Origin of the sequence: Psychrosphaera ytuae, from assembly GCF_017638545.1 — a bacterium.
Taxonomy (GTDB): domain Bacteria; phylum Pseudomonadota; class Gammaproteobacteria; order Enterobacterales; family Alteromonadaceae; genus Psychrosphaera; species Psychrosphaera ytuae.
In genome coordinates this window covers 2,248,074-2,305,744 of the sequence record NZ_CP072110.1, presented here as the reverse complement: position 1 = coordinate 2,305,744, position 57,671 = coordinate 2,248,074, and the positions used below count along the sequence as shown (strand labels likewise).

At 40.7% G+C, this 57,671-nt stretch carries 47 protein-coding genes (2 of these 47 cut by a window edge); 30 read left to right on the top strand and 17 right to left on the bottom strand.

Going from position 1 to position 57,671, the window contains the following annotated elements; all coding sequences use genetic code 11:
- The 8 genes in view from J1N51_RS10290 to J1N51_RS10255 are tightly spaced (at most 31 nt apart) and all read left to right on the top strand, a layout consistent with a single transcriptional unit that may run on beyond the window.
- A protein-coding gene (locus J1N51_RS10290; RefSeq protein WP_408635834.1) for a TIGR03013 family XrtA/PEP-CTERM system glycosyltransferase crosses the window boundary here: on the top strand, positions 1–10 show its 3' end. Its footprint begins 1,409 nt before the window's first position; 10 of the gene's 1,419 nt are visible here — the last part of the coding sequence; its start codon lies beyond the left edge, outside the window; its stop codon occupies positions 8–10.
- 2 nt (positions 11–12) lie between these two features.
- Complete coding sequence (locus tag J1N51_RS10285) at positions 13–849, top strand: XrtA system polysaccharide deacetylase (protein WP_208831051.1); 837 nt, start codon at positions 13–15, stop codon at positions 847–849.
- 1 nt (position 850) lies between these two features.
- On the top strand, positions 851–2,407 hold the full coding sequence (xrtA, locus tag J1N51_RS10280) for an exosortase A (RefSeq protein ID WP_208831048.1): 1,557 nt from the start codon (positions 851–853) through the stop codon (positions 2,405–2,407).
- Positions 2,408–2,411: 4 nt separating this feature from the next.
- A complete protein-coding gene (locus tag J1N51_RS10275; RefSeq protein WP_208831046.1) occupies positions 2,412–3,224 on the top strand; it encodes a glycosyltransferase family 2 protein in 813 nt (270 codons plus the stop codon).
- 2 nt (positions 3,225–3,226) lie between these two features.
- The gene (gene asnB / locus J1N51_RS10270) at positions 3,227–5,179 is read left to right on the top strand and encodes an asparagine synthase (glutamine-hydrolyzing) (protein ID WP_208831043.1); all 1,953 of its coding nucleotides are present in this window, start codon (positions 3,227–3,229) and stop codon (positions 5,177–5,179) included.
- Positions 5,176–6,336 (top strand): glycosyltransferase family 4 protein, encoded by a 1,161-nt coding sequence (locus tag J1N51_RS10265; RefSeq protein ID WP_208831041.1) that lies wholly within the window; start codon positions 5,176–5,178, stop codon positions 6,334–6,336. Before asnB (J1N51_RS10270) ends, J1N51_RS10265 begins: the two co-directional genes overlap by 4 nt.
- Positions 6,337–6,342: 6 nt before the next feature.
- Positions 6,343–7,620: an O-antigen ligase family protein gene (locus tag J1N51_RS10260; protein ID WP_208831039.1), complete on the top strand. Its 1,278-nt coding sequence runs from the start codon at positions 6,343–6,345 to the stop codon at positions 7,618–7,620.
- Between the two features lie 31 nt (positions 7,621–7,651).
- On the top strand, positions 7,652–9,151 hold the full coding sequence (locus J1N51_RS10255) for an oligosaccharide flippase family protein (protein ID WP_208831037.1): 1,500 nt from the start codon (positions 7,652–7,654) through the stop codon (positions 9,149–9,151).
- Here the strand turns inward: J1N51_RS10255 and J1N51_RS10250 are convergent.
- The 3 genes from J1N51_RS10250 to J1N51_RS10240 are packed head-to-tail and all read right to left on the bottom strand — an operon-like array spanning position 9,123 to position 11,964.
- Complete coding sequence (locus tag J1N51_RS10250; protein WP_208831035.1) at positions 9,123–10,199, bottom strand: acyltransferase family protein; 1,077 nt, start codon at positions 10,197–10,199, stop codon at positions 9,123–9,125. The genes J1N51_RS10255 and J1N51_RS10250 overlap by 29 nt on opposite strands.
- Positions 10,200–10,222: 23 nt before the next feature.
- Positions 10,223–11,104, bottom strand: coding sequence for a polysaccharide pyruvyl transferase family protein (locus J1N51_RS10245; RefSeq protein WP_208831033.1), 882 nt, complete (start codon positions 11,102–11,104; stop codon positions 10,223–10,225).
- Entirely contained in the window at positions 11,104–11,964 is an 861-nt protein-coding gene (locus J1N51_RS10240) for a hypothetical protein (protein ID WP_208831030.1), read from the bottom strand. The genes J1N51_RS10245 and J1N51_RS10240 overlap by 1 nt, the downstream gene beginning before the upstream one ends.
- A 185-nt stretch (positions 11,965–12,149) precedes the next feature.
- On the opposite strand from J1N51_RS10240, the gene asnB (J1N51_RS10235) reads away from it, so the two are divergent.
- The 5 genes from asnB (J1N51_RS10235) to J1N51_RS10215 all read left to right on the top strand — a co-directional run bounded on the left by asnB (J1N51_RS10235) (position 12,150) and on the right by J1N51_RS10215 (position 18,847).
- Positions 12,150–14,030, top strand: a complete 1,881-nt coding sequence (gene asnB / locus J1N51_RS10235) for an asparagine synthase (glutamine-hydrolyzing) (RefSeq protein ID WP_208831028.1) — start codon at positions 12,150–12,152, stop codon at positions 14,028–14,030.
- A gap of 5 nt (positions 14,031–14,035) precedes the next feature.
- A complete protein-coding gene (locus tag J1N51_RS10230; protein ID WP_208831026.1) occupies positions 14,036–15,964 on the top strand; it encodes an acyltransferase family protein in 1,929 nt (642 codons plus the stop codon).
- A gap of 2 nt (positions 15,965–15,966) precedes the next feature.
- Positions 15,967–17,010, top strand: a complete 1,044-nt coding sequence (locus J1N51_RS10225) for an acyltransferase family protein (RefSeq protein ID WP_208831024.1) — start codon at positions 15,967–15,969, stop codon at positions 17,008–17,010.
- A 3-nt stretch (positions 17,011–17,013) separates the two neighbouring features.
- Positions 17,014–18,192 carry a glycosyltransferase gene (locus J1N51_RS10220; protein ID WP_208831021.1) on the top strand — a complete coding sequence of 393 codons (1,179 nt, stop codon included), beginning with the start codon at positions 17,014–17,016 and terminating at the stop codon, positions 18,190–18,192.
- Between the two features lie 64 nt (positions 18,193–18,256).
- Complete coding sequence (locus J1N51_RS10215) at positions 18,257–18,847, top strand: hypothetical protein (protein WP_208831019.1); 591 nt, start codon at positions 18,257–18,259, stop codon at positions 18,845–18,847.
- 79 nt (positions 18,848–18,926) lie between these two features.
- Here the strand turns inward: J1N51_RS10215 and J1N51_RS10210 are convergent, their stop codons facing one another.
- From J1N51_RS10210 to J1N51_RS10200, 3 genes are all read right to left on the bottom strand, one after another.
- Entirely contained in the window at positions 18,927–22,298 is a 3,372-nt protein-coding gene (locus J1N51_RS10210; protein ID WP_208831017.1) for a hypothetical protein, read from the bottom strand.
- A 139-nt stretch (positions 22,299–22,437) separates the two neighbouring features.
- Positions 22,438–23,664 carry a glycosyltransferase gene (locus J1N51_RS10205; RefSeq protein ID WP_208831015.1) on the bottom strand — a complete coding sequence of 409 codons (1,227 nt, stop codon included), beginning with the start codon at positions 23,662–23,664 and terminating at the stop codon, positions 22,438–22,440.
- A 2-nt stretch (positions 23,665–23,666) separates the two neighbouring features.
- Entirely contained in the window at positions 23,667–24,632 is a 966-nt protein-coding gene (locus tag J1N51_RS10200; RefSeq protein WP_208831012.1) for a polysaccharide deacetylase family protein, read from the bottom strand.
- 144 nt (positions 24,633–24,776) lie between these two features.
- Between J1N51_RS10200 and wecB the strand changes: the two genes are divergently transcribed.
- The 4 genes from wecB to J1N51_RS10180 are packed head-to-tail and all read left to right on the top strand — an operon-like array spanning position 24,777 to position 29,306.
- Complete coding sequence (gene wecB / locus J1N51_RS10195) at positions 24,777–25,901, top strand: non-hydrolyzing UDP-N-acetylglucosamine 2-epimerase (protein WP_208831010.1); 1,125 nt, start codon at positions 24,777–24,779, stop codon at positions 25,899–25,901.
- 30 nt (positions 25,902–25,931) lie between these two features.
- Positions 25,932–27,182: a UDP-N-acetyl-D-mannosamine dehydrogenase gene (wecC, locus tag J1N51_RS10190; protein WP_208831008.1), complete on the top strand. Its 1,251-nt coding sequence runs from the start codon at positions 25,932–25,934 to the stop codon at positions 27,180–27,182.
- Between the two features lie 20 nt (positions 27,183–27,202).
- On the top strand, positions 27,203–28,258 hold the full coding sequence (locus J1N51_RS10185) for a right-handed parallel beta-helix repeat-containing protein (protein ID WP_208831006.1): 1,056 nt from the start codon (positions 27,203–27,205) through the stop codon (positions 28,256–28,258).
- Position 28,259: 1 nt separating this feature from the next.
- Positions 28,260–29,306, top strand: coding sequence for a FemAB family XrtA/PEP-CTERM system-associated protein (locus J1N51_RS10180; RefSeq protein ID WP_208831004.1), 1,047 nt, complete (start codon positions 28,260–28,262; stop codon positions 29,304–29,306).
- On the opposite strand, the gene J1N51_RS10175 is transcribed toward J1N51_RS10180, so the two are convergent.
- Positions 29,303–30,460: a glycosyltransferase gene (locus J1N51_RS10175; RefSeq protein WP_208831002.1), complete on the bottom strand. Its 1,158-nt coding sequence runs from the start codon at positions 30,458–30,460 to the stop codon at positions 29,303–29,305. The two genes, J1N51_RS10180 and J1N51_RS10175, sit on opposite strands and share 4 nt — an antisense overlap.
- Before the next feature lie 79 nt (positions 30,461–30,539).
- Between J1N51_RS10175 and J1N51_RS10170 the strand changes: the two genes are divergently transcribed.
- Both J1N51_RS10170 and prsT read left to right on the top strand, forming a co-directional pair.
- Positions 30,540–31,628 carry a GNAT family N-acetyltransferase gene (locus J1N51_RS10170; protein WP_208831000.1) on the top strand — a complete coding sequence of 363 codons (1,089 nt, stop codon included), beginning with the start codon at positions 30,540–30,542 and terminating at the stop codon, positions 31,626–31,628.
- A 50-nt stretch (positions 31,629–31,678) separates the two neighbouring features.
- Positions 31,679–34,327 (top strand): XrtA/PEP-CTERM system TPR-repeat protein PrsT, encoded by a 2,649-nt coding sequence (prsT, locus tag J1N51_RS10165; protein WP_208830998.1) that lies wholly within the window; start codon positions 31,679–31,681, stop codon positions 34,325–34,327.
- 85 nt (positions 34,328–34,412) lie between these two features.
- On the opposite strand, the gene J1N51_RS10160 is transcribed toward prsT, so the two are convergent.
- From J1N51_RS10160 to J1N51_RS10150, 3 genes are all read right to left on the bottom strand, one after another.
- Positions 34,413–35,297, bottom strand: a complete 885-nt coding sequence (locus tag J1N51_RS10160; RefSeq protein WP_208830996.1) for a PEP-CTERM sorting domain-containing protein — start codon at positions 35,295–35,297, stop codon at positions 34,413–34,415.
- A gap of 138 nt (positions 35,298–35,435) precedes the next feature.
- Positions 35,436–37,109, bottom strand: coding sequence for an FAD-binding protein (locus tag J1N51_RS10155; protein ID WP_208830994.1), 1,674 nt, complete (start codon positions 37,107–37,109; stop codon positions 35,436–35,438).
- Positions 37,110–37,129: 20 nt separating this feature from the next.
- Positions 37,130–37,978 carry a PEP-CTERM/exosortase system-associated acyltransferase gene (locus tag J1N51_RS10150; protein WP_208830992.1) on the bottom strand — a complete coding sequence of 283 codons (849 nt, stop codon included), beginning with the start codon at positions 37,976–37,978 and terminating at the stop codon, positions 37,130–37,132.
- Between the two features lie 323 nt (positions 37,979–38,301).
- Here J1N51_RS10150 and J1N51_RS10145 point away from each other — a divergent pair, with 323 nt between their 5' ends.
- The 7 genes from J1N51_RS10145 (at position 38,302) to prsR (ending at position 45,542) form a co-directional block, all read left to right on the top strand.
- The gene (locus tag J1N51_RS10145) at positions 38,302–38,967 is read left to right on the top strand and encodes a hypothetical protein (protein ID WP_208830990.1); all 666 of its coding nucleotides are present in this window, start codon (positions 38,302–38,304) and stop codon (positions 38,965–38,967) included.
- Positions 38,961–39,221: a hypothetical protein gene (locus tag J1N51_RS10140; protein WP_208830988.1), complete on the top strand. Its 261-nt coding sequence runs from the start codon at positions 38,961–38,963 to the stop codon at positions 39,219–39,221. The genes J1N51_RS10145 and J1N51_RS10140 overlap by 7 nt, the downstream gene beginning before the upstream one ends.
- A 1-nt stretch (position 39,222) precedes the next feature.
- Positions 39,223–40,158: an HprK-related kinase A gene (locus J1N51_RS10135; RefSeq protein WP_208830986.1), complete on the top strand. Its 936-nt coding sequence runs from the start codon at positions 39,223–39,225 to the stop codon at positions 40,156–40,158.
- Positions 40,151–41,248, top strand: a complete 1,098-nt coding sequence (locus J1N51_RS10130) for a nucleotidyltransferase family protein (RefSeq protein ID WP_208830984.1) — start codon at positions 40,151–40,153, stop codon at positions 41,246–41,248. The genes J1N51_RS10135 and J1N51_RS10130 overlap by 8 nt, the downstream gene beginning before the upstream one ends.
- Positions 41,223–42,032, top strand: a complete 810-nt coding sequence (locus tag J1N51_RS10125; protein ID WP_208830982.1) for a S1C family serine protease — start codon at positions 41,223–41,225, stop codon at positions 42,030–42,032. The genes J1N51_RS10130 and J1N51_RS10125 overlap by 26 nt, the downstream gene beginning before the upstream one ends.
- A gap of 3 nt (positions 42,033–42,035) precedes the next feature.
- Complete coding sequence (gene prsK / locus J1N51_RS10120) at positions 42,036–44,093, top strand: XrtA/PEP-CTERM system histidine kinase PrsK (RefSeq protein WP_208830979.1); 2,058 nt, start codon at positions 42,036–42,038, stop codon at positions 44,091–44,093.
- A gap of 90 nt (positions 44,094–44,183) precedes the next feature.
- Positions 44,184–45,542, top strand: a complete 1,359-nt coding sequence (prsR, locus tag J1N51_RS10115) for a PEP-CTERM-box response regulator transcription factor (RefSeq protein WP_208830977.1) — start codon at positions 44,184–44,186, stop codon at positions 45,540–45,542.
- On the opposite strand, the gene J1N51_RS10110 is transcribed toward prsR, so the two are convergent.
- From J1N51_RS10110 to J1N51_RS10090, 5 genes are all read right to left on the bottom strand, one after another.
- A complete protein-coding gene (locus J1N51_RS10110; RefSeq protein WP_208830975.1) occupies positions 45,539–45,760 on the bottom strand; it encodes a helix-turn-helix transcriptional regulator in 222 nt (73 codons plus the stop codon). The genes prsR and J1N51_RS10110 overlap by 4 nt on opposite strands.
- 11 nt (positions 45,761–45,771) lie before the next feature.
- Positions 45,772–46,194: a hypothetical protein gene (locus tag J1N51_RS10105; RefSeq protein ID WP_208830973.1), complete on the bottom strand. Its 423-nt coding sequence runs from the start codon at positions 46,192–46,194 to the stop codon at positions 45,772–45,774.
- A 106-nt stretch (positions 46,195–46,300) separates the two neighbouring features.
- Entirely contained in the window at positions 46,301–47,452 is a 1,152-nt protein-coding gene (locus tag J1N51_RS10100; RefSeq protein WP_208830971.1) for an ExeA family protein, read from the bottom strand.
- A gap of 98 nt (positions 47,453–47,550) precedes the next feature.
- Positions 47,551–50,586 carry an efflux RND transporter permease subunit gene (locus J1N51_RS10095; RefSeq protein ID WP_208830969.1) on the bottom strand — a complete coding sequence of 1,012 codons (3,036 nt, stop codon included), beginning with the start codon at positions 50,584–50,586 and terminating at the stop codon, positions 47,551–47,553.
- A 9-nt stretch (positions 50,587–50,595) separates the two neighbouring features.
- Positions 50,596–51,537, bottom strand: coding sequence for an efflux RND transporter periplasmic adaptor subunit (locus tag J1N51_RS10090; protein ID WP_232842900.1), 942 nt, complete (start codon positions 51,535–51,537; stop codon positions 50,596–50,598).
- A 257-nt stretch (positions 51,538–51,794) separates the two neighbouring features.
- On the opposite strand from J1N51_RS10090, the gene rimK reads away from it, so the two are divergent.
- The 4 genes from rimK to J1N51_RS10070 all read left to right on the top strand — a co-directional run bounded on the left by rimK (position 51,795) and on the right by J1N51_RS10070 (position 54,885).
- Positions 51,795–52,700, top strand: coding sequence for a 30S ribosomal protein S6--L-glutamate ligase (gene rimK / locus J1N51_RS10085; RefSeq protein ID WP_208830964.1), 906 nt, complete (start codon positions 51,795–51,797; stop codon positions 52,698–52,700).
- Positions 52,700–53,731, top strand: a complete 1,032-nt coding sequence (locus tag J1N51_RS10080; RefSeq protein ID WP_208830962.1) for a succinylglutamate desuccinylase/aspartoacylase family protein — start codon at positions 52,700–52,702, stop codon at positions 53,729–53,731. The genes rimK and J1N51_RS10080 overlap by 1 nt, the downstream gene beginning before the upstream one ends.
- Positions 53,728–54,165, top strand: a complete 438-nt coding sequence (locus J1N51_RS10075; protein WP_208830960.1) for an ATP-dependent zinc protease family protein — start codon at positions 53,728–53,730, stop codon at positions 54,163–54,165. Before J1N51_RS10080 ends, J1N51_RS10075 begins: the two co-directional genes overlap by 4 nt.
- Before the next feature lie 144 nt (positions 54,166–54,309).
- Positions 54,310–54,885, top strand: a complete 576-nt coding sequence (locus J1N51_RS10070) for a hypothetical protein (protein WP_208830958.1) — start codon at positions 54,310–54,312, stop codon at positions 54,883–54,885.
- Positions 54,886–54,958: 73 nt separating this feature from the next.
- On the opposite strand, the gene J1N51_RS10065 is transcribed toward J1N51_RS10070, so the two are convergent.
- A complete protein-coding gene (locus J1N51_RS10065; protein WP_208830956.1) occupies positions 54,959–56,035 on the bottom strand; it encodes a PepSY-associated TM helix domain-containing protein in 1,077 nt (358 codons plus the stop codon).
- Between the two features lie 75 nt (positions 56,036–56,110).
- Positions 56,111–57,671, bottom strand: the 3' portion of a protein-coding gene (locus J1N51_RS10060) for a TonB-dependent siderophore receptor (RefSeq protein ID WP_208830954.1). Its footprint extends 557 nt past the window's final position; the window shows 1,561 of its 2,118 coding nt (coding positions 558–2,118); its start codon lies off the right edge, out of view; the stop codon is at positions 56,111–56,113.

Here is a 57,671-nt window from a genome sequence, read left to right as displayed (position 1 = left end):
AGGTCGATAACTATGGCGGAAGCACCAAAGTTAGCGATGACCGTCGACGTGGAAGATTACTTCCACGTTTCTGCGTTTGATTCTATTTTCTCTCAAAAAGACTGGCCAACCATAGAGCACAGAGTCAATGAGAACACTCGACGTTTACTCGACTTATTTGACCAGCACGGTGCTAAATCGACGTTTTTCATCCTAGGTGCCGTTGCCGAAAAATACCCAGATTTGATTAAAGAAATTGACCGACGTGGTCATGAAGTCGCAAGCCATGGCTTTGCTCATCGTCGTGCAACAACACAAACACCTGACGTTTTCAAAGAAGACGTGTATCGCTCCAAATCATTTTTAGAGGATACAATTGGAAAGTCAATTGAAGGCTATAGAGCACCGAGTTTTAGCATTAATGAAACCAATGAGTGGACTTACGAGATCCTTGTTGAACTTGGTTTTAAATACAGCTCAAGTACCTACCCTATAGAGCACGACCTATATGGCGTACCTAACTGGCCTCGTTTTAAATACGATCGCCCAGAAGGGATTATCGAGATCCCAATTCCTACTTTGCGCAATGACGACAAAAACAAAGGTATAGGCGGTGGTGGCTACTTCCGTTTGTTTCCTTATTGGTTGTCAAAACGTCGTATCGAAAAATTTCTAGGCTCAGAAACAGCGCCTTACAGCTTTTATTTTCACCCGTGGGAAATTGACGCTGATCAACCACGCGTAAAAAATGCAGCATTTCTCTCTAAGTTTAGGCACTACGTTAACCTTTCCAAGATGGAAGGAAAAATCACCCAACTGTTAAAGGACTATCGTTGGGACACCATGAAAAAAGTGTATTTAGAAGACTAAGATGGATATTCTCACAACGTTAAGGAACAACAAACTCGCACAACGTGCGGCCATAGAGTCTCTTTGCCTACTCATTATGATCTGTGGTTTGTATTACACCACAGTCGCAGGCATGGTCGATCTTTGGCTCACTTCTGAAACCTACAGTCATGGCCTTTTCATCATACCCTTGGCTGTTATTCTTCTTGTTCAAAGATTAAAAGATCAAGCACCTAGAAACACACAGCCAACGTTCATGCCGCTCATTTTGTTAGTTGGTGCGTCCTTCGTTTGGCTGATTGCTACGCTTGCTCATATAAACTTAGTCGCGCAACTCGCAGTCATGTCGTTTATCCCCTGTGTGGTCTGGCTTCGATATGGCTGGGCAATGACTTGGCGGTTAAAAGGACCACTGCTGTTTTTATTTTTAGCCGTTCCCGTGGGTGACTTTTTGATCCCACATCTTCAAGATATTACTGCCACACTATCGATTGCAATGATAAAACTGACTGGCATTCCGGTTTATCACGATGGGCTTTATATTTCGATTCCAGCTGGTAATTTTTTAGTTGCTGAAGCTTGTAGTGGTATTCGCTTTTTAATTTCGGCAATTACGATTGCCGTCTTTTATGCACTTCTTTACTTAAAATCGACCAAAAATCGACTTTTAATGATGTCTCTCGGTGCGGTTGTTCCTATCGTCGCTAATGGTATTCGAGTCTTCATGATCATAGTAATAGCACACCTAAGCAACATGGAAGCTGCCACTGGTTTTGATCACATTGTTTACGGTTGGGTGTTTTTCAGTATCGTTATGGTGTTACTGATCGTTCTGGGCAATGTTTTGGCTGATAAAGAACACGCCAAAGATAAAAAGGTTGATAATAGCGATGCGGGTAGTAGTGATGCTGCTGCGCCGGATATTCAATCAACTCAAGGCCAGTCGAAAAGCCACCAGCAAGCTATCTGGCCTTTTTATGCTGCTATTATAATCGCAATTAGCTTGGCGCCAATTGCCAAACGTCTACTGGCTTACGACCCAAGCAGTCAAACAATAGACGCAACATTAGCCTACCAAACCAAAATCACTAAAGGGTTATTTTCGGACCCTGATACACAGTGGGCCGTGTCCTTTCCATCGGCGGATGTTGTTTTACGACAAGATGGCATAAACCAAAAAGACATCAGTAAATATGTCGTTTCTTACGATTATGAAACGGATGAAAAAGAACTGATCAATTATGAAAATCGCTTATTTAACCCCGACCGTTGGTCATTAAAAGACAGACGCATGATTCCGGTTTCAGTTAATGGTGAAACAGTAATGACGCTTCACTTAACCATCGTTAACCTTGCTGGCCAAAAACGTGAAATTTTAATGAGCTATCTCATTGATGGCAACGCAACAGCACAAACACTCAAAGCCAAAGCACTTCAGGTCATAAGTAAGCTAATGGCTCGTGATTTTGGTGGCCAAGCCATTATTTTATCGGCCTTGTCTGATGATGTAGACATAAACCAATTAAAGCTCGAATTTGCTGATGTAATTCAACAAGCCCAGCGTCCAGTTAGGAACTAATACAATGATCGTCTCAGCTGTTATTTTATCGTTCAATTCAGTAAACACCTTACCAAAGTGTCTAGATTCGTTACTTGATTCCTATTCTGAACTTTCAGGTGACAGTGAAATTTTTGTTGTTGATAACGGCAGTTTAGACGGTAGTGTCGAATTGCTAAAAGACTATCAATCGCGATACCCAGAAATCATTAAGCCGATTTTCTTTAAAGAGAATACAGGCACTACGTTTTCTCGAAACAGCGCAATAAGACAAGCCACAGGTGAGTTCGTTTTAGTTCTCGATTCCGATGCTTACATTACTCCAGAGTGTTTAACTCACCTTATCGAATACAGTCGTCTGCATCCAGAGGCAGGCATTGTGGTACCCAAACTCACTTATGCCAGCGGTAATTTTCAGTTGTCTTGTGATGTCTTCCCTACCCTTTGGCAAAAAGCCAAACGCTTTTTATTCCTAAAAGACATGGAAGCCAAAGACACTGATTTAAAATCCCAATCAGAGCCTGTCGATGTCGATTACGCCATTTCTGCCTGCTGGTTGATCACCAGAGAATGTGTAAACAAAACGGGGTTGCTAGATGAAAACATCTTTTACTCTCCTGAAGACGTTGATTACTGCATTAGAGTTTGGAAATCAGGGTTTAAGATCACCTATGTTCCAAATGTACAAATGGTTCATGATGCGCAAGAATTATCGCGTGGCTTCAAATTGTCCAAATTCCATTTTTCTCATCTAGGTGGTTTGTTCTATTTATTTAAAAAGCATGGTTATTTTTGGAGCCTAAACGGCCTTTACAAAAAAATGGAGCGACACAGTTAACCATGTGTGGATTTGTTGCGCTAATCAATTCACCAGAGGCTAAAGGACTAGACACCAACACAAGTCAGACCGTATTAGCTCAACTCACTCAGACCCTTCATCATCGTGGCCCGGATGATATCGGCTACTTCATTAGCGATAATCAACAAGTGCAGCTTGGTCATACAAGACTGTCAATTATCGATATCAACAATGGTCATCAGCCGCTATTAACCGACGTTAGCGTACTGGTGTACAACGGTGAAATATACAACCACAGTGAATTAAGAACCGAGCTCATCGGCCTTGGTCATCATTTTAATAGTGTGTGTGACACCGAGGTGCTGGCTAAAGCTTATGAGCAATGGGGAGTTGATTTTTTATACAAGTTAAACGGGATGTTCGCTTTTGTTCTATTCGACAAACAAAACGACACTGTTTTAATTGCCAGAGATCGACTCGGTATAAAACCCGTTTATTGGCATCAAACTCCCGACAACAAATTGCTCTTTGGCTCAGAGCTCAAGGCCATAACTGCACATCCAGATACTCAAGTTCAACTCAACCCAAGAGCGATTAGCGACTATTTTTCATTAGGTTATATTCCGGAGCCTTATTCAATCTACAAGGGAATAAACAAACTAGAGGCGGGACACTATATCCAGTTGAGTTTGAACAATCCTGACAGCTTTACAGATGTCAATTCAATACAATATTGGGATTGTCTCAAGGCGATAAACTCTCCAACAAATTCAACGACACAACAAGAGTTCGAGCAAGGACAAGCGCTTCTTTGTGATGCAATCGATAAGCAAACAATTGCAGATGTGCCGGTGGGCGCGTTTTTATCCGGCGGTGTCGACTCATCTATAATAGTCTCACAAATGAATCGCCATCAAAATGTCTCTACTTTTTCGATGGGTTTTGATCAGACAGACTATGATGAGTCACAACAAGCCGAACAAGTCGCTAGTCAGGTACAGACCAAACATACAGCAATGACAGTCAGTTGTAACACCTTTGATTATCTGCCAGAGCTAATAAAGATGTTTGATGAGCCCTTTGCCGATAACTCAGCTATCCCAACCTACTTGCTAACCAAACAAGCTAAAAAGCAAGTTACTGTCATGTTGTCAGGTGATGGTGCAGACGAGTTATTTTTGGGATATCGCAACTATCGTCTATTAAAACTAGAAGGCAAACTCAAAAACCTCTTGCCCAAACGCGTATCAACGCCGGTTTTTAAATTTTTAGCCAAGGTTTATCCCGAACTTCCATGGGCACCACAATTTTTGCGAGCGCATTCAACACTTGAAGCATTAAATAATGACTTTGTGAGTAATTTTCATCGCGCCATGAGTATCAATTCACCTGAAATTTTGCAGCAGATTTTTTCAGACAAATTACTTTCCCAACTCGATGGCTACTCATCGCGACATTATTTCAAAACCTTCGCTGACAAAGTGACCGTGGGCGACTGCATCAAAAAAGCACAATACATCGACTTTAAGACGTACTTACCAGGCAACATCCTAACCAAAGTCGACCGAACCACAATGGCCAACAGCATTGAAGCGCGCGTTCCGTTTTTAGATCATCGTCTCGTCGAACAATGGATTAGCAAATCAAGTGACCAAAACATAAAAGGCAGTAATGCCAAATTATTGTTAAGAACCATCGCCAAGTCACTCATACCTAAAGCGGTCGTAAATCGCCGCAAAAAAAGCTTTACCTCTCCTATGGACGAATGGTTTAGAATGATGACCCAGAGCGAGCTGCGTAAGCGCATGCAACTAGAGCACTTAGCCTCATCAGAAATGTTTAACATGCCCGGCATAGACAGCCTAATCGAACAACATTATTCTGGTAAAAAGAATTTAGGAATGACCCTTTGGTCACTGTCGGTTTTTGCTGAGTTTCTTAAACAAAACGGAATGAAGCCACTGATTAAAACATCGGATCAAAACAAAAAATGAAAATTTTATACCACCATCGCATTGCCTCTAAAGATGGTCAGTTTGTGCATGTAGAAGAGCTAACCAATGCGCTGTTAGAGCAAGGCCACGAGTTGAAGTTTGTTGCGCCAACCGTCAACGAACAATCTGAATTTGGTCACGATGGTGGTTTTGTTAGTAAGTTAAAGGCTGCACTTCCCGCGTTTATCTACGAACTACTCGAGCTGACGTACAGTTTATGGGTGTTCATCAAGCTTGCAGTAGCCATCAAACAGTTCAAACCAGAATTTATCTACGAGCGCTATAATTTGTATCAGCCTGCAGGTGTCTGGGCATCTAAACTGTTTGGTATTCCGCTGATTCTTGAAATCAATGCCCCTCTTGTAGAAGAGCGTAGCCGCTACAGTGGTTTATCGCTTAAACGCTTTGCTAAAAAAATCGAAAACTATACCTGGCGTGGTGCCGACAAATGTTTGCCAGTGACCGATGTATTGGCAGATCATGTGAGAGCTGCAGGTGTTCCCGAACAAAATATCGAAGTTATCCACAATGGCGTTCGTCAGCCATTTATTGATGAGATGCTGGCGACACCAATTCAACAAGACAAACCAGAGATCATCATAGGGTTTACCGGATTTATTCACCCTTGGCACGGTATGGACAAAGCCATCGAAGCCATTGCAGAGCACAAAGAGCTTCCGCTTAAGTTAGTTTGTATTGGCGATGGCGCGATTTTACCAGAGTTAAAACAACAAGCAGCCGATCTCGGCATCGCCGATAAAGTCGAGTTTAAAGGCCTAGTAATCCGTGACAAAGTCTTAGACTACGTCAAAGAGTTCGATATTGCGTTGCAGCCAGACGTAACGGCATATGCCTCACCACTTAAAATGTTTGAGTACATGGCTGTCGGGTCGTTGATCATAGCCCCGCGTACACCAAACATCGAAGAAATCCTATCGGACGATACCGCGCTATTTTTTGACAAAGGTGACGCTAGTGCATTTAAAGCTGCACTCACAGAAGCCATCACCAACTACCAGCAACATCAAGCCAAACGCCAAGCTGTCAAACAAAGCGTCATCGACAAAGGCTTTGTGTGGCACGAGAATTCCAAGCGAGTTGTGGGATTGGGTCAGATTCTAATCAAGGGGACAGACAACGTGAAGGCTCAAGGGTAGTCATCGATGCCAATTACTGCACTGGGGTTTCTTGCTGTATTTACTATTGGGTGTTTAGTAGCACTCAAGAGGCCTTTTGTTGGTTTGCTCCTGTATTTCTTCGTATTTTATATGCACCCGCCAGGGAAATACTGGGGTGCATTTTTGCCAGAACTGCGTTGGACACTGATCGTTGCAGTAATTACGTTAATTAGTACGTTTATTAACGATAAAAATAAATTTAATTGGTTGGAGTCTAAAGAGAGTAAATTACTCGTTATGCTATTTATATATGTTGCATTGCAGCTAACATGGGTAGATTTTCCGTCTCTTCATCAAGTCTATGTTGTTTTATTGTTTAAACTCCTCGTTCTTTATTATCTGATCATTCGTCTGGTCAACAATAAAACTAGGCTTCTTGCAGTTATAGTCACTAACTGTATTGGCGCAGCTTATATTGGTTTGAATGCCTTACAAACTCACGTATCAGGTCGATTCGAAGCGGCTGGTTTACCTGGCATAAATGACGCCAACCTTTTGGCAATACATTTAGTAGGAATTATTTTCATTTCTTCAGTTATAGTTATTACTAACTTGAACAGACGCTATTTAATTTTTATACCACTAGCTCTTGTTGGTAATCTATTCTTTATGACGGGTAGTCGAGGCGGGTTAGTAGGATTAGCATTGGCAGGCCTATTTTTCATTTGGTACAGCCCAAAGCATAAAAAAACTCAAATATTGCGTTGGGCTTTTGCGGCGGTCATCCTTGCCTCTTTTATGTTGGGACCTTTAATTATTGACCGAATAAAACAGATAAATAGTGTCAGTGATACAGAACAAATTGATAAAAGTGCGTACTCTCGATTGGTCATAATCGAAGGACAATGGAACATGTTCAAAGATTACCCAATATTAGGTTTTGGACATCGAGGCACTTTAGTACTGAGCCCATTTTACATCGATGAGTCTTACATGACTCAAACTGAAGCAGGTGCTCGTAGAGCCTCACACAATATAACTTTAGCCTTCATGGTCGATCATGGTCTTATAGGCAGTTCAATCTTCTTTTTAATAATTGGTATTGCAGTTTTCTCGGTAAGACATAAACAAAAATATTGTAACGATGATGAGACAATTAAACTTATTATGCTAGGGGCTTCCTCTGGCTTAGTTGGCGTAATGGTCGCGAGTCAGTTTTCTAATAGTAAAGTTTTAGAAATATCCATGTGGCTGATAGCCTTAATAGTAAGTTGTAAGCTAATTTTGAAAAATGCCCACGAACCGAAGAATGAACTACCGTAATGACGCCTCTATCATTTCGCAGGAATAACAATTGAGCTCTGCCAATATTTTACTTAACTCATATAAATGGGTCATCGTCGCGCGGTGGATTGGACGATTTGCTGGGATTATAAGTACCTTAATATTAGTACGAATACTATCTCCTGATGACTACGGCATAGCAGCTCAGGCCCTTTTTGTTTTGATGTTATTTGATGCTCTGTCACATACCGGAACTGAACAATTTGTAATAAAACAAAAAGAAGTTTCAGATAGTTGTCTGTTTACGGCATGGACACTTAACCTAATACTCAAATCGACCGTAGGTTTGTGCCTATTTATTTTTTCATCGAGTATAGCTTCTTTTATGAATGAGCCCCGCTTAGATGCTGTGCTGCAATGGACAAGTTTAATCGCGATATTAGACAGTTTGAGATCTCCCGCCCTTATTATCCGAAAGAGAAATATGGATTTCAGAACAATTTCTACCATTGATATAAGCTCTAAGCTGTTGACGGTTATTTTTACGATAACTATGGGGTTTATTTTGAGGGACTATTGGGCTTTAGTTTTTGCCAACATATTTTCAAGCTTTTTAATCGTCATGATTTCTTATTTTGTTGCTCCATCAAACCTAAAACTAACATTGGAAAATGTAAAAGCTCAATTTAAGTTTGCTCGAGGTATTTTTGTTACCTCTGTGATTGGATATATCAGAGCCAAATTAGACATACTGATTATCAGTAAAAAGTTCGGTTCATCCGCTACTGGACACTATAGTATTGGTCAAGAGTTTTCGATATTACCTTATACAGAGGCTATCGCCCCATTGACTCAACCTCTTTATTCATCACTAGCCAAAATTCAAGACGACTCAGCAAAACTAAAAAACCACCTATTCAAATATTTAGGTCTTTCATACTCTTTGGTAGTACCTGCCGCCTTGGGCATTTTTTTGTTGGCTGATCAGATAGTTCTAATATTATTCGGGGAGCAATGGGTAGAAACTACACCTGTTCTAGCCTACTTATCTTTTTTAATGATTACATTTGTTACTAATGGTGCTTACAAAATCATCTTTACATTAAAATCTAAGTTTTGGAGCATTGGCTTGCTCGATCTAATTGGGATTATTCTTGTTTCTCTGGCATTTTTGTTAGAAAGCTTAGTTACCTTAGAAGATTTCGCTGTGTATAGAACTGTTGTTGGTATATTGGTGCTTTCATTATCAATTGTAATTGCAAAGCTCTATATTAATTACGAAATTAATCTAGTTCTAAGGGCCTTACTAATACCAGTTGTCGCCTCATTTATCATGGGAGCTTTAATTCTCTTATTACAAAGTCCTGTCTCTTCTGCAATTGGAGTACCGTTATTCAGTTTATTGGCAATCGTATTTATCTCCGCGATTGGGTATTTCCTAATTTGGCTGGCTTTGAGTTTTGCTTTACGAAACAAGCACTATATTTGGGAGTTTGGTTTTCAATTTGCTGTCGCTCAATTCAAAAGCGCGATCAAAAAGGTCAAGGGTATCTGGCTCCCCACTTTATGAGGTATCCCTCAATAAATTGACCTGAGTTTATTATCAGTCGAGAGAATATTGTAACCCAAACATTATGGAACCTGTCCTCAATCAATCGATTAATAAGGTATGCAACTCCTATTACCACTAACGTAATTGCAAATATTACAAATCCTGCACTTTCTTGGGTTGCAAATTGGTTCAAACACATATAACCAACATGTGCGTGAATTAAATAAATCGGATAAGTGAGATTACCAATAGTCTTTGAATGTGGTAACTTGGTTGCTTGACCAAACTTTGTGTTTTGAAAAAGGAACAACATAAAGAAGATTGTCACTATAGCAGCAATTACAAACTCCGAAAAATATACACCTTTTAATTCCGTAAAAATTACCGCTTTTTTCGTTGAATAATCCAAGCAAAGAAGATAGGAAATAGCCAATGATAAATAACCGGCTTTCGACTTCTTTTCCATAAGAACAGCAAAAACACACCCGGCAGCAAAGTAATAGTAGTAACCGCCTAGCAATGGATAACCATTAATTTCCACCAAGTAACACACTAAAAGCAAAAAAGGCCAACAAATAAACAGTAGCCGTAACCTATTTTTTAAGCCAACAAGTAAAAGACAGAAGACGAAAAAGTAGAATGTTATTTCATAGGCCAGCGTCCAATAAACACCGTCAACATTACTTACACCAAAAAAGGAGTGAATCATCGTAAGATTAGCAACGCTTCTCAGCAGGGAAGTTGACATTAACTCCCCTCCCCAAAAATACGCAAAAAATGATGTAAACAGCACCGCAAACCAATATGCTGGAAAAAGCCTGACGGCTCTATTCACAGCAAATTTTAAAGCAGTTCGATTTTTCGCCGAAAAAAAGATTACATACCCACTAATCATGAAAAAAAACTCTACTCCCAGATAGCCATATCTGGTAATAAAATCAATCTCTGGCAATGCACTTATCGATGTTACTTTTCCATTCGATATGCCATTAAAAGTATAGTGATACATGACTACAATAAAAGCCGCACAAAACCTACTATAGTCTAAAAGCTCAAGTCTCTTCACAATATTTCAAATTCAAAAAGCGATTAAACGCTTAATACATCGAACTCCTTTTCTGCAATTTGCCATAACTCATCTATTTTTCGCTCTATGGTTTTTGGTTCTTTTAACACAGCAACCTTATCGAAATTGAGAACGTCAGAGACACTCTTTATGATCTGACACTCTTGCTCACAGTTAATCGAACTATTGTAATCGTGAAACTTAAAACCATCTCCGATTACCTTGTCACTTAATTGTATCCATACATTAGGTATATTGTATGAGTCTGCAACGATTATTCCATGCATGGACGACGAGACCACTACCTCACACTGTGAAATCTTCTTTGAAACTGTTTTAGGAGTATCCTGAACATCAATAATTATACAGTCGCTCCCCATGCGTTGTTTAACTCTATAAACCCAGGGATTAAAGCGGTCTACATAGTGTGGAACCAAACCAACTTTGTATTTTTTTTGCTTACTACCGTACATCTTAGAGGCCAAAATTCCAAAGTCCCCTGTCGGGGTCTTAGGACTTAACCCCAACACCTGTTTCGTTAGTTCGCCTCTGGCCGCGGCAAAATGTGCATTTGGATAGCGTTTATCTGTGTTAGGGCTGATGATCCCAGAGCCAAGTATCGTCCCTTTATAATTTTCAGGTACCGCACCTAAAATTGAGCCAACTCCTACAATATCGGACTGTTGGGCAGATTCTCTGATTGGTATATACCCTAAGGATTTGACTATGTCAGGTGTAAACAAATCACCGAAATTGAGTATATCTGACCACCAAAAAGCATTGATACGTTTGTTGCTATTGCTAAATTTTGCTTCTAAAACTTTACCAAAATTGAGCACATCTTTAGTGTAGTGATACACATTTGACCGCGCACTTAGTACCAACCTATCACTAAGCTTCTTCATTATTGTTTAACCATCGGTAACAAGTCGTCTATCTTCAAGGCCTTGGTAATATCAGCTAGATCAGAATATTCGTTTAACTCTTCGGCTTTCGTGGCTCGTTCTGGTTTGTTGTTTACCCTTGCTGAAGCATGCCCATCTTTTTCATTCACTTTTAATGTTTTGACAACGCCTTTAAATTTCTTATTCCAAACCCAAGTTCCGGTCCCATGCTCGTAATAATACTTAGCTCCTTTATGAAATGCCTTATCGAAGTTAGGATGATGCTCGATATGCCTCCACCAGCCACAACCATTGTTGAACTGATCTAAGCTTGCTTCTTTTGTTGTACAGGCAACTAACTCACCAAAATGATTTCTAAACCTGTCTTTTAGACCCCACCACCCATGTGTATGCTTAACTGCGGCCATTTCTCCTGGTTTTAACGCTTCAAAGGTCTTGGCATACTGTTTCATATCACTTCGACTACACAATAAATCTGAGTGCCAAAACGCTAACTTTTCACAAAACAAAAAGGCAAACTCTATAGGAAAGTGCATCCACATCGTCGGAAGCTGTAATCTTTCGTTAAAATTAACGTACACTGAGCCAGGTAAAATGGTAGGTTTTTTCAAACCTGTATCGTTACCCACAATAGGCGTCCAACCAGCCTCTTTGACCAATTGTTGTTGGAGAATATTCCAGTTGTCATCAAGTGCCCAACAGAGCCAAGGCTTTTCAATACCTTCTAAAGCTTTTTTCCAATCTTCAGCCGCCTCTTTAATTGAGCTAATGTCGGTACCCCACGCTTCCCAATTACCCGTGCCAATTTTTCCGTCAGTTCTAGCTAGCTCCCAGGAGCCCTCTTGTTTTTCTTCACTCATTTTTATTCCTTTACGGCCAAGAAGTAATTACTCAAGCACCTTTTAAGTTCAATTACACTCTAAGTGCGATGCAATGGCATATTAATATGTAAAACTCGATATAAATTATCAAAATTTAATTGGTGAGACTATACATTTTCATTACTATAGCTTCATCAGAAATAAAAGTTTGGAACTATAACCAAATGTGCGGAATACTAGGGACAATTAATTTTAACCACGCAGCGGATGCCAATCGCATTACCGCTATGCGAGACACCATGCCTTATCGAGGCCCCGACAGTAATGGTTTGTGGATTTCTGAGGATAAATACTGTGGGCTCGCTCATTTGCGCCTGAGCATTTTAGATCCGACGCCTGCTGGCCACCAGCCGCGCATCAGTGACTCAAACAGATATGTGATTTCGTACAACGGTGAAGTCTATAACTACATCGAAATTCGTGCAGAGCTCGAGCAAAAAGGTTATCAATTCGAGACCGGGACTGATACCGAAGTTATTTTGCAAGCTTACATTGAGTGGGGTAAGGACTGCCTTGACCGCTTCAATGGCATGTTTGCTATTGCTATATATGACACCGAAACCAAGACATTGTTTTTGGCGCGTGACCGTCTCGGTATAAAGCCTGTTTATTATTATCAAGACGACAATGAATTTGTATTTGCATCCGAAACCAAGGCTATTCTAAGCGGCCTCGATGCTAAACCTGAGCTTAATATCGAGCTGATTGATGATTACATGAGCTTTGGTTATATCCCTGGTGAAAATACCCTACACAAAGGCATCAAGCGATTGATGCCTGGTCATTACGCAATATTACAAGAGGGTAAGTTAGTCATTACTCAGTGGTGGGACCTCAAATTTAATAACACCGAAGATAAAGGGTTTGATCATTACCTGACCGAAAGCAAAAAGCTGTTAGAAAGCGCCATCGATTTACGCCTGCGCAGTGATGTGCCACTGGGCATTTTCCTAAGTGGTGGTATCGACAGCAGCGCGGTAGTGGGACTCTTAGCCGACAAAGTCAAAGAACCCCTCAAAACTTTTTCAATCGCGTATGACTTTGGCAAAAACTTCGACGAGACCCAATACGCCAGAATGGTTGCGGAAAAGTTTGGTACCGACCATCACGAATTGAAGATTACGCCGCAACAATTTGCCGAGTTTATTCCGGAATATATTCATCTAATGGATGAGCCTGTAACAGAAGCGGCCGCGATATCACTCTTTTTTGTATCAAAGCTCGCAAAAGAAAAAGTGACGGTCGCTTTATCAGGCGAAGGCTCCGACGAAATCTTTGCTGGATACGATTTGTATCAATACATGAACGTCCTAGAGAAATACCGCGGTGTCGTTGGTCAAAAAGGCACGGAATTATTTGCTGGTATCAGCAACAAAGTACTTGGTGAAAGTCACAAAGTCAGCAAATACCTGAATATGGCTACTCAGCCTATAGAGCAGCGCTACAAAGGGATGTCGACTTACCCTGATGCACAGAAGCAAGCCTTGTATAGACAAGACTTTAAACAAAAACTCGACGATGCCAAACGTGCCACAAACCACGGTCAGTTTTCTCGACAGTTGTTTGAGAATACCAAACACAACGATCAACTCAGCAAAATGCTTTATTTTGACACCAAAACTTGGTTGGTTGATGACCTTCTAATCAAAGCCGATCGAATGAGCATGGGTACCTCAGTTGAGCTACGAGTACCATTTTTGGATTATCGCCTTGTCGAGTTTGCTGCGACGATTCCATCAAAACACAAGATCAAAAAAGGCGAAGGTAAATACCCACTGAAAAAAATGATGGAAGGCATTTTGCCAAATGACATCATTTACAGAAAGAAAATGGGCTTTCCTACGCCACTTAAGTTGATGTTCCAAAATGAGCTAAAGGGCTATGCGCGTGACTTATTGTTATCGGATAGCACCAAGTTACACGAGTTCTTCAATGTTGAGAGAATCAAACAGCTTATCGAAGAGCACAACGCCAATAAATACGACCACCACAAAACGCTTTGGCAGCTAGTTGTTCTGGAAGAGTGGCTGAGAAAGAACGCTTAATAAAAATGGCGAAGCAAGGAAGTTATTATCCACACATAGATGCGCTCAGGGCTTTCGCAGTCCTGACCGTAATTCTATTTCACATCAACCATGAGTACCTGCCTGGCGGCTTTATTGGTGTAGATGTTTTTTTTGTTATTTCTGGTTTTTTGATCACAAGCCACATCATGCAGAGTGTAAGTGCTGGTCAGTTTTCCCTGAAAGACTTTTACGCGCGTCGTATCAAGCGAATTCTGCCAGCTGCATTTTCCGTCATCATAATTACGGTCATCCTCGCCCAGTATTTGTTCCTACCTGAAGATGCAATACAAGTTGCTAAGTCCGGCTTTTGGTCAGCATTGTCTTTGCCCAATGTTTATTTTTGGAAGTTTCAAGATACAAGTTATTTTGCTGCGAGCAGCTACACTATACCTTTATTGCACTATTGGTCTTTAGGTGTAGAAGAGCAGTTTTATTTAATTTGGCCTTTGGTGATACTAGTTTTATTGGGCCGAATACCCAAAGTCGCATTTATTGCACTAATTATTTTCACCATTGTACTTTCAGCATCAATAGCGGAGTGGTTAATAAGCACTCACCACTCATTTGTTTATTACATGCTGCCTACGCGTGCTGGGGAGTTATTAGTTGGTGGCTTATTAGCAGCATTAATGCATTTTGGATGGTTACAAAAAAGAGCTAATTCGCACTTTTTGCTCTATTTTTCTATCGTCCTACTCGTTGGTTCATCAACCTTAATTGATAGTAATGTGACATTTCCGGGCTTTTTGTATTTAATCCCGACAGTTGGAGCAGCCCTATTCATTTACAGTGGGTTCGAAAATAACAGCCCTCTGCTACGTTTCTTCACTTCTAAGCCCATCCTTTGGGTGGGTAAAGTATCCTATTCTGCTTATCTTGTTCATTGGCCTGTGTTGGCGTTTTATCGATACGGTTACGGTTCGCCTAGCTTATTCGCTGAATTGCTGTTATTTGTGGTTATATTAAGTTTGGCTTGGTTGAATTGGAAATGGATAGAAGAGAAATTCAGATATAAAAAGCTAGAGTTTAAGCCTTTAGTGATCAAACAATTTCTAGCTCCTATTTTATGCATTGGCTCACTGTCTTTTGCTGTCATAAAGACCGATGGTTTAGGACTCAGAGTCTGGTCAGATTCATACCACAAACAACTATCATCAACTTACAACCATGCCAAAGCGCCTAACTCCTATGACTATGTGTGCCAATATTGGCGTGTTGAAGCGAAACATTTAACCGACCCCAAATGTATAATTGGAAATGACAAATTCGAACCCAATGTACTGTTATGGGGAGACTCAAATGCGGCTCATTACATTGGAATTTTAGGCCAATTAGCCAAGAGCCAAGGCTGGTCTTTTAGAAATATTTCGCATGCATCTTGTCCACCAATAGTTCAAGGAGAGGGAGTCGACTTCACAGAAAGTTTAAGCAAAGATTGTAGCTATTCAAACAACGTCGTTAACAAATACATAGCACAATATGATACCGTCATACTGTCCGCTTTCTACACTTACTATCAAGATAAAAACCCACAATTTGTCTTTCAATTTTTAGAGTCAGTGCGCAAGTTATCTGAAACAAAAAATGTAATTATCCTTGGTCAAATCCCAAGCTTTCCGGAATTTGACAGACAATGTCTCTCGAAACAAATCTCATATCTTGGACTAGACTGCCATTCTTTAAAAATGGATAACAGCTTTTATTCGATAAATGAAGAGCTTAAAGATTTATCAATTGCTTCTCGAAATATAGAGTATCAAGACTTTAATAATATTTTTTGTCAGAAGGATTCATGTTCTCCATATATTATGGATCGTCCGGTGTATTATGATTCTACTCATTTAGATATCAAACACACTTCTGAACTAGAGCTCGTGGGAGACTTTGAGCTACTGATGTTTAATAAGGGTTAATTATGAACAAGTCTCTCTCGTTGTATTTAGATATATTCAGATTCATGGCTGCAACGGTCGTTTTTCTCTCTCATATTGCCTCACAAAAGATAAGTGGTGGTATGTTTTGGCAATTTAAAGATTACAGTCAAACTGCCGTCATGATATTTTTTGTTATGTCAGGCTTCGTTATCGCTTTTGTGACTGAACAGAAAGAAAAGACCCTAAAAGAATACTCTATAGCGAGAGTTAGTAGACTTTATTCGATCATATTACCAGCACTTGCCATCACGTTTATATTTGACTTTATAGGGTATCACTATAACCCTAGCTTCTATGAAGGTGGACCTTGGCCTTATGATTCAGACAACTTAATCAGAAACTATTTCTTAACTGCTTTTTTAGTGCAAAATGTTTGGGATTTCGGCTTTAACCCTGGTATTAACCAACCTTTTTGGTCATTAACTTATGAGTGGTTTTATTATCTTATATTTGCGTGCTCTTTTTATCTGAAGTCAAATTACAAATATCTAGTGATTTTGTTATTAGCCGCTATTGCCGGACCTACTATTATCGCTTTGATGCCAATATGGGTGCTTGGTTTTTTATTATTTAAGAGCATGAATAGAAATAAAAATACAGGCCCAATCTATTCGATTTTATCTATAGCTAGTTTAGTTGCAATCGTTTGGGTCGGACCTATGGTCCGTGATGTTCAATTTGTGATTCCTTGGATAGAACGTACATCTATTATCGGAGATTATTTTGATGCCGTTTTATTTTGTATTCATATTTATTTTTCTCCAGCTTTACTTAAATTTTTTGACTCTTTTCTAGAGAAATACGCTCAAGCTATTAGGTTTTTAGGCGCTCTGACTTTTTCGCTATACCTATTTCATCGACCCGTAATCCAAACCATTGCCGCGCTTTACTCAGATCACAACAACTTGATCTACAAACTCAGTTTAATAATAGCGCCACTAATTATTGTTTTAACAATTGGCATGTGGTCTGAAAAACAGAAGTACTACATCAGAACAAAACTTTCGCACATATTTGGTAAGTAGAACATGACGAATCGCCCAAAAAGAATCCTCGCTATTAGCTATCTGTTTCCGAACTCAGAAAAACCAAACCATGGCATTTTTGTGTTCAACCGTTTAAACGCAATGGCAGAGTATGCTGATGTGACTGTTATTAATCCAATTCCGTGGTCTCCGATTCACAAATATATAGATAAGTTTAAGCATTTAAGCCGTGTTCCATTTAAAACGACACGTGGCAAATTGACTATCTACCACCCACGATATTTTTCTATACCTGGTCATTTTAAGGGTGTCGAAGTATTCAGTTATAAACAGGCGGTGCGTAATATTATTAAACAGATAGGGTTTGATTTTGATTTGGTTGACTTGCACTGGACCTTCCCTGACCTTCCAACCGGTGATTATCTTAGCAACTACTATAACGTGCCCTACCGTGTGACATTACGTGGTATGGAAGCGTTCCATCAGCAAGATGGTGACGTACGAGAGACTGTCGTAGCGCACTATCTCAGTAAAGTAGATTCTATCATTTCCCTCAGTGAAGAGATGGCCGATACAGCTGACTCTATCGCAAGCACACGCCACAAAACCAAGGTGGTGAGAAATGGTGTTGATACCGAAGCTTTTTATTACAAAGGATTAATGGAGTCTCGCGAGAAGCTAGCGCTCCCTATCGACCAGAAAATCATACTTGGCGTCGGTGCCCTGATTCACCGCAAAGGGTTTGATGTAGTAATCAAAGCGCTAAAGAAAATCATCTTACAGCTCAATTTAAACAATACACACTTTTATATTTTGGGCTCTGAAGGCGCAGAGGGTGACTATCGAAAAGAGCTTAAGCAGCTTGTAGAGCAACAAGGCCTGATGGAGCACGTTCATTTTGTTGGTGCTGTACCCAACGACCAACTCGTTGATTGGTATAACGCTGCAGATGTGTTTTGTTTATCAAGTCGAGGTGAAGGCAGCCCTAATGTCCTCACCGAGGCACTGGCTAGCGGCTGCCCTGCAGTAGCTACAAGAGTTGGCAGTGTTCCCGAAATTATGGAAAGTGAGGATAACTTGGGACACGTCGTTGAAGTCGATGACATTGAAGAGACAATTACCAAACTCAGCGAGCTACTTTTGACTGAGCACGATCGTAAGCAGCAGGCCGATAATTTCAGTAAATACAGTTGGGACTGGTGTGCCAAGCAGGTTATTTAACGACATTGCTTTCTTGTAACAAATCTGTAACAATTTATTTTTCTAAAAAAGGGAAATAATTTATATGGATATTCGTTACTTTTTCAAGCTCACCAAACTCTTTTCTTTTTCTATAGTTCTATATCTCATTTTCTTGATAGCTCGATTTCAAGGTTTGCAACCGGCTATGGAAGGAGAACTTGGAGATTTTATTACGGCGTTGAACTTTTTATTTGGAAGCTTTGTCGCATATTTCATGTTCGTTCTCAACCCCAAAAAAGATAGTCGATATCTAAAAAATAGCCTTTGGTGGTGGTTAGTTAGCCTACTTTTGATAACCTTAGCGATGGACGAGTTATTTATGTTACATGAGCAAGTTGGTGCAGCTCTTGGGTTAAAAGATACCTTTGTATTTTTAGCTTATGGTGCGATTTTGGGTATTTTATTACTGCTTCGAGTTCAGGAAGTCTTCGTAAAGGATACATTTATATTTTTGGCTATATTTGCCATTCTGAGTATAACTTCTCAACTTGCCGACTACTTATATAACGAGGGGACGTTTATGATTTTAGGACGAGATATCAGTTATGAACAACTCTTAGAATCATTTGGCGCGTTGAGTTTATCGTGTGCTATTACCTCTATGGCCCTACGACAGTTATATACCGAACGCTAGGTGTCATGATTGGCGAGTGAACGCACTTAATATCATTATATCAAGTGTGTTCACTAGATAGTCACTACTGTTTTTTAAGCTACCGAGGCAATTCGCATGAGCTAGTCCCTGGGTAGCTATCATCTACCAGTTCTATTTTATTTAGTGCCAATAAACGATTGTTATTGTAATTAACATTAATATTAAAACCATTTACAAAGCCGAGCTCTACCGGACCTAAGCGGTAAGTGGCTACCATATAGCTCTTAGGTTTAACAGTTATTGATTCAATTGTATTCCACGTAGCCTCTGAGTCAAATTCTGACTTTCGTCCCATATTGGTAAAACTAATTTCTGGGGCAAAAGTAATGTCTTCGTCACTATTGTTGTACCAAATTGTCCTAATAGATGAGCTAGTCGTAAATTCAAAAGTTCCTGACACTGCTGTGAAATCATACGATGAACTAGTGCCAACTACGATGGAGGTGCCAAATTCAGTGAAACCTGTATATCTGTCGGTGTTTACAATATCCACGCTTTCTGAATGTGCAAGGTAACCGTTATTATCAAACGATAATATTGCTTCACAGTTGGATGCCGAGTACATAGTGTGAGGGATAATTGTGAGGCGTAGTTGTTGTTCAACTGACTTTCCTTCAGTATCTACCAAGACTAAGTCGAGCACAAAATCTCCAAACTCCTGCGGCTTACCCGTTATGAGTCCTGTAGACTCTAATTGCAATCCCAATGGCAATTGACTATTTGATTTAACAATAGCGTTTTCAGAAGCACTGTGACTAAGTTGATATTTATAGTTCTGATATTGAATGGCTGTGTTCAGCTCATTTTCATGGAATCCCATCGAGTCGTTCGATGATTGCAATGTAATTTTGTCCAACAACAGTTGACTGTTGGTATGTGATTGATTACTGACGTTGATTACATTGTATTTTTGGGCCGTGGCTGCATCGAAGACAAAAGTTTGAACAACCTCTTCACCTCCTTTTAACGTAAAAGAGCCAAGTTCTAACCAGCTTCCTGCCCTTTCTGATGAGTACCGGCCTTTTTCCGTAAAAGATAGTAAAGGCGATGCATCTAAGATTTCGTTCGAAATATTCTTCCAATAAACTCGAATAATATCGCCAGCAACAAATTCGTATCCTTCTCCAGTCACGCCCTGAAAATTGTAGCCTCCATTATTTCCTGTCACCGTTGTTGACCCGATTCCTACGATAGATGTGTATTTGTCCATGACAATAGAATTTAACCCTCGCACCCTCATTACAGACTCAGATTGAGAGTTTTCAAAATCTACGAGGGCCGACTCTTTGTTGGATCCCGGCGGGAAGTACCTTTTACATATATCCTCTTTTGGTCGACTTAACTCTACAAATTCAATTTTTTCTAATACCAATTCATTTGTATTAGACGTGTTAGAGTTGACGTTTAGACTTGTTGAATAAATATCCTCTGTCACCTTATATTCGATAACTTCAACACTACCTGGTTTAATTGACAGACCAGGCATGCTTTGCCAGAGACTCGAGTCCGACAGTGAAATTCTTCCTACATGATTAAAAGAGATATTAGGTGCTACCCAGAGAGTCTCATTACCTTGATTTTTCCAGGTTAACCTAACACTATCTCCTGGCTTCAACGCATAACCATCACCAGTAATAGCGGTAAAATCATATGAGCCATTTGAACCAACCTTAATAGTCGTGCCCGTTTCAACAAATCCCGTATATTTGTCCGTTATGATATTAGAAAAGCGAGCGTCTGAAATGACGGATGCGGTTTTTGACTCTTTGAAATCGACTACCAATCCACAATGAGGGACGTCAAAATCATCTTCTGTCTTGATGTCAAAAACAACCGATATGGTTTGTTGATTACCTTTTGCATCTGATATCGTGATGCTTGTTTGTTGGAATTCCTTTTGTGAAGGCACACCATGGATTAGACCATCATTTGACACGGCTAGACCTGATGGTAGCTGTCCTGATATCCGATAAGGCTTTTTACCTCCCCAAATATCAAGCTTTCCGCTAAATTCATGGCCCACTATAGGCTCAAAACGCTTACTGCCTTCTACAGATATAGGAAATTCGACGTCTAATATTTGGTAAGAAATCGTTTTTACCAAATCTTTAACAAACGTCTCTCCAATATTTGGAACGTTTACAATCCTAAAATCAGCAGCTTGTTGGTTAATAGCGCTTCTATCAGAGATGTCTTTGACTGCAAAGTAAATATTTGTCCCATGAAGGAGTTTATCTCGATGTTCTGCACGAAGATCGAAAGCAGCCCAAACCTGATTGTAGCCAGAATTTGGTTTGTAAATAATCCCGCTTTCGTTATTTAAGCTTCTATTAAAATTTATCGTTGATATGGGAGTGTATGCAACGTCAAAATTTTCATTATTAATTGGCTCGAATGAGTACTTTACAATGTATTTTGCAACGCATGTTGGGCATCTATATTTATCCTCAAAACTGATATCAAACCTTTTTTGATCCGGGTTATAGCCAATGCCTAAAGTACTGATTGTCTCCTCATTTTCGTATGGAACATAGTCTGTTTGTAAGTTATCAATGTAAAATTCGGAGTAAGTTGGTTGATTGGAGGAAAAACCATTACGAAGCGCAAACGTGGTTATATTATTAAAATACCCAGTCCCATCGCCTGGATAGTCGTATCCCCCTTCTTCAAAGGCACTGTACTGGTTGTGAGCGCCTGAATTATGATGAGTTGGGTGCGCATCAAACTGAATCTTTGTCCATCCCCCCATCGAGATATTAGTAGCTGAATGGTAATAATGACCACCTTTTGAGCTTCCGATAAATGGATACCAACTAAAAGTGTGAGATGGTCGAGAAGAATAAGTTTTTGATTGCTTATCAAAATCATGTGTACGCGGTGGCATTAACACCCATACCGATAATCGGTTCTTTCCCTGTAAGCCGGAAAACTTAGATTCTGATGTTTGAGTTTTAAAATAAAGTGACAAATCCCCGGGTAAGATTTCATTAGAATCTAAACTAGTGCTTTGTATTTTCAAAGCTGATGCATCTGATTTAGCTTTAGTGTAAATACCATATTCTTGAATTGTGCCATCCGAACCTTCTTTGACTCCGCCTGTCAGCTTTATTTTCAATGATGAGCCAGAAACACTATTGGTTGAACCAGAGTCGATAAATCCATACCTCATCCACCCCATGTGCTTGTTATTGTATCCATTATAATATGCATAAGCTTTCAACCCATCTAAACTACACAATTTAGATTGCTGATCACCCGCATACACCCCACAGGGATTTTCCCCTTTATCAGAGTAGAACCAATCGCCGAAGCCATTTTCGATTTGACCATCTTTAAAGTCGAAAGACATGAATGTTTCTGGCTCAGAGCGAACCGTAGAAGAGCAAGCAGCCGTCACAAACAGTGCGGCAATTCTTAATAGGTTTTTCATACTACTTCTCCTGAAAATAACCTAAACAACAAGAACTGGATAGACTGTGCATTTTAGTTGTGGTTAAAAAATGTTCAACACTCCACTGGTTTGACCATAAGTAAACAAATGAATTTATTAAATATAAAAAGTTTACCTTCTAGTTTATAGAGTTTATTACATCCAAAAGCTGCTTTGCTTTCGCTTCTCGATTAAATCTATTAACGTCTCGGGCAATCTCTTCGCTTTGATTAAGCTTCAACAATGATGTGAGAGCCTCTTGTAACTCTCCTGTATTGTAACCGTTATAAACCTTGTCAAATCCCGCTGCGACTTGATAAGTCGCCCCTTCAGGGTCTGCTTTAACCAGCATCGGTCGTTGAGTTCTAAGGTACTCGTATATTTTGCCCGGTATTTGTTTATTAAAACGACTGTCTTGAATAAGTAACAGCGCGTCTGCATGCATCATGTTATTCAATGCATTTAAAAATGGCACAGGCTCAACAAAAGACACTAATGATTCTATGTTTTTCTCTGTTATGTAATCTTGAAATTCAGTACCATCACCTGCGCCTTGAAACACTAACTCAAAATTATCAGCCCCGATAACACCCTGTGTGGATAACTCAGATATAGTATCAAATACAGGACGTGGATCTCGGCCATGAGGATACAAGACACCACTGTAATACAGAGAGAATTTGTCTTTAGTAAACGGTGTTGATTTGTTTGTAAGTGTCTCAAGCTTAGCGAAATTAGCCTCATCGAAGCCGTTTTCAATTACTGTGCTTTTGTCTGTTACCAAATTACCGTATTTGTCCTGATATAATTCTTTGACTTGCTCGGTCGCAAACGTTAAATGATCTGCGTTTGTTAATGTGTTTTGATCAATTTTTTTATGGATTTTATCGAGCTTGGGACCCGCTGAGCCGTTCATGTAATGAAACGGATCTCGGTAATCTGCAACCCATGGAATACCGTGCTTTTGAGATAATTTATTGGCAATAAAATGAGTACTTGGGATAGGCGATGACGACCAAATCACATCGGGTTGGTATTTTTTGACTAATTGACGGCCTTTGTTTAGTGCCGAAGGGATCCACGTCAACCCCCAACGGTCAGGAGTCGCACTAGCAGCAATATATTTTCCTTTTATCGACAAGTGTCTAGGAGCGTCAAGAGCAAACGTTCGGTATACCAAATCGTCTTCGGTATCTTGATAATCAGGGTTGACTCGTTCATAGGCTTGCGGGTTGGCCGTAAGAACTACCACTTTCCATCCCCACTGCTTTAAGTATCGATAAAAGCTTTCGATACGTGGAACCGACGCGCCGTTTCCCGGTGGAAATTCAAATGCAATCATTAACAAAGTCTTGGTTGTTGCCACCGTTAGGTTTCTCCCATTATTTTCATCGCTGAAAGGCAAAATTGATCGAGTTGTTTTCTGTACGGCATGAAGCGAGGAATTGCGGTTTTTCTTGTCTTTGTCGTCACGCCACCATCATTGGTCGCTACGCCATATTCAAGTCCAAGCTCTTCAAGTAGTCGCTCATGTTCTATCGTAAAATCACGGCCGACCCACCCATTTGGATATGCAAATAGAGTCACAGGCTTGTCTAATACCTGATTGAGGTAATTGATCGACTGCGTCATTTCAGATCTAGCCGTGTTTGAGCTCTGATAAGATAAAATGCTATGACTATGGGTATGAGCACCAATGTCATGGCCATTATCCTGTAAGCTTTGTAATTGCTTAGTTGTCATCATACAACGTGGAGGATGTTGTGTGGCGCCCAATTGCGATTTTATCGACTCGAGCCCTTGATCTCTTTGGTTATTTGGCAGGACTTTCAACTTGCCGACTAAATCAAGATAAACCACAGATCTATGCTCAACGGACTTCAAGTTATACTCTGTCCCTTCGAATGCAATTGACTCAGGTTTTGATGTGTTAACAAAGCCCTCTCCAAGAAAATAAGCCAATTCATCATTCCATAAATAACCACGCTCAGTTCCCTCGGTCGCAACAAAAAAGCTACCTCTGACTCCGTATTTTTCTAATATCGGTGCCGCAAGTGTTGCGTTGTCTTGATAGCCATCGTCGAAAGAAAGACACAAGGTTTTGGCAGGTAATTGATCACGTCGTTGTAATTCGAGTGCTTCTGATATGGGTAAGATATTAAACTGCTTGCTCAGTACTGCGACGAGTTGCTCAAATTGATTTTCGGTCCAGTCATCAGGACAAAATGGCTCTGCCTGTTTTAACACTCGGTGAAAATACAAGATCCCGAATGGGTGCTCTTTCAGTCTCAAAAAGTGCATCCATGCCAGTATCGACAAACCAAATTTTAACATTCCTTTTATGTCCTTTGTCGGTGAAATCTGCTTCAATGAATACAAGACTGATGTTTGGGTCATTAGCCTGCAATTAAACTCTGTAAATCTTAACAAGAGTCAGGCAAAATAACTTGATAAATTTAGGGAAAATTTAGGGCTAAAATGAAAAAAGTTCTCACGGTTTTTGGCACCCGTCCAGAAGCCATAAAAATGGCACCTCTTGTCCATAAGTTAGCTGAAGCCGAAGGCCTAGACGCTAAGGTATGTGTAACTGCACAGCACCGAGAAATGTTGGACCAAGTTTTGGACTTATTTGAAATAAAGCCTGATTTTGATCTAAACATCATGAAGCCCGGCCAAGACTTGTATGACGTCACAGGTAATATACTTTCAGGGTTAAAACCTGTGTTGAATGAATTCAAACCCGACGTAGTATTGGTTCATGGTGATACCACTACAACGTTTTCAGCTTCCCTAGCGGCGTTTTATCAACAAATTAAGGTTGGCCATGTAGAAGCTGGCCTCAGAACGGGCAATATTTATTCGCCTTGGCCAGAAGAAGCCAATCGAAAGCTTACTGGGTCGTTGACTAATTACCATTTTGCCCCGACTCAACTTTCTCAAGAAAACTTGCTCAAAGAAAATGTCTCTCAATCTGACATTGTTATTACTGGTAATACGGTCATCGACGCATTGCTGTGGGTTAAAAACAAATTAGAAACTGATAAAGAATTGCAAACTCAGTTTGTTGAGAAGTTTGATTTCTTAGACGCGTCCAAAAAGCTCATATTAGTGACAGGTCACCGTCGAGAAAGTTTTGGTGGTGGTTTTGAGCGAATTTGCGCTGCACTTGCGGATATTGCAGACCAGCGCTCTGACGTACAAATTGTCTATCCGATGCATCTCAATCCTAATGTCAGAGAACCGGTTAATCGCCTATTATCAAAACACGATAATATTGTCCTTATCGAACCACAAGATTACTTGCCGTTTGTTTATTTGATGAATCAAAGTTATCTGATCATTACGGATTCTGGTGGTGTTCAAGAGGAAGCGCCATCTCTGGGCAAACCTGTATTAGTGATGCGAGATACCACTGAACGACCAGAAGCGATAGAGGCGGGAACTGTGAAGCTAGTGGGTACTGATACTTCTAAAATTGTCTCAGAAACCTTTGCATTACTTGATGATGACGCACTTTACCAGTCGATGGCAAGAGCGCACAATCCATATGGTGATGGTCAAGCGTGTGGCCGTATCGTTGATACCTTACTCAAAAAATTATAATAAAACGTATTAGATATAGGAACTTAGGGAATGGAATTTAACACCGTTTCAGTGATTGGCTTAGGATACATTGGCTTACCTACAGCAGCCGTTATTGCCTCTCGTGGCATCAAAGTAGTTGGTGTCGAAATCAACCAACATGCGGTTGATACTATAAATGCTGGTAACATCCACATCGTAGAGCCTGATTTAGACATAGTCGTTAAAAGTGTCGTATCGACAGGTAATTTGAGAGCGACAACGCAAGTCGAACCGGCCGATGCATTTATGATAGCGGTTCCAACACCATTCAAACACGGTAGTGACGACTCTCACAGTCCCGACCTGAGTTACATCGAGAGTGCAGCCAAAGCTATCGCACCTGTGATTGAAAAAGGTAATTTAATCATCCTTGAATCCACCTCACCAGTGGGTGCAACTGAAAAGCTAGCAGGCTGGTTAAAAGAAGCGCGTCCAGATTTAACTTTCCCACAGGACGTTGGCGACCAAGCTGATATCAAGGTTGCGCACTGTCCAGAGCGCGTTTTACCTGGCTACGTTTTACAAGAACTAGTATCTAATGACCGTGTCATCGGTGGTATATCATCGGCATGTAGTGCCAAAGCAGTAGAACTATACAAAACCTTTGTTCGCGGTGAATGCATTGTAACCAACGCTCGTACTGCAGAAATGGCAAAACTAACTGAAAACTCATTCCGCGATGTCAACATTGCCTTTGCAAACGAGCTTTCGACCATTTGTGATCAATTACACATAAACGTATGGGAACTCATTCGACTTGCTAACCGCCATCCTCGAGTAAACATACTTAATCCAGGACCAGGTGTGGGCGGTCATTGCATCGCTGTTGATCCTTGGTTTATCGTTGATAGTTGTCCAGAACAAGCTAAGTTGATCAAACAAGCGCGCTTAGTGAATGATGGCAAACCTTATTATGTCATCGATCAAATCAAACAAGCTGCGGACGAATTTAAAAAGCCCGTTATTGCGTGTTTAGGCCTAGCCTTTAAAGCGGATATTGATGACTTACGCGAAAGCCCAGCGGTTCAAATCGTAGAACAATTAGCAAACGACCATGTCGGTGAGCTACTTGCAGTCGAACCAAATATCAAGGAGTTACCTAGCTCTTTAAGCCAAAAGAACATTGAACTTGTCTCATTGAAGCAAGCTCTTGAAAAAGCCAACGTCATTGTTGTTTTGGTTGACCATAAAGAATTCAAATCCGCAGATAAATCAGAGTTTGCGCGTAAAGTTGTCATTGATACGCGAGGCATCTTGTAACAAAGTCAGGAGCGTCGTTCATGCAGTTCATTCAATTGTTGAATAAACTTGTGATAAACATAGTTATCACTTTGAGTTTAGTGCTGACTTGTGTCATGTCTCCAGCTGCAGCTGCCAAAAAAGTATACGTCGACGGGATGCCGTTCGACTCGCTTTCCGATGCAGTACCTGCAATTGTTGATAAGAGTACGATTTACCTAGAAAAAGGTGTTTATACAAAAGGCGCTTATATCACCAAAAGTGATATTTCAATAATTGGTGAGCCGGGTGTCGTCTTTGACGGTGCTTTTGTTGATGGTAAAGCCGCATTGGTTTTAACAGGCAATAATGTGTTGGTCGAGTCGATTGAGTGCACTAATATTGCAGTACCCGACGGTAATGGCTCATGTATAAAATTTGAAGGGCGCAACATCACCATTCGAGATTTGTATGTTCATGATAGTCAATCCGGTGTAATGACCAGTCGAGTTAAAGGCTCGGTAAACATAGAGTTTTCGAAATTTGAACGACTGGGTAACCGAAATGGTTATAGCCACGCTATGTATATCATTGCAGATGAACTGAACGTTCGATACAGCACTATTGTCAGCAACAAAAAGCAAGGATCAGGAATCAAATCACGTTCGGCTAAAGTACTTGTCGAAAACAGCCTGCTTGCAACTCTAGATGGCGTCGATAGTCGACTCATAGATATGGCTGAATACGGTGAGCTAATTATTCGCGATAGTATTTTGCAACAAGGACCTAATTCGTCCAATAGCCAGTTAATTGCTTACGGACTTGAGAAAAAGCCTAAGAAGTTTGCCATCAACCGTATTGAGCTAAAAAACAATCTCATTTTTTACGACCGTGATGTTAACGTTTTAATCTCTAAGCGTTTAGACGATGAGTTTGTTAATCGCGGCAATGTGTTTGTTGGTGATTTTAATCACCCTAACCAGATGGTTCCAGGTAACTCGTGGTACCTTTCGAGACAAGCTGCCAAAGTTAAACCCTATCCTTACCTACCTACTATTGAAGAACGCACGCTCGTCATGGATCAAATTAGGGCCTTAGGGAACAAAGAGAATTTATAACATGGATACAAACGTCAGCATTACTTTATTGACGCCAAACGATTACGCACAATGGGATGAGTACGTAGATTCGAAAACAGCCTCTAGCCTTTACCACAAAACGGCTTGGATAGAGGTCATCTCAAAAACGTTAAAACAAAAACCCTTGTATCTAATTGCAAAGAACTCAGACAAATCTATAGTGGGTGTGATGCCAATTGTCGACTTGAACAGTTGGTTGTTTGGTCATTACATGGTTTCGATGCCTTACTTCAATTACGGAAGTGCCATAGCAGAGAGTATTGAGATAGAACATGCGTTAATTAAAACCGCAATTGACCTTGCCCAATCTAGCAAAGTATCGCATCTACAATTACGTGCCGATCACGAACTCGAATTACCTGACTTGCACGTAAATACTCACAAGGTAAACATGGTTTTGTCATTGCCTGAATCAGCTGAAGCACTAGGCAAGGCAATCGGCTCAAAAAGGCGGTCGCAAATAAAACGTCCTATCAGAGAGGGCGTCAGCCATAAATTTGGTGGTCTTGAGTTGCTTGATGACTTTTATCATGTGTTCTGCCACAACATGCGTGATTTAGGTACTCCGGTTTATAGCAAAGCTTTTTTTAGTTCTATTTTAGAAACCTTTAAAGACAATGCGTTATTGTGTGTTGTGTATTGGCAAAACAAACCAGTCTCAACGGGATTTTTACTTCATTACAATGGGCGTATGGAGATCCCTTGGGCGAGCACGGTTAAATATGCAAACCGGATCTCGGTCAACATGTATTTATACTGGCAAATATTGAGTCATGCTATTGAACAAGGCTTTAAAGAATTTGATTTTGGCCGCTCGACCATTGACGCGGGTACCTACAAGTTTAAAAAACAATGGGGAGCCGAGCCCCAACAGTGTTACTGGTATCACTGGGTGCCAGAGGGTAAGGAAGTACCTGATCTATCCCCAAGCAGTGGTAAGTTCGATTTGGCGATAAAGGTTTGGCAAAAGTTACCTATTCCAATTACCAAGCTGATTGGCCCGCCGCTCGTTAGAAATCTACCCTAGCTCGCTTTGTGCTCAAATTGAGCGTCCAATTCAAGGCGCTCAATTTGGTATAAATCCATATACTTATCGACCATTTTGTCCATGCTGTAGTTATCGAAAACGAGCTGATGCGCGACGCCTACCTTTTTATGACGCCCGAGCTCATCAGACATAATATCGTTTAACGTGCTGCAATAAGCTTTAACATTGTCACTCTCTACAAGCCACGCGTGCTGTTCAGTAATAAACTTGGAAATACCGCCTACGTCTGTTGTGATGACCGGTGTTTTTTGTGCCATCGCCTCTAAAATGGTCATCGGCATTGCTTCATAAAAGCTAGAAAGTGCAAATAAATCTGTGCCAGCAAGAATGTCTGGGACGTCAGATCTAAAACCTAAAAATTGAATATCCGATGCACTCTTTAGAGATGCAGCGTATTGAGTGAGCTCTTCAAAAATAGGGCCATTTCCGGCCAACTGCAGTTTGACGTTTTGCCAATGAGGATAGCGCTGTTTACCAAGCTCAAAGGCGTTGAGTAACAATTTTTGGTTTTTTATTGGATCGATACGGCCAACCGTCGTAATTGTAAATGGTGCGTCGGAGTTTGGAGAAGTACTCTTTTTGTCAGGTACATCTCTATCAATCGTAACACCGTTGAAAACAAGCTGAACTTTGGATTTTGGTATCCTTAAATCTTCGGTGACCCATCTAAATAGATCATACGAAACGACGATGTAATGATCGATAAACCGCGAGATTTGTTTGCGAAAGAAGTTATTAAACTGATTTTGGCCTTTAGGATCATCACCACCTCTGCCATGATCGCAATGTACCGTCGTTTTGATCCCTGCCGCTTTTGCCACGAGGTGATATTCAATGGTTCCGAAGTTATAAGTATGAACCGCTGTTGGTTTGATTTTGCGCAGTAGTTTAAACAGTTTTAAATGGCTCATGACATCATTGCCAGGCTTTTTACCCAGACAATAAACTTCGATAGGGCAATTGATCTCTTTAGCAAGCTCGAAGTCTGTCGTTAAAGAGACAAGAACGTGTTTGACGTTGTAATGCTCTGAATTGTTGATCAAGTTGACCACAACTTTTTCGAGGCCGCCACAGCCAAAGCTCGGCACTATGTGTACGACTTTTTTCTTGCCTAAACAATTATAAGAGACCATTTTGTTCATTTATTCATAGCATTAATTAATTTCAAACTTTACTATAACCTTACTTGGAATCAAATCGCTATCGATCACAGTGGATGAGATAAACGTAACAGCTGAAGTTCTTTCAATTGAGCAATTCAATCTTCTAGAACATGATTGGAATACGTTATTTGCAAAAAGCGAACAACGTTTCTTCTTATCTTGGAATTGGATGGGTAGCTGGCTATCGATTTTGCCTTCACAGTCGAGGGCAATGGTCGTTAAAGCAGTGGTCAACAATGAAATTGTTGGACTCGCTGTTTTTTGTCACTCCAATGTTCGTCGTCATGGTTTTATAACATCTTCACAATGGCACATGCATCGAGCCGGTGTTGCTGAGTTGGACCAGATGTGGATTGAGTACAATGACGTACTATGTGCTAAAGAAAATCAATTAGCGGTTCGCGATGCTATTATCAAATACGCTATTAATTATTTTGATTTTGATGAATTAGCCGTTTCGATGGCAACATCTTCGCGTTTATCGACAAAGTCTTCGATACCGTCTCATTCATTTTGGGTAGATTCGACGGCACATCCTGCTTTTAAAATAAATCTATCTAAGCCATACAAACCATCAAAAAATCTGCATCGACAGATTACTAAAACCGAAGAACTTCTTGCGTCAAACGGTGGGCTATCTTGGTCAATCACAAGTAGCCAAGAAGAAGTTTTTAATATATTAGACCTCGGAAAACATTGGCATCAGGAGAAGTGGCGTGAGACACCAACTCCGAGTGGGTTTGATAATGCCGTCTTTGAATCGTTTCATCACCGCTTAATTGAACACAATAACGATGAAAATAAAGTTGTAGTCGTCGCTTTAAGTCACCAAAACAAGCTTATTGGTTTCAACTACTTACTAACTGATAAGCATTCGGTGTATTTCTATTTATCTAGCTTTATGCCGGTTAACGATAACCGTATAAAAATCGGGTATTTTTTACATAATAAATGTATTGAATGGGCTACTGAGCACAACTACCAATACTATGATTTCCTTGCTGGTGAAAGTAGTTATAAACAGCGATTTTCGGATGAAAGATATTGTCTTTTCGATAACATATTACAGAAGAAAAAATTGTCGTTTTATGCAGAACGAATGTTATCCAAAATAAAACACAAACTGGTTAGAAAATAACCACAGCTTCATGGTATAAAATAACAAATTCAAAAAATTATGGATTGATTATGAACCTTAAACTAACAGCAGTCGCAACAGCGTTGACGCTCGCATTAGCAGGGTGCTCTGGTGAAGATGCCGAATCTATGTACCAATCTGCACAACAAGATTTTAGTACACAAGATTATAAAACAGCGGTCATCAACCTCAAAAACGCTATTAAGGAAAATGGTACGCACCCTGATTATCGTGCCCTTCTTGGGGACGTCTATTTTGCCCAGGGCCAATTGCAAGCTGCGGAAAAAGAGTACATCAAAGCGATAGAATACGGTGGTGATGAGGAAGCTCTTCTAGCGAAACTTGCCGGCACATTATTCTATGCAGCAGACTTCCAACAAGTAACCGAAATAGAGTTAGAAGACCTTGACGCCTCGCCACAAAACATTGCTAAATTAAACGTGTTCAAAGGTATGTCGGCTTCTGCCTTAAACGATCGACAAGCTATGCTTGACTATTTAGAGTTGGCACAGAATACAAATCAACCATCTAATTATAAAGATATTGCCACTATATTAGTTCAAAACATAGATACGCCTCAGAAGGCATTAGAGTCTCTGTCAAAACTAACTATTGAAGATTCTGAAAGCTTAGCGTTAACACATTTGGTTTCGGGACACTTGGCAACGAGATCAGATCAAATTCAACAAGCCGTGACTCATTATCAGCAGTTTGTTGATAACAAACCTAACCTTTTACTCGGTAATTTATACCTTGCCGTTGCCCTGTTAAAAAATGAGCAATACGAGGAAACCATCAAGACTGCTAACAAGGTGTTAAAAGTCAGCCAATCACAACCTTTTGCAAACTTTTTAGTTGCTCAAAGCCAATATCAACTCAAGCAACACGAGCAAGCCAGTTTAGCGGCTGAAAAAGCGGTACAAAATGGCTACGACAACGTTAATTCGAGACTAGTCGCAGCACTTAGCGCTTTTAATCTACAAAAATACGAAGTTGCGTTTAAACACTTTAATACTATTCAGCAACAACTAGATGCTTCGCACCCAGCTAGACAAGTTATGTTAGCAACAGCCATCAAGCTTGGATCTGTCGAAGACATTGAGCAGTCTTTAGAAGATATAGAAGTTTCGGCTATTCAGCCTGAACTACTAAACGCAGCAAGCTTGGAGCTATTTAGAAGTGGTAAAGGCGAAATGGCCAAAGGGTTACTTAATCAAACTTCTGAGCTAGACCTAAACTCTTCAAGAGCTCTGAGCCAATTGGGCATGTTAAAAATCTCCAGCGGCGATGACGCTGGTATTAAAGATTTAGAAGCAGCTCTTGCTTTGCAACCAGATTCTGCACCTCTTTACCTGACACTTGGCTCGGCTTATTTACAATCTGGTAAGATTGACAAAGCAGAGGCTCTTATTGAACCTTTTATGAAGAGTCAGCCTAGTTCAGTAGAAGCATTTAATTATGCTGCACTCGTTTATATGCGAAGTGACCGAGTTAAAGTAGCAGCTGACTATTTAACTCAGGCAAAACAAATTGACCCAAGTAATAAAATGTCGCTGCTTTTCGATATTAACCAGGCCTTTGCTAATAAGCAGTTTAGACAAGCGTTCGATATTGCAATTTCGCTCTTAGATAAAGAACCCGCCTATACTCCTGCACTCAAGGCATTGTCTATTGCGGGGTTATCGCTAAACCTTAACAGTGAAGTTGAGTCTAGATTACAGAAAGCGGTTGATGCTTCGGATGGTTTTACTCAGATAAATTTGAAGGCAACTTTTCATTTTATCGAGAAAGACTACAAAGCAGCGCTACAGACGTTATCTTCTAATACCAATTTAAAAGAAGCGCCTAACCAAACTTGGTTATTAAAAAGTACTCTTGTTAGAAAACTGGAAGGCTACGAAGCAGGAAAGAACAGTTATCAAGAGTGGGTTAAAGCTCAACCAGCTAATGTCGATGCTTATTTGTATTTAATTACCTATTTAGAGACAAACTTTAAATCATCTGAAGCTTTTGAAGCGGCAAAATCGGCAATGACTCGTTTTCCGAATAATACTCGGATCAAACTTATCAATGCATATTATTTAAGCCTTAATGGTGAAAGTTCGAAAGCAGATCAACTATTGAACTCTCTAACAAATACAAATACTGATCCCTTGTATCTGTTAACCAAGAGTCAAATTGAAATCGCCAATAGGCGATACGAATCAGCAAATGAATTGGCACTACAAGCCTATAACGCGGCTCCTGCTTTTAATACGGTTCGTATTCGCTACGCATTGCTAAAACAAACAAATAGCAAAAGTGCAGCGCACCAGTTCGCCGAGAATCACTTAACTAAATATGACCAAGACTTCTCGTCTCGACTTATGTTGGCTAATGAATACATGGCAACAACACCAACGAAGGCGATAAGCCATTACGAATTTTTGGCAAAAAATACTGAAGCGAATGTCGTTGTACTGAACAATTTAGCTTATTTGAAATTGGAATCAGGTCAGCTTGAAGAAGCAAAACAATATGGAGAGGAAGCGGTTAAACACAGCCCAGACAACCCAAGTGTGTTGGATACAATGGCTATGATTTACTTTAAGATGAATGACTTAACACAAGCCAAAGCACTTATAAATAAAGCGGCACAATTAGCTCCTGACAATCAAAACATCCAGCTTCATTTACAACAAATTAATATGGCCGGATAATTCGGCCTCTAAAACTTTTTTTTGAACCAAGTAAAAACAAAAAAGGCCACTTTACAGTGGCCTTTTTGATTTGAGAAAAAATCTCTTATGCTTTACGACGAGCGTAACCCGCTACACCTAGTAGACCTAGAGCAAAAATGCCTAGTGTCATTGGCTCAGATACTGATGCACCTGAAGTGTTCGCGTTTTGAACGATTTTTAACTGGTAAGCTGTGTCACTCTTAAGTGAAAGTAAACCGCTGTCTTGAGTGCCTGTTTTGTTATATGCATATGTGCCATCAACAACAGAACCAGAAGAGCTAATACCGAATAATTCGTCATTATTTAAATCGAACGAGTACAGAGTAGTTGGTGCACAAAAGCCAGAACACTTCTCAATCAAGTCAATTTCGAACGCCCAGTCAGCATTACCAATACCACCACTCCAAGTGATATCAACCAATACATCGAACAACCAACCAAACGATAGGCCTAACCACACATCTTGTTGTGCAGTAAAGTCAAACGTCGCTTCTAACGAGTTAGAGATTTGTGAGTTGGTCTCACCTGTTTGGTAACCACCAACATCTGTGTAACTTGCCGTACGACCTGACGCACCACCAGGAGCGAAGATGTTACCAACTAGCGTAGCTTCTGAGTTTACAGAGCTCAATGGGCTAGTTTGCATAGCGTCTAGGTCAATATTTAGTGGAGCAAATGCGTCCGTAACCTGAGTTACGAAAGCTTCACCAGCCAAGTTACCATTTAACGTAGTGCTTACACTTGTACCGTTAAAGTTAATGATTGGTTGACCAATAAAACCAAAATCTACTGCAGGTTGAAGTTGGGTTTGACCTAAGCTGTCAGAAAACAACTTAATTTCTAAATTTGAGATGTCGATTTCAACAGATGAAAGCACATCTGCGTTCGCTGACGATGCCGCAAATGCAGCGCCAATCAACAAGCCTTTTGTAACCTTTGAAAATTTCATAACGTATTCCTTTTGATTGAACTTATTGTCAATGTTTAACTAATCAATTGAAAGCACATCTCGTGCCAATTTTAAAAACCAACAAAATCAACAACTTATAAAACAAAAGAGGAATATTGTTAAAAATTCTGACATCCATTATTGGATGTAATGATTTTTGCCAATAGTACAATGAGGATCCAAAGCGTTTTTCAAATCGCAGTGCACTTCTTTTAGGTTACTGTCAAATCCCAAAGAGTCTGTTTGCATTGCTCTTAAAGCCGAGCGATAAGAATATAATCCAAGTTTATTGAATTCATTCAGCATTTCGTCGTAACACTTAAGGGCTGCCTCATCTTCACCAGGTAGCTCACGGTCGAAAATAATTGAAATAACGCAATCTACGGCTTTTTCATTAAGTAATGTAATCGATAGCGTTGGATCAAAGCCAAATTTTTGAGAAACCCTGGTGGATGTATCAATCATTAATTGAATAGTTTCTCTTGTCATTGGTCCTATGGGTGCTAACCAAAATAAACCGACATTATCAGCGTCAGGATCTCTTACACCTGCAACTTCTGACACTTGTCGCTTTCGATAATAAACTGAATCGATAAAATAATTTGTCGGCTTACCTTGTTTAAGCCCTAATAGCTCTTTTAAGACAATGAGTTGCTTGCCCAGTTTGTTAGCAATATTTGGTAGTGTCGATTTAACGATACCGGAGTTAACTAAACCTTGCGCCAACTCAATTTGTTTGGGAGTCAACATTATTATCTTACAGTTCAGTTTTCTCAGTGCCTTCTTTACTATTTTTGATTTAGCCTCGAGCTCAGCTGAACTATCGGCATAAACTGCCCCCGAAATAGTCCAAGGGCTAATATCATGTTTATTAGAGATCCTTTCGACTAAGGAGTCTGGCAGGGGCGTACTTCCCTCAGTTTCCCTAAATGGATACCTCATAAGAGCTTGTATTCCCTTGTGGGTATTGCCACAGTGCATTTGTGAGTCTAATACTCTCGATAGCTTCAAGGGACGCAAAGCTTCAACAGCATCTAAATAATCCTCATTGCTATTGAGCTTTACAAAAAACTTTTTGATATATTGTTTTGCAGGCATTAGATGCAAATACATTGCGGTTACTATGCCTAGGTTGGATTGGCTGAATATTCCCTCAATTACCGGTCCATGGCCAAATTTGTGTACACCTATATTTGCAGCGTCAATATGACCTGCATGTCCTGTTTTTATAAACCGACCATCTGCTAAAACAACCTCGAGACCAGAGCAATGTTCAAAGTGATCACCTTTAGCAGTATGACCAAAACCTCTGATCAATGTATTAGCTAAAACGCTACTTGTTACTGCAGAGCCTGTTGCATCCATCCAAAAATGGCCGCCCTGTTCCTGTAAAAAATCATACAACTGCTGCTGAGTAACGCCAGCTTCTATTCTGACGATCCCCAAAGTTTTGCCGTAGGGAACATCTCTATCATGTCGATTTGAAAGCCAAGTCGGTGTGGAATTTAATTTATGCAGCGACATTAATATCGCATTTTGAGAACTTGGCGTTGCAGAGCCATAACCCCAATTTTGCCCCTTTGATACTGGGTATATAGTTAGCTCGGCGCCTTGTTTGTTTTGATCATTTATAAACCGTGTAACATCACGTACTTGCTCAACATTATCAGGGCTAATGACCAACTGAGAATCATAACTATCTGCGTAGGTGCAAAGATTTTTATGGGTTAGTTCGTTGCTATTGTGATCTTTACTTGAGTACTCGATCGCATTTTTTATTAAGAACTCGATTAGAGCGTTTTGCCAATTCATTTTGAGGCCATACTGTATGATTAATCAATCGAAGATATTACAACCAAACCGCTTTCATCTTCGAATACTTCATTTTCCAATTCACCTTTGATGCTTGAAAAGAGGCGCTTGAAACCGGGTGTCAAACTATTTAGCAACATTTCAGGACTAATGTAATAAGGAGCGCGACGGCCGTGATAATCTACCACTGGGCCAATTTGTTTAAACTTGATACCAAGAAAACTGAGACTTCTGGCTAACCTTGGCTCCATCATGACATAACAATGGTCAATTTCTTTACTAATGACGACACTAGCGGCACAAAGATACAAACCTACTGCAATAAACGGAAAGCAACGCAATTCACTCTCTGAGTAAGTATTCTCATTTATAGCGCCTGTCGCTGCTCCCTTGTGCTTGTCACTCGCTCTTCTTCTAAACGAAGCTGGTACAGCTAAGCGTGATATCTCACAAATTTTGTTTCTTGCAAACTTACTTGGGTGCAACTCAGGATCATCGATAAACTCAGAGCAATATCGTTCAAGAGGCAACAATTGCTCTTCGCTGCGCGAATATACAACTCTGCATGTACCTGCGTATTTTTGGGTAGATCTATGTTGAATTAAGCAAATAATCGAATGAGCATCCGCTTCATCCGTTTCGCGTTTATCTTCTCGACACTCTTCAAACGCGAGTTCCTCACAATATACATTATGTCGAATTTTAAATGCTTCATCTCTTAAAAAGGAATTATAAGCGACAACAGGCTTTAAAAATTGTGCAAAATGACGCGCAATTTGATTAGCTTTGTGATTGACCACCACTTTGCCGACTCGCTCAGCAATGGGTCCAATTACAGGTTTTGAAGATAACTTTTTTAAAAAGCTCACCTAAGATGCCTCTTGTCTACGAATTACGTTGTATTTTAACGAAAGAACGTCGCTTTTTTCGGTATTTTGATTGAATATACGTATTAAATCTGAAAAAACCATATATATTTAGTTCATACTTGAGACTAGTGTAAAAAACCGTGTGGTTCCAGTGTCAGTTTTTTTTACAGTTTCGCATTGAAGCTACGTAAACCTCCTATAAACACAGCACTTGCGGTATGGAATAAAAATTGCTGTATCATCTTTATTAGAGTATTTATTGTTCAGTCGCTTCTGGTTATAATGCAGAGCACTCTGAGAACAAATGTATTGGATAATTCATCATGGCAAACCAAACAAGTAGCGATTCAAAAAGCTTTAAGCAGTCTAGACGCAAGTTACTATTGGCTTCAGCCAAAGTTGCTCCTGTCGTGACAGCAATGGCTGCTGCTCCTGTATGGGCAACCTCAGGGTCAAATGGCAGTAATCAATCACCGGGTATGTCGGCAGCGACACAACAATCTGTAAAATTTAACGGATTTAGCCCAGGTTATTTCACCCGTAAATATACCAAAAAACATAACCAGAGATATTCCAGTTATTCTCAAACTACGAGCACTCAGTCTCAATCAGATAGCTCTGTACAATGCGAAAACGTAGGCAATAACCGCTTACCAGAGCGTTATTACGAAATGTATTACGGTGGCGTTGGTGGTGTCTTCCCATTCTCACGTTTGAATGCGAAAGTTGCTGATGTCTTAGATCCGAGCCGTTGGAGAAGCACTGGTCAACACATTACTCAGATAGACCGCTTCATGCTAACTGCGTATCTTAACGCGGACCCAACTTATGGTGCGTTAGGTTATCCATATACACAACAAGAAGTTATGCGTTTTGCAGAAGATTATGAACGTGGGTTAATCTCTGACTCAGATGCGTACACAATCCTTGTAAATCTTATCCATGAAGGTCAAGCAGACTTGGGTTGGGAAGCTGACACAGTTTGCTAAAACTCAAATCCAGTGTCGTGACAAAAACTCATATAGGTCACGGCACTTACCTTTTTGATAATCTTCTCTCTGAAACACTGTTTATTCCTGTCGATATCAAATCTCTTTTCGATCTTCTTCAACAGGGTGTGTTAGATCGTATTGCCCTGCAAAACGCGGTTTTTTCTGAAGTGGACTGTACAGATGAAGAAGCTTTGTTAGTTGTTGAAAATACGATAGACTCTCTTTCAAATAAGGGTTTGTTAGAGCACTGAAGTGAAGATTAAGGACGTAAAACGAGACTCGGTTTTAAAGGAAAAAACGCTAGGCTTGAAGTGCGGTCCTTTTAATATTTCAATTACCTCTCCATTTGACCATTTGTTCGAAGAAACACTTTCACTCTATAGCGACTTTGAAACATTAAAAGCTGACGACATACTCGATTTTGAACTCTCCATTACCAAGCCCAAATCACTGATTCGGCGCGCTTTTAAATCGCAATGTTATTTTTCGTTAGGCTCTGAATCTCCGTTTGCACCTATGGAGAGCCATCAGGCATTTGGTATGTTTGAGTGGGGATTTAATTGGTGTATTTCATCTTATGCCCATCAATATCTCATTATTCATGCAGCGGTCTTAGAAAAAGACGGGGTTTGCGTTGTTTTTCCTGCCCCACCAGGTTCAGGAAAGAGCACACTAACTGCGCTATTAACATACTCAGGCTGGCGACTGTTGTCAGATGAACTGACCCTTATCGATTTGTCGGATAACCTAATTCAAGGTCTAGCCAGACCAATAAACCTTAAAAACCACTCTATTAAAGTTATTCAAGATAAATTCCCTCATGTGGAACACTCAAAGGTGATGGGTGACACTCATAAAGGCGATGTTTGCCTTTTTAAACCTACGTTAAAGAGTGTTGAGGAAGTAAACGTCAAAGCAAAAGCAACTCACGTCATTTTTCCGAAATATAAGAGCGGTGGCGATACAGTCATTGAACAGCTAGCTCAATCACAATTCTTTTTTGAATTGATCGACAATAGCTTTAATTATGGCATTTTGGGTCAACAAGGCTTTGAGGTATTAACCGATTTTGTAGATGGTATTGAAGGTTACAACTTTACTTATTCGAATTCTGATGAGGCAATAGAACTGTTTGATAAGCTAGCCACTCAAGGTAAGTGGGATATTAAGGTGAATGACGATGAATAGTATTCTCCTTAGACTTTTTATCAAGCCCAAACAAGCAATCGATCTCACAAATACAGAATGGACCCATGTCCTCACCCATGGCCGCAATCAAAACATGCTTGGCAGACTGTACGCCAAATTAAAGTCTGCTGGGCTATCAGAGCAGTTACCTCAGAATGTAATCACACACATGACCAACTGTGAGAAAACTGAACAACGTCAGCGCATTAACATTGACCGAGAACTTAAAGAAATCTCTAATGCCTTGTCAGAAAAGCACGTAAGTGGCGTTGTGTTAAAAGGTGCGGCGTATTCTCTATTAGAGTTAAGGTGTGCAGATGGACGTATTTTCAATGACATAGATGTGCTTGTCGCTCACTCTGATCTTAGAAAAGCAGAGATCGGACTGATGACAAAAAGTTGGTTTCACACCAAAGAAAACGATTATGACAAGCGGTATTTTAGAGAATGGATGCATGAAATCCCGCCGATGGTGCACAAAGTTAGACACACAACTATCGATTTGCATCACAATATTTTACCACTGACAAATCGTCAGCATTTCTCTTCAGATTTATTAAAACGTGAAAAGACACAATACGACGGGCTTTATGTTCTTACACCTGTTGATCGCTTTATCCACAGTGCCGTACATTTGTTTACAGAGAGCGAGTTTCCACATGCTATTCGTGATTTAACAGATTTAATATTGTTATTCGAAGACGTAGAGGCGTCACTTGAATCAACGTCAACAACCGCAGAACAAGTTATTCTGCTCCGATCGGATGAGTTAAACCTTAATAATTATATTCAATTAGCGATTTATTTTGTTTTATTTCACAAAGAAAAGGATAAATCATCTTCGATAAAGGCCCTGTTGTGTAAATCAGCAGTGACTCGATTATTAACCTTGCCTTCCTATCAAATTGTATTTGATCAAGATTGCGCAGTTCCGACTAAGGTAAGTCATAAACTAGCCTTACTTTGGCTAATGATCCGAAGCCATTTAATTAAAATGCCACTTCGGATACTGATCCCTCACCTAGTTCGTAAATTTATTTTTAATACCAAAAAAAGGTTTAGCGATGAAGAAAAGCAGCATTTACAGTAATAATTTACCGCAAAAATTAGTTTTCTTTATCGCCCTAGTTTTACTTGGTTTGAGTCAGCCATCATTGGCCGAATCACTCATTCAAACCGCTTCCACAACCAAACAATCCGTCGTTGGCGTAGGTGTCTACAACCCTTTAAGCGCTCCTAGATATCAGCTTTTAGGCACGGGGTTTGTGATTGATAGCTCTGCCACCAAATCGATTATCGCAACGAATCATCACGTCGTTAATGGGCCTATGTTCGATGCCGATAAGGCAGAAATATCGGTGCATGTTGGTGAGAGTAAAAAAGCTCAGTTTTATCGGGCAAAATTACTGGCTCAGGACCAAAGAGCAGATGTCGCATTACTCGAGGTTAATGTCGCGCTACCGGCCCTGGCTTTAGAAGACGCAAACAAGATTGCACCAGCGGCGTCTCAAATACTGATTGCGGGCTTGCCGATTGGCTCTGTGTTGGGATTGTTTAAAGCGGTACACGTGGGTTATGTCGCAGCGTATGTCCCCCAGGCGATTCCACAATCCAACTCGAGTCAGCTTTCAATTGAAATGATCAAGCGTCTTCGTGATCCGCTTTTCGTTTATCAATTGGATATTACTGCTTACCCTGGCAACAGCGGGAGTCCTGTTGTCGATGTGACAACTGGAAAAGTAATCGCAATCATTAATAGTGTGCTGGTAAAATCCACCCGTGAACAAGTATTGTCTGATCCAAGCGGGATCAGTTACGCAATCCCAGTATCCGAAATTCACAAGCTACTAAAAACAATTAAAACGAAAGGCTAAATTGTGGAAATTACTTACTTAACTGGCTTAGTTTTATGTGCACTTGGCTACCTTGCCAATGGTGCACTGGTGTTTAACAGCCAAGCAAAAGGCGTTGTTCGCTCGATGTTTATTATGACATTTGTGGCAATGTTAGTTTGGTCAGTTGGCTATCTTGTTTTTTGGGTTGCGTCAGACAGTACAATTATTTCTGTAAGCCCGCTTTTAGAATCAATCCAACTAGGCATTTGGACTTTGCTATTGCTGGCGATTCTCGATGCACAAAAAGTCAAAACCAGCCGTTTCTTAAAAGGTAAGTATGCACTTACAATCACCTTTGTAATTTTGATATTTAACTTTGCGATTGTTTCACCGTTTTTTGATCAAGCCTCACGCCTGCAACTGATGATAGCTGCCAGTTTACTTGGCTGTATTATTCAACTAATCCTGATTGAACAAATTTACCGTGCCGCTGGCGATGATAAATGGGCCTACAAACCATTGGTTTTAGGTTTGGCAATGGTGAATATTTTTCACTTAGTTATGATGTCTAACTCATTGTTACTCAACAATATCGATATCAACTATTTAGCGGCAAGACCGTTCATATACGCGATGTTGGCGCCGTTTTTACTGTTAAGCATGAAGCGCGTCAATGATTGGAATCTGAGAGTGTTCATTTCTCGTGATGTTGTTTTGCATAGTTCGCTATTAGTGTTTGCAGGTGCTTACCTAATGCTAATGGCCGCGACTGGTTATTACATACAGCAAACTGGCCAGAGTTGGTCAGGTGTATTGCAAATCGTCTTTATAGCCGGCGCACTTGTAGCCCTTGCCTATATTTTTATTTCGGACTCACTGCGTAAGTATTTTAAGACTTTTATTCAAAAGCATTTTTATGCAAATCAATTTGATTATCGTGAAGAGTGGCTCAATTTAACTCAAACTTTAGATCAACACGATGTTGAAAAAGACTTTTATCTGACCGGCCTATCGGGTGTTTGTAACTCTCTTTACTATCAAAAAGGCGCTTACTTACGTCAACAATTTAATCAACTTGAATTGGTAACGCCTGACGTATTTGGCCTCACTCACGATGTCAAAATGGAACTGGATTGTATCGTTGCGCAATTAGAAAAAACTCATTGGATTTTGGACTTGCCTGATTTTGATAAAGAAGAGTATCGCGAGTCTTTTGCTAACTGTTCGGTAACTGCACTTCAAAAACAAGGGGTCGAGATTGTTTTACCTATTTACATCAATAATAAATTGCACGGCGTCTTTTTATTGTCGAGTGCTGGTCGGGACCGGATCGTTGTAAACTGGGAGGTAAGAGATTATCTGACGGCAGTTTCTTCTCAAGTTGCTAGCTTTATTCGCTCGGGAGAAACTCGCGAACGATTAGAAGAAAACGCTAAATTTGCGGCCTTTAATCGTATGTCAGCGTTTGTAGTCCATGATTTAAAAAATGTCATCGCTCAAATTGGCATGATTGTCACCAATGCCGAAAAACATCGAGAAAACCCTGAGTTTATTGACGATACGTTTGAAACCCTTGCTCATACAAAAGAACGTATGGACAAAATGTTGTCTCAACTCAAAGAAAAGCAACAGCAGCGCAGCGCACAACCGTCTCTCATTGAGCTCAATGAGACACTTTCGGCCGTTACTCAACAATATCAAAACCGCCAACCGGCTCCTAACTTTGTCAAAGCAAATCAACCGGTCAGTGTCCCTTTAGATAAGGACAGATTTAGTTCCGTTATCGGCCACCTAATTGATAATGCACAACAAGCAACAGACGAAAACGGAACCGTATTAGTAAAACTATTAATTGAGACCAATCCAGACATCGTTAAAGTAATAATTTCTGACACGGGGATTGGCATGACTCAAGATTTCATTGATAATCTTTTATTCAAGCCGTTTGAAACCACCAAAGGAAATGCAGGAATGGGTGTCGGTGTGTACGAAGCCAAAACCTTTGCTCAGGAGTGCGGTGGAATATTAACCGTTGATAGTGAAGTGAATGTAGGGACGACATTCGTTATGCAAATACCACTGTCTAACGTGGTTAGCTGATAAAGACCAATGGCTAAATAAGGTAAAAACTGGGTACAATACAGACCCAATCGAAATTCGGTTATAGGCTCATTTTTAAAGGGAATAATTGTGGATAAGTTACTGATTGTAGAGGATGACTTAGGAATTCAAAAACAGCTCAAATGGGGCTTGCCCGGTTATGAACTGCTGTTTGCTGAAGATCGTCAAAAAGCAATCTCGCAATTACGTCGCCACGAACCCAAAGTTGTAACCCTAGATTTAGGCCTTCCACCAGATCCAGCCAATGCATCTGAAGGCTTAGCGATTTTATCTGAAATAATGTCGCTCGCCCCCAACACCAAAGTCATTGTTGTAACCGGTAACTCAGATAAAGCCAATGCACTGAAGGCCATCGAATTGGGTGCCTATGATTTTTATCAAAAGCCCATCGAGATGGAAACCCTTGCAATAATCGTAGCTCGAGCCTTTCACTTAGCTAAATTGGAAGAAGAATACCGTCAGCTGCAACACGCAGGTAATCCATTTGGCGGCATCATTGGCACAAGCCCAAATATTCAAAAAGCGTGTAAATTAGCAGAGCGTATCGCCAAAGCTGATATCACCACGTTGTTACTTGGCGAAAGCGGCACGGGTAAAGAAGTCTTTGCCAAAGCAATCCATGAAGCTAGCCCTCGTGCTAAAGGTCCATTTGTTGCCATTAACTGTGCATCGATTCCAGATAACCTTCTAGAGAGTGAGCTCTTCGGTTACGAAAAAGGCGCGTTTACGGGTGCAAATAAAACCACCAAAGGTAAAGTTGAATTTGCCAATGGCGGTACCCTTTTCTTAGACGAAATAGGTGATATGCCACTTAACTTACAAGCTAAAATGTTGAGGTTTTTGCAAGAGCGTGTGATTGAACGCGTAGGTGGCAGGGCAGAAATTCCTGTTAATGTAAGAGTGATCTGTGCAACTCACAGAGACTTGCCTGAAATGTCCAAAAAAGAAGAGTTTCGTGAAGATTTATACTTCCGTATTGGCGAAGTCACGATCGAAATTCCACCATTGCGTGATCGCAGTGGCGATGTTGTGGTTCTTGCGAAGCACTTTTTGAATATGTTCAATCAGGAGTTTTCACAAAACGTCCGAGGCTTTACTGAAAGTGCGATTCAAGCACTGATGGCACACCCTTGGTCAGGTAACATCCGAGAGCTACAAAACAAGCTCAAATCTGCTGTCATTATTTCTGACAACAATATGATCACTGCCGAAGACCTTGGCTTTTTTGATTATCAAGAAAACCCGAACGAGGTGTCTGATCTCAACTTAAAGACGGTTCGTGAACGCGCTGAAAGCGAAGCCATCCGCACCGCTTATGCCCAAGCAAAACACAATATTTCTCGTACTGCAGAGTTACTTGGTGTAACCCGCCCAACCTTGTACTCATTAATCGAAAAAAATAACTTAACGGATATCAAGTCAAGCTAGCTGCTTGACTTGTCCCATTGAAACACAGATTCAATTCCGGTATCGAACACTTGTGCAATGCGAAACGCCGTTTCTAACGAGGGTGAATAGCGTCTTTGTTCGATTGCCGCTACTGTCTGCCGAGTCACCCCAACCTTTTCCCCTAGTTCGCCTTGTGTTAACCCTTTTTGTTCTCTTAATGCTTTTACCGAGTTGGTGATAGGTAATAATTTTGCCATTTATGACCAACTTAAAATCCACGTCGATAAAAGAAAATTTGCAACGCATAGTCCGCTATTTGAGCCACTAATAAGCTAGCAAAAACGATATAAAAAAGCAGATTGCCATCTCCTTTAAATAAGAAATGAAACAGCCCCGCAACGGCACCAAAACCTAATATATAACCGGACAAATTACCGGCCTTATTAAAAATAGTACGCTCGCGCTCATCTGGATCTGTATTCGCTTCTTTTGGTGCTACAGCTGCAGTGACAATATGACCAATCACCGCCAATACAACAATACTTACAGTGAAGCTTGAAAGCATTTGCAAACTCGGTGCGATGACTTCTCCTGCCGCCTGAGACATAGCGAAGACTTTTTGAAAGTAAGATAACCCACATAAGGTTAATATAACGGCCATAAGCCAAGCCGACTTTTCGTGAAATGACATGTATCTCTCCTACAAAACTTAATGTTAAAAATATTTAACACGCAGTATTGGAGAAAAAACAACCGATGTCAAATATTTTTAACATCGGTTGTTGGGCGTTTTAGATTTATTCTTTGTTTGTTTTAACTGACTTTAACTCAGCAACCAATTTTTGGTCGGCGGAGCTTTCTGAGTCTTGCTCGGGAAACAGCTTAGAATTTTGTAATTTAAGCTCTTTTAGGATTTGATTTTGTAAGATCACAGAACGACGATTCATCGCGATAAGTGACTCTAGCAGTGCTTCAATCTTTGCCGTGTTCATATCGGCACCCATCAGCGCTGAGTCAATCGCGGCCATTTCAGGATCGTTGCTCATCAAGTCTCGATCTACGAAATTACGCGATGCTGGAGTTGAGCGAGGCATTCCACCTGTACGAGACGACATACCTTCACCATCCATTTGGTGGTTTAACTCAGATGAGACTTCTTTGATCACTTCTTGGATCACTTCAACGTCAACCGAACGCTTTTCTTCCATGTAAGAAAACAATAATACTCGGTCTAAAAACGTATTTATTTTTCTTGGGATCCCGTCCGTAAACTTATGGATTGCTGTGACAGAATCACGAGTAAATAATGGGTCTTCCTGCCAGCCCGCCTTTTGCATTCGATAATTAATGTAATTGTATAACTCATCTTCTGACAGAGGCGTTAAGCTTGCAGAGGCTATGACTCGCTGCCTAAATTGCTCCATGACAGGTGCACTTAACACACCTTCTAATTCGGTTTGACCCAATAAAAAGCTTTGAATAATGGATTTGCCGTCTACTTGAATATTAGACAACATACGCAGCTCTTCGATAGATTCAACAGGAAGGTTTTGAGCTTCATCGATGATTAGTAATAAACGACGACCTAGTGCATTTAGTCGACGCATATAATCGGTCAACTCGGCAATATGGGCTGCTTTTGTATCACCTTGCGGGTGGAGTCTAAACAGCTTTGTAATGGCAATGATCAAATCATCAGGTGACAAATTAGGCGTTACTAATTGGCGAGCTACAATATTGTCTTCTTCGAGCTGAGCGATCAGGTGGTTCGCAATTGTGGTTTTTCCTGTACCTACGTTACCCGTAACTACTATAAACCCTTCTCCTTGGCTCAATCCATATTGAAGGTAAGACAATGCCTTTTGGTGGCCTGTACTTGCGAAAAAAACTTCAGGGTCTGGGGTAAGCTGAAAAGGCTTTCTGTTTAATCCAAAATAAGCTTCGTACATTCCCTTTAACTCCACAATTGATTTGATAACGCACTCGAATACATAACGGCTGAAATATTATCATATCCAAGCAAGGTTAAAACTATAATAATCTGTCGCTATGGTGCTTTTGTTTTACTGCGTGTCACTAACATTGTGAATGCTGGCACCCAGATCAATGAAGCTAAAGTAGTAAACAACAAACCTGTGATAATCACGGTTCCCATTGGCATCCACAGATCACCACCAAATAAAGTCAGAGGTAACAGACCTACTATTGTCGTTAATGACGTCAAAATAACTGGCGTAAATCGACTACTTGCGGATTTGACCATAGCGTCGCGTTTATCTAGTAGATGCACTCGACCTTTGTTGAAGCCATCTACAACTATAATTGCGTCATTAACCATAATACCGATTAAACTGATCAATCCGATAAACGCCATCATAGAAAAGCTCAAGCCTGTGACAAACATGCCCACGACGGCACCCGCAAAAGCGATAGGTAACAAACTAATGATGACCATTGGCTGAGCAAAACTATTAAACTGCACAAACAACAGAACAAAAATCCCGACAACGACAATGATCATGATCTGGGAGAGTCCACCAAAACTCTGTTTACGCGCTTCTTCTTCGCCACCAATTTTATAACTCAAGCCATTGTTCCAAGATAAACTTTGAAGATAGTTGTCTATCTCTGCGGTTACTTTGGCCACATTACCGGTTGCCATTACATCCGCCGAGACACGATTCATCCGAGTTCTTTGATAGTGATAAAACGCCGGTTGCAAGCGAGTCACTTGCACATCGGCAAAGGAAGAAAGTGGAATAGGTTTGCCCAATTGGTTTTTAATGTAAATTTGGTCTAGATCGAGCGCTCCAGTCGCTTCTCCTTTGACTAGCACTCTAAAGCCCTGACCAAACCTATCATTGATGGTTGCTGCTACGGCACCGTCTATTAATAACCGTACCTGGCGCTCTGCACTTGCAAGTTCAACACCTTTTTGATGAGCTTTTATTTCGTCTATTCGAATGTCATAAGCCAGACCAGACTCAGCAGAAATGTTACGAACATCAAACACATGCTCTTGTTTTTCCATAAAAGCTTGTAGCTCTGAAGCTCGTCTGGCGACTTGCTCTAAATCATCACCCAAGATTCGGAAAGTAACAGGACGGTCTGTGACAGGCCCTTGTTGAAATTCAAATACATTAATTCGGCCAAGCGTTGAACTTGAGTATTTGTTTCTGATTTGTTTGATCAAGTTTTGAATTTGATTCTTTTCATACTCTTCGGTAATAACCAACAGCTGAGCGTAATTGGTTCGTCCGCGTTCTGGAACATGGTTGTAGTATATTTGTGGACTTGTCGCTCCTACCGTACTAACAACTTGCTGCACGCCGTCAAACTGTTGTAATTCGTTACTTAATTGTAAAGTAACACTTTTAGTATGCTCAATTGAGGATTGCACCGGCGTTTCTAGGTTGACCACTAATGTATTTTTTTCGGCTTTAGGGAATAAGCTCACTCCAACCTGAGACATCAAGCTGGCACAACCCACTACGATTGCAATAAATACTAAAATAACTAGCACAGGCTTGGTCAACAACACATGTAAAAATCGAGAAAATGGGCCGTCAGCAAACTTATTCAAATAATGAGACAACGACCAGCTCGATTCCTGAGAGACGCCAAAGACGCCCATTAATACCGGTAGCACGACTAATGCAACAACCAACGACATCACCAGAGCAATCGATACTGACACCGGAAGTGCCCGCATAAAATCACCGGTATCACTTTGCAATAGAAGTAACGGTAAAAACGCAAATACGGTCGTTAGAGTTCCTGCCACCAGCGGCATTCCGACCTCTTGTATGACACGTTGCACAGCTTCGGCCCGAGAAGCGACCTGATCTTTTACTTTTACGAACTGTTCTACGACAACCAAGGAGTTATCGACAAGTAAACCAAGTGCGACAATCAATCCAGCTATGGTCATTTGCTGTAGAACAAACCCCATCATATTCATCAGGGTTAAGGTTGCGAATATTGTCAGTGGTAGCGCCAGTGACACCCACATGGATTGTTTAAAGCCCATAAAGAAGAACAAACAAACCAAAATCAATATCAAACCACTGGCTAAATCCCCTAAAAAGCCATTGATACGAAAGCGTACACTGTCCTCCTGAGCAACAATCGTACTCACATGCACCTCTGGATGAGTTTGTGAGAATTGATCTACCACAGCGCGTGTTTGTTTACCTAGGGTGTAAATATTAGTTCCGTCACGTTGTTGAACCGTGACATAAACAACGGGCTGGTTGCCGACAAACGCTAAATTATCCGGCTTGTAAAACTCCAACGAGATGTTGGCTACATCGCTGACCAATACTTGCGCCGTGCCGTTGGTTTTTACTACTGTCTGTTCAATTTCTTTAATGCTTTTGTATTCGCCTGATAGATTTATCGTAAAACGAACTTGTTGATCATCAATATACCCAGCATGGGTCGCCTTGCCCCTTGAGCCAATCGCTTGCTGTACTTGCTCAATGCTAATGTTGTGTTGTATCAGTTTTTGACTATCGACAGCTACAGCGACCACCATTTCTGGCATCCCCCAAATTTGGGCGCGCTGCACGTTATCAAGTGCCTGTAATTCGTCTTTAAGCTTGGTTGCGGTGCGCTTGATCGTTTGCCAGTCATTATCTGGATGAGATATCGCCAATTGCAATACGTTTACTGTGATAGGTGACGCCTTGAAATACAGTACCTTTTGCACATCTTCAGGAAATCTATTTTGCACCCGACTGACTGCCCGAACTACTTCGTCAAAACCTGCGTCAGCCTCTGTGCCGTGGATAAACCTAACCGTAATATTAACAGCGCCATGGCGAATTTTGGTCTCAATGGTTTTGATGTCTTCGACTAATTCCAATGACTGTTCGATAGGACCAACGACTTGCGTTTCGAGCAGAGCTGGAGACATTCCCGGGGCGATAACTTCAACGACACTGATGGGCAGATAAAACTGTGGATCTTCCGCTTTAGGCATAGTCACCAAAGAAGAAGTCCCCAACATCATCACCATCGCAATGATCAGCCCTAGTAATCTGACATTGTTACCTAGATAACGGTTGATGTGCAGTAACATGTCCTGTCCTTAGTTAAATGTCTCAATGGTGATGACATCGCCATTAAGCGCTTCGAGGTAGACCGTTTCAAAGTCGTGATCAACAACCTTCATCCTAGTGGGAAAAGCACCTTTATTAGTAACCAGACGGACTATCGCGGTATTATTAAAGTCTAACTGTGCATGAGAAACCGGAACTGGATATACCATAGATTGATTCTGAGTCAGTCTAACCTTGTACAAAGAGCCGATACGAGCTTCAGGAGCTTCGTTTACTGCTATTTTAACGACAAACAGTCCTGTATCGCGATCAGGCACTTGAGCTAGCGTTTTTACTTCACCCAGTAACACTGACCCGGACAAGTTACTAGTAAGTTCTACTTGCATACCAACCGTTAAAAACGCCAACAAACGATCTTGAACCGCCACTTCTACCACATAATTATCAACCGTAGGCGCAATATCGAGTACAGCCTGGCCCGCCGCCACAAACTCTCCCGCATCGACTAACCTAGAAATCACCACACCATCGAAGTTTGCAACAATATGGGCTGCGTCCAAAAACTCACGTGTACGAATGATTTGTGCACGAAGTTGTGAAGAGCGACTTTTGAGTCGATCGAGCTCACTTTGTGATACTGCGTTTACTTTTTTTAGCTTTGTGAGACGTTCGATTTCTTTATTGACGAATGCTTTTTCTGCAATAAGTTGATTCAACTCAGATGACAAGTCATCGGTATCAACCTTTGCCAAAATCTCGCCTTTTTTGAACATTTGACCTTCTTCTATCGCCAACTGGGTAATGTTGCCAGATGACTTAAAGGACGCCTGATAGGTTTTAAAAAATGCCAATTGACCGACGCGAAAAGATTGCTTTGAGTAATCCTGGGCCTTTATTTGCAAGGCTTCCAACGCAAAAGCAGGAAACCCTAACAAACCAATAGCAATAATAAATAATGTTGTACGTACCACCAAGGCAAGCTCCTTTTCACTCAGCTCGTGTGCAACTCGACGATAGGGAAAACGTCGGTCGAAATTATTGTGACTTTGGCTAATATTAAGTGAGTGACTTTTTTTTATCCATTTTAAAAACAAAAAATCCAAATTTTTTTACTAAATTTGTATAAAAGTATTCCGTTTTTTTAGAGAAATGCTCTACGCTTGCTAAAGAGCTAACCCTCTATAACTTAACTAATTTTTGGAAAATATAATTAATACTAAGGCTACAAATGAAAATTGCCATCTTGTCACGTAACGAAAACTTGTACTCTACACGTCGCTTAAAAGAAGCTGGCGAAGCTATGGGTCATCAGGTCGATGTCATCGACACTCTTCACTGTTACATGGACATAACTTCAAGCCGACCGACAGTAAGGTACCACGGTTCCGAGTTACCCAAATACGATGCGGTCATTCCTCGAATCGGTGCTTCGGTAACCTTTTATGGTACGGCGGTAGTTAGGCAATTTGAAATGATGGGTACATACTCAATCAATGAATCCGTTGCCATTAGCCGCAGCCGCGACAAATTGCGTTCTTTGCAATTATTGTCACGCAAGGGTATCGGCTTGCCTCGTACTGGTTTCGCAAACCGTCCTGATAAAATTAAAGACTTAATCAAAAATGTCGGTGGCGCACCACTGGTGATCAAGTTATTAGAAGGGACTCAAGGTATCGGTGTTGTACTAGCCGAAACTAATAAAACTGCTGAGGCCATTATCGAAGCCTTTATGGGACTTGATGCTGACATCCTAGTTCAAGAGTTTATCAAAGAAGCCGGCGGCGCAGACATCCGCTGTTTGGTTGTGGGCGGAAAAGTAGTTGCAGCAATGAAACGCCAAGGCGCAGAAGGTGAGTTCCGCTCTAACCTGCACCGCGGTGGTAGTGCAACCCTTGTTCGACTATCAAAAGAAGAACGTGCAACTGCGGTTAATGCTGCCAAAGCAATGGGCTTGAATTTCTGTGGCGTGGATATTTTGCAATCGGCCAATGGTCCTATGGTAATGGAAGTAAACTCTTCACCAGGCCTTGAAGGCATTGAAACAGCAACAGGTAAAGACGTTGCAACTTTGGTTATCGAATCAATTGTTAAAAACAGTAAGCCAAATAACAACCGCACTAGAGGCAAAGGTTAATGAAACACGAACCATTGTTTATCGATGGCAATGAGATTTTACCTGGTACAACGGTCAAGCTTGATTTGCCCGTTGCCAAGCTCTATACCGACGCAGACGTAACGATTCCGGTGCAGATTTTTAGAGCAAAGCGACCTGGTCCTACAGTATTCATTAGTGCTGCAATTCACGGTGACGAACTTAATGGTATAGAGATAATTCGTCGATTTATCTCTAACCCTAAGTTCAAGTTATTGCGTGGTACACTAATCGCTGTACCAATGGTCAATGTATATGGCGTCGTAAACCAAAGTCGCTACATGCCTGACCGTCGTGATCTTAATCGAAGCTTTCCAGGTTCAGCTAAAGGCTCATTAGCCTCAAGAGTCGCGAATAAGTTTATGACTGAAATTGTTCAGAAATGTGACTATGGTATTGATTTGCACACAGGTGCAATCCATCGTTCAAACCTTCCGCAAATTCGGGCCAACTTAAAAGATCCAGAGACCAATGAGTTAGCACAAATGTTTGGCGTACCAGTGGTGCTTAACTCTGAACTTTTAGAAGGCTCACTGCGTGAGGCCGCCGCCGACTCTGATACTAAAATACTTCTGTATGAAGCTGGTGAAGCTTTGCGATTTGACGAGTTTTCAATACGTGCGGGTGTTAAGGGTTTAAGTAACATTCTACGCCACTTTGGTATGTTGCGCCGCTCACACCAGAAAAAACTCACGTGTGCGGTCGCAAATAGCAGTAAGTGGTACAGAGCAAGTGCCTCTGGTATTGTGAACAACAAAAAATCGTTAGGCGACAAGGTTGAAAAAGGCGACGTACTAGCCGAAATAGGCAGTCCTTACGGAGAAGTGTTCAGCAACGTCATTGCGGATAAAAACGGCATCGTCATTGGTATGCAAAATATACCACTTGTACAAGAAGGCGAAGCTATGTTCCATATCGCCTTTTTCAGCGAAGAAGATGATGAAATTGTTGAACAAATCGAAACGGTTCAAGAACAACTTTTACCTGAACTATCAGGCGGAATAGAGCAATGAGCAAAAAAATAACTGTTGGTAATTTAGAAATTTGTAACTTACCTGACTTAGGTATTAAAGAAATGGAAGTACGTGTTGATACAGGTGCCAAAACCTCTTCTTTACACGTTGATAATATCCAAAAGTGTTCAATTAAAGGTAAGCCCGGGGTTAAGTTTGATATTCATCCCGACTTTCATAACGTAAGTCGAATTCAAACCTGTACTGCTTACATTCATGACATGCGTAAGATCAAATCTTCAAATGGCGTATCGGAGCAACGTTATGTGATCAAAACCCCAATTCAACTTGGTAAGAGTGAATGGGAAATTGAAATCACCTTAACCGACCGCAGTGATATGAGCTACCTGATGTTATTAGGGCGTGAAGGATTGGGCAAACGCTTTTTAGTAGACCCTTCTGAAGTGTTTATGGCATCAGAAAAAGAAGAATAACCCTTCACAAACCAAGCATACTAAGCGCCGCCGATTAGCGACTCGTTCGTTAAGGTGGCGTTTTTTATTATCCAAATTCAATTTGCAAATGAGAATTGTTAGCATTAAGATATCCAAACATTAACAAATTACAGGATACAGGCGATGAAACTGAACCCAATTTCTTCAGTAACTGCATTGGTACTAGGTACTGCATTACTCAGTGCGTGTGGCGAGGCACCCAAAGACTCTATGGCTAAGCCAGAAGAAATGGCGTCTACAACAACGTCTAACCAAATCAAAGTAAATCCAGAGTCTCTTTGGGATACGTATGAATCACTAGCGACAAAGATTAAAGACCAGCATACCAGTGCGTCGTTTAAAACCTTAAATACTGATGCACAACAGCTAACACGCTTATCTACAGAGTTGTTACCGCAATTTATTGAAGCGAATCAAGAGTGTAAGCAGTATTTATCCGTCGCTATCAATTCAGTCGACGTGATGCTCAATTTATCTTTGGATCAAATTGAAGCCGACTATCATGCCGATGGTAAATTGCCAGCGATGAATGATGTGAAGTGTTACCACGCCAAAGATTTATTAGTGCACCCAGCGACAGTGGCCGTTATTGCCAATCGACTACCAGAAAATAACGAGTCGCGTGCCATGATTCACGATGAAATTGCCGAAGTGTTAGAGCACTTAAAGCAGGTTCAACAAGCTTCTGTTCGAAACTAAGTCAAACACCATGTCTCCGTTTAGGCTTAATTGAGCAAAGGGCAGTTTATAACTGCCCTCTTTTTTGTTTTACTTAACCTGTAATTCGGCGACTTCTCACCAAATATAAATACAAACCTGTAAATGCTAAAAATACAGGACTTAAACCAATCACACACCAAATAATTTTGGTCGTTAAGCCACCAAAATATCCAAAATGCAGCTTTCTAAAGCTATCTACAACGACGTGAAGAGTTGGACTGGTTCTCACATCCGCAACTTGTAATAACTCCCCGCTCTGAACATCATAAGTCAGTGTACTTGCATATTCACTGTGTAATGGATTGGCACTGTTGACTTCACCATAAAAAGTAATAGGTAATTCAGGCTCAAAAGGTAAAACCAAATATGTCGCCTTAAAGTCTTTTATGTGTTGGGTTTGCTCATCTAATAACGCTTGTATAGACAAGTCTGTGTTATAGAGTGGCTTCTCGATTAAGTAATGTTCTTCAAAGGCGTGTTCGGTGACTTCATGAACAACCTCAGAGATATTCCAATAGCCGCCCGTAAAAGCCAAAATAAGTATTATGGGCGAGCTCACAATACCAATCATCTTGTGGATGTCGCTAAAAAAGATCCTACGTGCCTTGTCGATTCTCAACGTGAAGAAGTGTTTCCAAAAGTTTCGGTATAAATAAATGCCAGAACCACCTAAAAACAAGAACAAGATCGCGACGACTGCGCCAACGGTTGCCCCAGACGTATTCAACAAAAACTTGTAATGGAGATCCAACAGCCAGTCGGTTAAATAATGGGAAACGTCCACTGGGGCTGCCAACACTTCGCCAGTGTATTGGTTTATGTATAGCTTGTGCCATTCATCAGTGCCTTTTTCGATCAAATATGCAGTGTCTGCTCTCACTTTATTGTCGAAAATCTCCCAACTACCTACTACATACTCTGGATGGGCTTGGTTAACCGACTCGATTAGAGTATCAATGGGTAAACGGGGAGTTGAGTCACTGACATCAACCATCGTTTTTTCAGGCATTAGAAGGTAATCGACCTCGACTTTAAACACCAAAATACTGCCCGTTATAGAAATAATAAATAGCGGCAACATAGCAATCAGTGCTGATACAGAATGCCATTTAAAGATCTTTTTTCTCATGTGGTTTGTCCATATACGAAAAAAGGGCACAACTGTGATTTAACTCACAGTGCGCCCAATTGCTTCAAGAATAAGTTAGAAAGAAAGGCTAACCGTTGCAGAGTAATTAGATGGTGCACCGTAATACCCTTGTGCCCAGTACAAGCTGTTAATGTACTTTTCATCTGTCACATTATTGGCATTTAGGGCAACACTGATCTTGTCATTGATTTGATAGCTAGCCATCAAATTAACAAGTGTGTAAGCGTCTTGCTCTGTGACAATACTTGCACCGTTTGGTAAGGCACCTTGGATTCGGCTAATGTCACTTTGAAAGTTTGCATTAGCACCTAACGTCAAGCCTTCGATGGCAGTAACGTCATGAGTGATCGCTAGTTTAATCAATGTGTCTGGGGTGTAACCTTTTACAGTCTCATCACCGTCCACTTCAAAGTCGGTCACGCCAAAACTGATGTTTGTGCTATCACCAATTTGACCAGCTAATTCAAGCTCATAACCCGTGCTACTGATACCATCTGTACCAATGTAACGTTGATCATCTGGGCCTAATGCAGCAGTTGCAGGGTCTAATTTGGCAACATTGGTTTGTTTAACATCGAAGTACGCTACTGAAGCAATCAAACGACCTTCAAATAACTCTGCTTTTGCTCCGATTTCAGCACTCTCACCAGTAATTGGGTCTAGTACTTTATCGTTAATGTCGAGTTCGGTCTGTGATAAGAAGGTTTCTGTGTAGCTCGCATATGCAGATACAGTTGGTGTTACTTGATAAACCGCACCTACATAAGGAATGAATACATTATCACCGCGGTCTTGGACAACCCCATAGCTTTGACCTTGAACATCCCAATCGTTAAAACGACCACCAACGATAGTGTGCAAACCTTCCGCTAAGTTTAATCGAGCTGTGAAATACGCTGCTTTTTGAGTAGTTTCGATTTCTGCACCAGTCAGCCCATCGTTAAAAGTTGGTCTAGGTGTATTTCCATCCCATGTAGGTAAAGCAGGAACAGCTGGAAAGCCATAAGGCGTTGAGTAGTCATATAACGAAATATCTTCGTATTCCATATCAGCATGACTAAGACCGACAACAACTTGGTGATCGCGACCGAACAACTGGAAGTTTCCTTTGGCATAAACGTCAAATAAGTTGTGATCATCGTTGTGGTCATATTCACTGGCATAACCCATTAAACCCAACTCAGTTGTTTTATCTGGAGTGCCGTATACGTAAAACAACTCTGAGTCTTCGTCTGTCTCTTTACGTGAGTAAGTTGCACGTAAATCCCAGTTATTATTAATAAAATGAGTAAACTCTACGACAGTATTGCTACGCTTAACGTCCCAATACGCCCAATTGGCTGATGTGTTTGTGCCCACATCATAGTTCGTAGCCGTACCATCTGTGTAAAACAGTGGGTTTGCGCCCCAGTTATTGCCAGTCGCGTCATTGTCATTGATGGTGTGGCTAAAAGATAATTGAGTATCTTTTGAAAGGTTTACCTCTAAAAAGCCATATGCGACCGTTTTATCTTGCGAGTAGCGATCCAAATATGAATCATTGCGCTGTTTTACAGCTACAACACGAAACGCAACATTATCAGTGACTGGGGTAGAGAAATCCGCTTCTACTCGA

Coding starts and splice junctions, on each gene's coding strand:
- J1N51_RS10275 (WP_208831046.1), top strand. CDS start 2,412: ATGATCGTCTCAGCTGTTATTTTATCGTTCAATTCAGTAAACACCTTA.
- J1N51_RS10075 (WP_208830960.1), top strand. CDS start 53,728: ATGAGCAAAAAAATAACTGTTGGTAATTTAGAAATTTGTAACTTACCT.
- J1N51_RS10180 (WP_208831004.1), top strand. CDS start 28,260: ATGGATACAAACGTCAGCATTACTTTATTGACGCCAAACGATTACGCA.
- J1N51_RS10105 (WP_208830973.1), bottom strand. CDS start 46,194: ATGTCATTTCACGAAAAGTCGGCTTGGCTTATGGCCGTTATATTAACC.
- J1N51_RS10225 (WP_208831024.1), top strand. CDS start 15,967: ATGAACAAGTCTCTCTCGTTGTATTTAGATATATTCAGATTCATGGCT.
- J1N51_RS10245 (WP_208831033.1), bottom strand. CDS start 11,104: ATGAAGAAGCTTAGTGATAGGTTGGTACTAAGTGCGCGGTCAAATGTG.
- J1N51_RS10285 (WP_208831051.1), top strand. CDS start 13: ATGGCGGAAGCACCAAAGTTAGCGATGACCGTCGACGTGGAAGATTAC.
- wecC (WP_208831008.1), top strand. CDS start 25,932: ATGGAATTTAACACCGTTTCAGTGATTGGCTTAGGATACATTGGCTTA.
- J1N51_RS10160 (WP_208830996.1), bottom strand. CDS start 35,297: ATGAAATTTTCAAAGGTTACAAAAGGCTTGTTGATTGGCGCTGCATTT.
- J1N51_RS10175 (WP_208831002.1), bottom strand. CDS start 30,460: ATGGTCTCTTATAATTGTTTAGGCAAGAAAAAAGTCGTACACATAGTG.
- J1N51_RS10215 (WP_208831019.1), top strand. CDS start 18,257: ATGGATATTCGTTACTTTTTCAAGCTCACCAAACTCTTTTCTTTTTCT.
- prsT (WP_208830998.1), top strand. CDS start 31,679: ATGAACCTTAAACTAACAGCAGTCGCAACAGCGTTGACGCTCGCATTA.
- J1N51_RS10080 (WP_208830962.1), top strand. CDS start 52,700: ATGAAACACGAACCATTGTTTATCGATGGCAATGAGATTTTACCTGGT.
- J1N51_RS10130 (WP_208830984.1), top strand. CDS start 40,151: ATGAATAGTATTCTCCTTAGACTTTTTATCAAGCCCAAACAAGCAATC.
- J1N51_RS10200 (WP_208831012.1), bottom strand. CDS start 24,632: ATGTTAAAATTTGGTTTGTCGATACTGGCATGGATGCACTTTTTGAGA.
- J1N51_RS10100 (WP_208830971.1), bottom strand. CDS start 47,452: ATGTACGAAGCTTATTTTGGATTAAACAGAAAGCCTTTTCAGCTTACC.
- J1N51_RS10095 (WP_208830969.1), bottom strand. CDS start 50,586: ATGTTACTGCACATCAACCGTTATCTAGGTAACAATGTCAGATTACTA.
- J1N51_RS10210 (WP_208831017.1), bottom strand. CDS start 22,298: ATGAAAAACCTATTAAGAATTGCCGCACTGTTTGTGACGGCTGCTTGC.
- J1N51_RS10070 (WP_208830958.1), top strand. CDS start 54,310: ATGAAACTGAACCCAATTTCTTCAGTAACTGCATTGGTACTAGGTACT.
- xrtA (WP_208831048.1), top strand. CDS start 851: ATGGATATTCTCACAACGTTAAGGAACAACAAACTCGCACAACGTGCG.
- J1N51_RS10240 (WP_208831030.1), bottom strand. CDS start 11,964: ATGAGTGAAGAAAAACAAGAGGGCTCCTGGGAGCTAGCTAGAACTGAC.
- rimK (WP_208830964.1), top strand. CDS start 51,795: ATGAAAATTGCCATCTTGTCACGTAACGAAAACTTGTACTCTACACGT.
- J1N51_RS10230 (WP_208831026.1), top strand. CDS start 14,036: ATGGCGAAGCAAGGAAGTTATTATCCACACATAGATGCGCTCAGGGCT.
- asnB (WP_208831028.1), top strand. CDS start 12,150: ATGTGCGGAATACTAGGGACAATTAATTTTAACCACGCAGCGGATGCC.
- J1N51_RS10265 (WP_208831041.1), top strand. CDS start 5,176: ATGAAAATTTTATACCACCATCGCATTGCCTCTAAAGATGGTCAGTTT.
- asnB (WP_208831043.1), top strand. CDS start 3,227: ATGTGTGGATTTGTTGCGCTAATCAATTCACCAGAGGCTAAAGGACTA.
- J1N51_RS10260 (WP_208831039.1), top strand. CDS start 6,343: ATGCCAATTACTGCACTGGGGTTTCTTGCTGTATTTACTATTGGGTGT.
- J1N51_RS10155 (WP_208830994.1), bottom strand. CDS start 37,109: ATGAATTGGCAAAACGCTCTAATCGAGTTCTTAATAAAAAATGCGATC.
- J1N51_RS10185 (WP_208831006.1), top strand. CDS start 27,203: ATGCAGTTCATTCAATTGTTGAATAAACTTGTGATAAACATAGTTATC.
- wecB (WP_208831010.1), top strand. CDS start 24,777: ATGAAAAAAGTTCTCACGGTTTTTGGCACCCGTCCAGAAGCCATAAAA.
- J1N51_RS10110 (WP_208830975.1), bottom strand. CDS start 45,760: ATGGCAAAATTATTACCTATCACCAACTCGGTAAAAGCATTAAGAGAA.
- J1N51_RS10145 (WP_208830990.1), top strand. CDS start 38,302: ATGGCAAACCAAACAAGTAGCGATTCAAAAAGCTTTAAGCAGTCTAGA.
- J1N51_RS10065 (WP_208830956.1), bottom strand. CDS start 56,035: ATGAGAAAAAAGATCTTTAAATGGCATTCTGTATCAGCACTGATTGCT.
- J1N51_RS10220 (WP_208831021.1), top strand. CDS start 17,014: ATGACGAATCGCCCAAAAAGAATCCTCGCTATTAGCTATCTGTTTCCG.
- J1N51_RS10125 (WP_208830982.1), top strand. CDS start 41,223: ATGAAGAAAAGCAGCATTTACAGTAATAATTTACCGCAAAAATTAGTT.